Genomic DNA, 43,463 nt, shown 5'->3' on the forward strand with positions numbered 1-43,463 from the left:
AAGGGTCGCCCAACCCTGGGCGACCCTTCCATCATCAAAAATAGTTCGGCGGCGTCCTACTCTCCCACAAAGTCCCCCTTGCAGTACCATCGGCGCTGAGAAGCTTAGCTTCCGGGTTCGGAATGTAACCGGGCGTTTCCCTCTCGCTATAACCACCGAAACACTCACACCACTAACACACACCCACCCCACTCAAGGGACGATGCGGCCAGTGAAACATAGGTTTCAACAGCAACACTGTTAAAATATCAATCCCACAGGGTCATACCCTGGGAACCACAAAGTGGACGCGAACAGCTCTTAGAAAGAAAGTGTTATCAAGTCATCGGCTTATTAGTACCAGTCAGCTACACACATTACTGTGCTTCCACATCTGGCCTATCAACCCAGTAGTCTGCTGGGAGCCTCTCGGACCGAAGTCCACGGAAGTCTCATCTTGAGGCCGGCTTCCCGCTTAGATGCTTTCAGCGGTTATCCATCCCGAACGTAGCCAACCAGCCATGCTCCTGGCGGAACAACTGGCACACCAGAGGTTCGTCCAACCCGGTCCTCTCGTACTAGGGTCAGATCCTCTCAAACTTCCTACGCGCGCAGCGGATAGGGACCGAACTGTCTCACGACGTTCTAAACCCAGCTCGCGTACCGCTTTAATGGGCGAACAGCCCAACCCTTGGGACCAACTCCAGCCCCAGGATGCGACGAGCCGACATCGAGGTGCCAAACCATGCCGTCGATATGGACTCTTGGGCAAGATCAGCCTGTTATCCCCGAGGTACCTTTTATCCGTTGAGCGACAGCGCTTCCACACGCCACTGCCGGATCACTAGTCCCGACTTTCGTCCCTGCTCGACCTGTCAGTCTCACAGTCAAGCTCCCTTGTGCACTTACACTCGCCACCTGATTGCCAACCAGGTTGAGGGAACCTTTGGGCGCCTCCGTTACTCTTTGGGAGGCAACCGCCCCAGTTAAACTACCCACCAGGCACTGTCCCTGAACCGGATCACGGTTCGAAGTTAGATGTCCCAAATGACCAGAGTGGTATTTCAACAACGACTCCACAACCACTAGCGTGGCCGCTTCACAGTCTCCCACCTATCCTACACAAGCCATACAGAACACCAATACCAAGCTATAGTAAAGGTCACGGGGTCTTTCCGTCCTGCTGCGCGAAACGAGCATCTTTACTCGTACTGCAATTTCGCCGAGTTCGTGGTTGAGACAGTTGGGGAATCGTTACGCCATTCGTGCAGGTCGGAACTTACCCGACAAGGAATTTCGCTACCTTAGGATGGTTATAGTTACCACCGCCGTTTACTGGGGCTTAAATTCTGAGCTTCACACCGAAGTGTTAACCCTTCCTCTTAACCTTCCAGCACCGGGCAGGCGTCAGTCCGTATACATCGTCTTGCAACTTCGCACGGACCTGTGTTTTTAGTAAACAGTCGTTCCCCACTGGTCTCTGCGGCCCACACACCCCTTCACACGCAAGGTGCTATAAGTGGTGGGCGCCCCTTCTCCCGAAGTTACGGGGCCATTTTGCCGAGTTCCTTAACCACGATTATCTCGATCTCCTTGGTATTCTCTACCTGACCACCTGAGTTGGTTTGGGGTACGGGCGGCTAGAACCTCACGTCGATGCTTTTCTTGGCAGCATAGGATCACCCACTTGAAACGCATCACGTCTCAGCCTTCATGACTCCCGGATTTGCCTAAGAGTCGGCCTACACGCTTGCACTGGACACCATCTGCCAGCTGGGCTACCTTCCTGCGTCACACCTGTTAATACGTTAACCGCACCAGCATGGGGTCGTGCGCTAGGCCACCCGGTGAACCCCGAAGGGTCCGATGGATGGATTCAGGCACTTAGCACCACTGGATTAGCTTGGACGGTTCTTCGCCGGTACGGGAATATCAACCCGTTATCCATCGACTACGCCTGTCGGCCTCGCCTTAGGTCCCGACTTACCCAGGGAAGATTAGCTTAACCCTGGAACCCTTGGTCATTCGGAGGACACGTTTCTCACGTGTCATTCGCTACTCATGCCTGCATTCTCACTCGTGTGGCGTCCACGGCTGGATCACTCCGCCGCTTCACTCGCCACACGACGCTCTCCTACCCATCAACACGACTGCCCCGAAGGGAATCGCATGTGTCAATGCCACAACTTCGGTGGCGTGCTTGAGCCCCGCTACATTGTCGGCGCGGAATCACTTGACCAGTGAGCTATTACGCACTCTTTCAAGGGTGGCTGCTTCTAAGCCAACCTCCTGGTTGTCTAAGCAACTCCACATCCTTTCCCACTTAGCACGCGCTTAGGGACCTTAGATGGTGGTCTGGGTTGTTTCCCTCTCGACGATGAAGCTTATCCCCCACCGTCTCACTGCTGCGCTCTCACTTACCGGCATTCGGAGTTTGGCTGACGTCAGTAACCCTGTGGGGCCCATCGGCCATCCAGTAGCTCTACCTCCAGTAAGAAACACGCAACGCTGCACCTAAATGCATTTCGGAGAGAACCAGCTATCACGAAGTTTGATTGGCCTTTCACCCCTATCCACAGCTCATCCCCTCAGTTTTCAACCTAAGTGGGTTCGGTCCTCCACACGCTCTTACACGTGCTTCAACCTGGCCATGGATAGATCACTTCGCTTCGGGTCTAGGACACGCGACTAAAATCGCCCTATTCAGACTCGCTTTCGCTACGGCTTCCCCACTCGGGTTAACCTCGCCACGTATCACTAACTCGCAGGCTCATTCTTCAAAAGGCACGCCGTCACCCCAACAAGGAGGCTCCGACGGTTTGTAAGCAGACGGTTTCAGGTACTATTTCACTCCCCTCCCGGGGTACTTTTCACCTTTCCCTCACGGTACTTGTCCGCTATCGGTCATCTGGAAGTATTTAGGCTTATCAGGTGGTCCTGACAGATTCACACGGGATTTCACGGGCCCCGTGCTACTTGGGATCCCTACAACCGCAGAACACGCATGTCGACTACGAGACTGGCACTCTCTTTGGTCCTGCTTTCAAACAGGTTCGTCTATACGCTTCTGTACGATCAGAGACTCGGCAGAATCTCTAAGTAGGTCCCACAACCCCGCACGTGCAACGCCTGCCGGCTTGAACACACGCACGGTTTAGCCTCATCCGCTTTCGCTCGCCACTACTCACGGAATCACTTTTGTTTTCTCTTCCTGTGGGTACTGAGATGTTTCACTTCCCCACGTTCCCTCTACCCGCCCTATATATTCAGGCGGGAGTCACCAGGACACATAAATGCGCCTGGCGGGGTTTCCCCATTCGGAAATCCTCGGATCACAGCCCGCTTATCGGCTCCCCAAGGCTTATCGCAGATTGCTACGTCCTTCTTCGGCTCCAGATGCCAAGGCATCCACCGTCTGCTCTTAAAGACTTGAAATCACATGAGTCACAAACCACAAAGGTTTGTGTTCGCTTTCTTTAAGATGCTCGCGTCCACTGTGTAGTTCTCAAAGTACGACCACACCCCAACCCTCCACGCAAACGCGTCTCAGATAAGGGGTGGAAGAAGCCTCGCTACCACGCACAAAGCGTGACGGCTGAGCCTTCAGGACCCAACAACGTGCATGCACCCCGCTCTGACAACCCCCACGTTCCCACCAAACCAAAGGTCCGGCGTACTAGCGAAAATCCCCACAACGAGATGCCTTGTCAAAAGTTCTACCCATGAGCCCCAGAGCAGCACATTCGGCCACTAACTGGGTTTCTGGACACCCCAAAGGGTGTCAGATGCTCCTTAGAAAGGAGGTGATCCAGCCGCACCTTCCGGTACGGCTACCTTGTTACGACTTAGTCCTAATTACCGATCCCACCTTCGACAGCTCCCTCCCACAAGGGGTTAGGCCACCGGCTTCAGGTGTTACCGACTTTCATGACTTGACGGGCGGTGTGTACAAGACCCGGGAACGTATTCACCGCAGCGTTGCTGATCTGCGATTACTAGCGACTCCGACTTCATGTAGTCGAGTTGCAGACTACAATCCGAACTGGGACCGGCTTTTTGGGATTCGCTCCACCTCACGGTATCGCAGCCCATTGTACCGGCCATTGTAGCATGCGTGAAGCCCAAGACATAAGGGGCATGATGATTTGACGTCATCCCCACCTTCCTCCGAGTTGACCCCGGCAGTATTCCATGAGTTCCCACCATAACGTGCTGGCAACATAGAACGAGGGTTGCGCTCGTTGCGGGACTTAACCCAACATCTCACGACACGAGCTGACGACAACCATGCACCACCTGTATACCGACCACAAGGGGGCGACTGTTTCCAGCCGTTTCCGGTATATGTCAAGCCTTGGTAAGGTTCTTCGCGTTGCATCGAATTAATCCGCATGCTCCGCCGCTTGTGCGGGTCCCCGTCAATTCCTTTGAGTTTTAGCCTTGCGGCCGTACTCCCCAGGCGGGGAACTTAATGCGTTAGCTGCGTCACGGAGACCGTAGAAAGGCCCCCACAACTAGTTCCCAACGTTTACGGAGTGGACTACCAGGGTATCTAAGCCTGTTTGCTCCCCACTCTTTCGCTCCTCAGCGTCAGTTACGGCCCAGAGATCTGCCTTCGCCATCGGTGTTCCTCCTGATATCTGCGCATTCCACCGCTACACCAGGAATTCCAATCTCCCCTACCGCACTCAAGTCTGCCCGTACCCACTGCAAGCTGGAAGTTGAGCCTCCAGTTTTCACAGCAGACGTGACAAACCGCCTACGAGCTCTTTACGCCCAATAATTCCGGATAACGCTTGCACCCTACGTATTACCGCGGCTGCTGGCACGTAGTTAGCCGGTGCTTTTTCTGAAGGTACCGTCACCCGAAGGCTTCTTCCCAACTAAAAGAGGTTTACAACCCGAAGGCCGTCGTCCCTCACGCGGCGTTGCTGCATCAGGCTTGCGCCCATTGTGCAATATTCCCCACTGCTGCCTCCCGTAGGAGTCTGGGCCGTGTCTCAGTCCCAGTGTGGCCGGTCACCCTCTCAGGCCGGCTACCCGTCGACGCCTTGGTGAGCCACTACCTCACCAACAAGCTGATAGGACGCGAGCCCCTCCCGAACCGAAAAATCTTTCCCACGAGTAACCATGCGGTTCTCGTGCGTATCCGGTATTAGCAGCTGTTTCCAACTGTTATCCCGAAGTTCGGGGCAGGTTGCTCACGTGTTACTCACCCGTTCGCCACTAATCCACCCAGCAAGCTGGGCTTCATCGTTCGACTTGCATGTGTTAAGCACGCCGCCAGCGTTCATCCTGAGCCAGGATCAAACTCTCCAAAAAGAAAAAATGCATACCCACACGGGAAAACGTGTAAGCAGCGAGTTTGATGCTGACCAATGTGATGTCATCTGACATCAAATGATCCAAAGGAATCTCTCAAAGCTAGGAAAACCTAGCCCGAGGACATATTGGCATTTGACAAGTGCACGCTGTTGAGTTCTCAAGGATCAGACGCTCCCAGCCCTCAGCAACCAAGCTGAGCCCTCCGGGGCAACTTCTCTATCTTATCACCGTGATTCCGACTGTCAAATCCGACACGCCGAAGCTACCGAAGCAACCAGGCCATCAGACCGGCAAACCGATCACAGCGACAAGCCACAAACTTACTCAGCCAAGCTGAATGAATTCTGAAGGCGAAATGTTTAAGGATTTCACTTTCATATCCGTAAGCCATCATCCGAATCAGCCGAAGCGATTCATCTGATATGTGGATTGTGTCGTCAACCTGGGGTGTGGGAGCCTTTCAGCTCAACCTCACCGCTTGGCGGCGACAAGGGATTACATTACGCGGATCTCGGGGCGGGGCCAAGTCGAGGCGCCATCCGGGCGTGTCGACGTGCGCCGGCGGGATCCGCCCGCGCGTCAGCGCCGGTACTGCGCAGCCATCGGGCAGTCGAACGGGTCGCGAGCGGCGAGGCCCACGCGGTTCAGGTACTCGATGACGATCAGGTACGAGCGGCCGATCGACGTCTCCGTGTACGGCACGTCGTTGCTCTCGCAGAAGTCGCGAACGATCTCGCGGGTTTTGGCGAGGTGCGGGCGCGCCATGTTCGGGAACAGGTGGTGCTCCACCTGGTAGTTCAGCCCGCCCATGAGCCACGTCGCCCACCAGCCGCCGCGGATGTTGCGCGAGGTGCGCACCTGCTTCGTGAAGAAGTCGAGGCGCGCGTCGGGAGCCACCACAGGCATGCCCTTGTGGTTCGGCGCGAAGGACGCGCCCATGTAGACACCGAAGACGGCGAGCATGACGCCCAGGAAGGCGAATGCCATGCCGAGCGGCAGCATCAGGAAGATCGGCGTCAGCAGCAGCGCGAAGCGCACCGTGATCATCGAGATCTCTGCCCAGCGCCCCTTCACGCGGCCGCGCGAGGCGAGGTGCACCACGCTGTGGCGATGCAGGTTCAGGCCCTCGAGCGTCAGCAGCGGGAAGAACAGCCAGCCCTGGTAGCGGGTGATCGCGCGAAGCGGTCCGCGCGCTTTGGCCGCGTCCTCGTCGAGGAACGAGATCGTGTCGATCTCGATGTCGGGATCCTTGCCGACGCGGTTCGGGTTGGCGTGGTGCCTCGAGTGCTTCGAGTCCCACCACGCGTAGCTCATGCCGACGAACGCCGCGAGCACGCGCGCGAGGCGGTCGTTCGCGGGTCCCGTCGCCAGGATCTGTCGGTGCGCGGCCTCGTGAGCGAGGAACGCCACCTGGGTGAACAGGATCCCGAGCGCGCCCGCGATGAGGAGCTGGAACCAGCTGTCACCGAGCAGGATGAATCCGGTCACGGCGCCGCCGAAGCCGACGGCGATCGCGAGGCCCACGAGCGCGTAGAACCACGGCGTCCGGTGCAAAAGGCCGGTCTCTCGCACGGTGTTCGACACCTGCGAGTACGCGCGTGCGATCGGTGGGAAGTCTTCGCGGCGTGCGTACGTCTGACGCACGGGCCCGAGGGTTGATGCCTGTTCGACTGTGGCGGACGACATACGCGACCCCGATCCTTCTTCGGGTCGCCACTCGACGACCGTGTGGAAGCCAGAGGCAATCGCCCATCGCTTTCTGACACGGTACCGGGGCACGTATGTCGCGGGGCGCATACAGGCACTCTCATAACGAAGATGCCAGCCCGCACAGAGAAACGACGTGGGCGCCTCGCAGAAAAGCGAGGCGCCCACGTGAATTTTGGCGGAGACGGGGGGATTTGAACCCCCGGTCGAGTTTAACCCCGACCCTTCATTAGCAGTGAAGTCCGTTCGGCCGCTCCGGCACGTCTCCATGTGCGCGAACGCACGTTGAGCAATGTTACCTGCTCGCGGCGGTCACGTCGAAACGGCGTGTCAGAACAGGCCCTCGGCCGGCTCGCATCCCACGCCCGCGTCGTCGGCGTTCGATCCCCGCAGGTATTCCGGCAGGGCGACCTTGGTCGGGTCGATCGTGGGCTCGGGCGTATCCGTCGGCGACGGCGTCTCGGTGGCCTCGGTCTCGTCCTCGCCCAGGAGGATCGGCTGGTTCTGCTCGAGCGCCTGAGCGATGAGCTCCCACGACTCCGTCACCGGGATCAGCCGGTTGTGGTCGGCGGGCGAATCGGCAGCGGGGAACTGGATGAACGCGTAGTCCTCGAGCGGGATGCCCCGCAGGGCGCCCGCGATCGACACCATCGCCATCGGATCCGTCAGCCCGGTCGATACCTGCGCGTTCGTCGTCACGGCGTTCGCCAAGCGCAGCATCGCCGGAACATCACTGAAGGTCTCGTTGCTCACGAGCTTGCGCACGAGGGCACCCATGTACAGCTGCTGATTGCCGATGCGATCCAGGTCGGATCCGGTCGCGAGCGTCTTGCGCGTGCGCAGGAACTGGAGCGCCTCATACCCGACGAGGGTGTGTTCGCCAGCCTCGAGCTCAAGGCCCGTGTCCGCGTCGAACGGGATCGGGTCTGCCAAACAGACGTCGACGCCGCCGATCGCGTTGGTGATATCGATGACGCCGCCCCATGTCATGAGCGCGGCGTGGTCGATCTCGAGACCCGTGAGCTCGGTCGCAGTGCGCGCGACGCAGTCCAAGCCACCCGTGCTGTACGACTGGTTGAACATGGTCGCCGTGGCGGCGCCCATCGGATTGCCGTCGAAGTCTTCGCACGCCGGGCGATCGGTGAGCAGGTCTCGCGGAACGCTGATGACCGTCACGCGTCGAGGCTCCGGCGAGACGTGAATAATCATGTTCACGTCGTTGAGCTGGCTCGTGTAGGAGTTCTTCTGGGCTTCGACCAGCGCGGGCGGACAACGATCGCCGAACTGATCGGCCCAATCTTCCTCACACTTGTCAACGCCGGTCACCAGAATGTTGACGTCCTCGTTCGGCAGCACGTCGACGTCCGGGGCGTTCACGTCCTGCCCTGCGAGGGTGATGGCGTTCTCCCTCAGCGACCCGAAGTAGTCGTTGTACGCGTATGCGCCGACGCCCACGATGGCGACGAGCACCGCCGACAATGCGAACGCCGCCCCCTTGAGGATGCGCGGCATCAGACCGGGCGAGCGCAGCTTCGTGTGGCGCGCGATAGGCCCGCGCGGGCGGTGACTCGACGAACTGCTCACACAGGTCCCTTCGCTATGCGGCGGAGAGTGTGGGATTCGAACCCACGAAGCATTTCTGCTTACTGGTTTTCAAGACCAGGTCCTTCGGCCGCTCGGACAACTCTCCTGGCGTGGGCGAAACCCACGTACCGCGCCGATTCTAACGGAGGATCGTATGATCGCGCTCAGCTCGCCGTCAGGCCGATCTCGTCAAGCGCCTGTGCGACGCCACCGAGCTCGACGGACGCGGTGATCCGGGATCCGTGAACGGCGACCTCCGGCAGCGCCTGGCCCATCACCACAGCCTCGCCGCCGGACTCGCGCGCCCAGTCGAGCATCTGGATGTCGTTGCGCCCATCGCCCATCACCACGACGTTGCCGGGCGGGATCTCTTCGAGCTCGCGCACGTGCTCGAGGGCGGTCGACTTGTCGACGCCCTGCGGCGCGATGTCGAGCCAGGCCGACCAGCCGACGGAGTACGACACCTGCTGCAGGCCCATCTTGTCGACGAATTCCGCGAAGCTCGTGCCGCCGTGGTCGTCCGAGACCACGACGACGCGCGTGACCTCGTGGCCCTTCATCTCCTCGATGTCGACCTGGCGCGCGTTCGGGCCGCGCAGGTTCCAGTCGTCGAGGCGATTGTTGAACAGGCGCGACCCGTCTGCGAGCTCGACCAGGTAGTTTCCATCGGGCAGGTGCTGCTCGATGTGCGTGAGCACATCGGTCGCGTCGAACGTCTCGACGATGTCGCGGCGGTATCCGCTCGGCGCCAAGTCGTCGCGGGTCATGATCGTGGCGCCGTTCGCCGTGACGATGTGCCGCGGCGAGAGGCCGAGCTGCTCGAGCACGTACCCCACCGATTCCCAGCTGCGGCCCGTGGCGATCGTGACGATGTGGCCGAGCGATTCGGCCGAGCGGACGGCGTCCACGACGCCGGGGCTCAGCGTGTCGTCCTCGAGCAGCACCGTGCCGTCGAGGTCGAGCGCGATGAGCCGACGATCCTCGGGGCGGACCGTCGATTCTGCGGCCTCGATAGCGGGGTTGGTCACGCCAGCGGCTCCAGCACCTCGAGCCCGCCGAGGTACGGCCTCAGCGGCTCCGGGACCACGACGGATCCGTCGGCGCGCTGGTGCGTCTCCAGCAGCGCGACGAGCCAGCGGGTCGTCGCCAGCGTGCCGTTCAGCGTCGCGACCGGCTGGGTCCTGCCGCCGTCGGTGCGATGACGGATCCCCAGGCGACGCGCCTGGTAGGTCGTGCAGTTCGACGTCGACGTGAGCTCGCGGTACGCGCCCTGCGTGGGCACCCATGCCTCGGTATCGAACTTGCGCGCCGCGCTCGAGCCCAGGTCGCCCGCGGCGACGTCGATCACGCGGTACGCGAGGCCGAGCGACGAGAGCACCTGCTCCTCGAGGGCGACGAGGCGCTCGTGCTGAGCTTCGGCGTCTGCGGGGTCGCAGTACACGAACATCTCGAGCTTGTTGAACTGGTGCACGCGGATGATGCCGCGGGTGTCCTTGCCGTGCGATCCGGCCTCGCGCCGGTAGCAGGTCGACCATCCGGCGTACTTGATGGTTCCGCTCTCGCCGAGGTCGAGGATCTCATCGGCGTGGTACCCGGCGAGCGCGACCTCGCTCGTGCCGACGAGGTACAGATCGTCGTCTTCGAGGTGGTAGATCTCGTCGGAGTGCTCTCCGAGGAAGCCTGTACCCGCCATGATCTCGGGGCGCACGAGCGTCGGCGTGATCATCGGGGTGAAGTCGTTCTCGAGCGCGGTGTTCAGCGCGTAGTTCATCAGCGCGAGCTCGAGGCGCGCGCCGACCCCCTTCAGGAAGTAGAACCGTGCGCCCGACACCTTCGCGCCGCGTTCCATGTCGATCGCGCCGAGCATCTCGCCGAGCTCGAGGTGGTCGCGCGGTTCGAAGTCGAACGTGGGGATCTGGCCGACCTCGCGCAGCGTGACGAAGTTCTCCTCACCGCCTGCGGGCACGCCCTCGATCACGATGTTCTCGACGCGGCCGGCCGCGGCGCGGTACGCCTCGTCGGCGGCCTTGGCGGCCTGATCCGCGTCCTTCACCTTCTGCGCGAGCACCTTCGCCTCGGCGACGAGCCGGGGCTTGTCCTCCTTGGGCGCCTTGGCGACCGTCTTCCCGAACGCGTTCTGCTCGGCGCGGAGCTGCTCGAACGCCGCGAGCGACTCGCGGCGCGACGACTCGGCCACGATCGCAGCGTCGACAGTATCGGGCGAGTTGCCGCGCGCGACCTGCGAGCGCTTGACGGCCTCGGGGGCATCACGGAGAAGAGCGGGATCGATCACGCGACAAGTCTATCCGCGCCGCCGAGGCCCTATGGTGGTCGTATGGGCGACGAGCGGGAACACACGCGGTTCGCCGCGGTCGTGTTCAACCCCATCAAGCTCAGAAGCTCGGCTCAGCTCATCGCCGCCATCACGAACGAGTCGGCGCGCGCCGGCTGGCGAGAGCCGCTCATCCTCGAGACGACGATCGAGGATCCGGGCCAGGAGGCGACGCGACGCGCGCTCGCGGAGGGCGCGAACGTCGTCCTCGTCGCGGGGGGCGACGGGACTGTGCGCGCGGTCTCCGAGGCGATGCACGGATCCGGCGTACCACTCGCGATCATTCCGAGCGGCACCGGCAACCTGCTCGCGCGCAACCTGCGACTGCCGCTCGACGGCACCGACCGGATGGTGCGGGCCGCGATCGACGGCGCGGTGCTGCCCGTCGACATCGGCATCGCCGAGATCACGCGGCCATCAGGCGAGCAGGAGACGCACGCGTTCGTCGTCATGGCCGGTATGGGCCTAGACGCCGAGATGATCGCGAACACGAACCCGCGGATGAAGAAGCAGCTCGGCTGGGTCGCGTACGTCGATGGCGCGGCCCGATCGCTTCCGCGGTCGAAGTCGTTCCGCCTCGCCTACCAGATGGACGGGATGAGCCTGCAGATGGCGAAGGTGCACAGCGTGCTGTTCGCGAACTGCGGTGCGCTGCCCGCCGGAATTGACCTCGTGCCCGACGGCCGCATCGACGACGGGCTGCTCGACGTCGCCCTCATTCAAGCGCGCGGTCCGCTCGGATGGCTCAGCGTGTGGCGGAAGCTCTGGTGGGACAACTCGGTGCTGCGCAAGTCGCGCGTCGGGCGCAAGATCGTGGCGAAGACGCGCAACCAGTCGATCCGCTATCTCGTCGGCGCGGAGGCGGAGGCCGCGTCGCCCCACCCGCAGCCCGTCGAACTCGACGGCGACGAGTACGGCATCGCCGCGCGGATCCGCTGCCGCGTCGATCGCGGCGGCCTGCTCGTGGCCGCGCCGCACGGCCATTCCGTGAGCGCCTGACGCACCCGTTGCCTCACTGCAGAGCGGACGTGAGCCGCGCGACGTTGTCGAGCGCGCGCGACCTCAGCGGCTGCTTCTCCCACTCCTCGATCGTGAGCAGCCGGCTGTTCGCCCGATAACTCTCCTCGACCTCGCGCAGCTCGGTGACGAACTCCTCGCCGCGCACGAGAAGCGACACCTCGAAGTTCAGGCCGAACGATCGCATGTCCATGTTGCTGGATCCGATCACTGCGGTCTCGTCGTCGATCGACAGCGACTTCGTGTGCAGGATGTACGGCGCGCGGTACAGCCAGATCTTCACGCCCATACCTAGGAGCGATTCGTAGTAGCTGCGCTGCGCGTGGAACACGAGGGGCTGGTCGCCGATCTCGCTCACGAACAGCTCGACCTCGACCCCGCGGTTGGTGGCGCCGTCGATCGCGCGCAGGAGCGCCTCGTCCGGAATGAAGTAGGGGCTGACCATGTGGGCCTTGCGCTCGGCCGCGTACAGCAGGCTCAGGAAGAGCTGGAGGTTGTTCTCGCTCTCGAACCCCGGGCCGCTCGGGACGACCTGGCAGTCGTAGTCGTCGGTGCCCACGAGCGGCGTCACGAGGTCGATCTCGCCCGGGGTCTCCCCCGTCTCGCTGTAGTAGTCGGTGAGGAAGACCGCGTCGACCGATCGCACGACCGGGCCCTCCAGGCGCACCATGAGGTCGATCCACTTCAGGCCGCGGCGGATGTTGCTCGGAACGTTGTAGGAGGGATCCGTGAGGTTCTGCGATCCGACGAACGCGACCTCGCCGTCGACGATGAGCAGCTTGCGGTGATTGCGCAGATCCGGGCGCTGGAACTTCCCGTGCAGCGGCTTCAGCGGCAGCAGGAAGTGCCAGTCGGCGCCCATGCGCGTCAGGCGCTCTTTCGTCTGGCGGTGAAGCGGCTTGGACAGGTTCGCCCAGTGGTCCATGAGCACCCGCACGTGCACGCCGCGCGCGATGGCTTCTTCCATCGCCACGAAGAATCCCTCGGTGGCCGCGTCGCTCTTGAGGATGTAGAACTCAATATTCACGTACGTCGTCGACGAACGGATCGCCTCGGTCATCTCGTCGATGCTGGCTTGGTAGTCCGAGATGATGCGCGCACTGTTGTCGCCCGACAGCGGCAGGGCGCCGAGCGTGCGGTTCATCTGCACGATCTGGTCGAACCACTTCGGCGGGTCGGGCAGCAGCGAGCCGAGCTCGAGGTGATGGTTCGCCTCGCGCAGCACCTCGTTGACCTCGGTCTGGATGTCGCGACGCTTCTTCGGCAGTCTCGGGTAACCGATCAGCAGGAACAGGAGCACGCCCGGAACGGGCAGGAAGAAGATCAGGAGCAACCACGCCATGGCCGCTGTGGGGCGTCGACCGGGCGGCACGAACAGAATCGCCGTGACACGGATGACCATGTCGACGATGAAGACGATGGCGGCCCAAACGGTCGACCATGTGATCAGATCCACGCGTCTCCCTTCGCGGCACTGAGCCGCCTGGGGTCAGCCTATCTGTCGGCGGGTCATTCGCCGCGCGGGGGCAGGCCGCGCTTCATGCGCTCTTCGGCCTCGACCTTCGCGTATGCCCGACGCTCGACGCGGTCGAACCTCAATACGCTGCGCAGGATCCAGAAGAACAGCACCGTGATCACGATCGTCGGAGCGATCGACCACAGCGCAGTTGCCCAATATCCGTCCACACCCGCATCCTATCGCCGCGTCGTGTGGATCGGCTGGGGGTCAGCGTGCTCACAGCGGCGTTCTCGCGAGAAAACCTGTGCATAACCGATTCCTGGGGCCGGCGATGGCGAAACATCGTGGCATGCCCGTTCAGATCAGAGACTCATCCGCCGTCCACCTCCTACAATCCGTGCCGCTCCAGGTCGGCTACCGGCCGCGCGAAAGCCTCGTGCTCATCCCCATCGTGCGGCAGACGACCAACGGCGTGCTGCGCGTCGACCTCCCCGGCCCCGGCCACATCGACCGCTGTGCGACGGTCGCGGTCGGGTGCCTGCGGCCGATGCCCGATGTCGACGACGCCATCGTCATCGTGTACACCGATGAATCGGCGCTCGATGGCTCTGGCGTCGCATACGAACAGCTCGTCACCGCCGTCATCGATCGCGCCGAGGCGATCGGCATCCGCGTCACGGGCGAAATGTGCGTCGGTTCGGACGGCTGGACGAGCTACCGGGATCCTCAGTTGCGGCCGCTCGATGAGATCGACTGCGGCGAGGACCTGCCGGCCGACGGCCCGCGGGCGGGTGCTGAGGTGCCGCGGTCGGACGCGTCCGACCGCGCAGAGGTGGCCCGGTGCGTCACCGCCCTCGACGCAATGCCGGGCGACGCGCTGACGAGGCTGCGCCCCGGCCGCCCGCAGCCGGTCGCGAACGACGCCGACATCGATCGCGAGCTCGCGGCGTTCGCGGCGGATCCGCACGGCGTGTTCGCGCACGCGGTCGCCAGTTCGGGCGACGTCCCGCCGGCGCGCGCGGCGATGTGGCTATGGATCCTCAGCTGTCCCGCCGTGCGCGACGTCGTGCTGACCCAGTGGGTCGGCGACGCCGCCGAGGCGCGCCGCACGCTCGCCTGGCAGGAGAGCTGGCTCGACGGCGAGACCGATCAGCCCGACTTTCCCGTGCGGCTCGCCGGCGACGGTTCCCGCCCCGATCCCGAACGCGTGCGCGGCGCCCGCGAGTTCGTGCGCGCCCTCGCCGGTCGCGCCCCGAATCGTCACCTCAGCGCGTGCCTCGCCGTCTGCGGATGGCTGTCGTGGGCGCTCGGCAGCTCATCGCTGGCGGCCGAGTTCGCGGGCCGGGCCATCGAGCTGGCGCCCCATGCCACGTTCCCGGCGCTCATCCTGCAGCTGACCGACGCGGGCATGCTGCCCGGCTGGGCGTTCGACCCGAACGGGCGACCGCTGACACCCCCGTGGATGCTCGCGAATGTGTGACGCCGCTCGCCCTACTTCACGAGCGGGAAGAGGATCGTCTCGCGGATGCCGAGACCTGTGAGGCTCATCATCAGGCGGTCGATCCCCATGCCCATGCCGCCCGACGGCGGCATGCCGTGCTCGAGCGCACGCAGGAAGTCCTCGTCGATCCGCATGGCCTCGTCGTCGCCGCTGTCGGCGAGCTGGGCCTGCAGAGCGAACCGCTCGCGCTGGATGACGGGGTCGACGAGCTCGGAGTATCCGGTCGCCTGCTCGTATCCATTGAGGTACAGATCCCACTTCTCGACGACGCCCGGAATCGAACGGTGCTCGCGCACGAGCGGGCTCGTGTCGACCGGGAAGTCCATGACGAACGTGGGCTCGGTGAGGTGGTCGCCGACGAAGTGCTCCCAGAGCTCCTCGACGAGCTTCCCGTGCGTCGCGTGCGGCGGCACCTCGACGCCGCTCTTGGCGGCCAGCGCCTCGAGGTCTGCCTGCGACGTATCGGGCGTCACCTCGACGCCCGCGGCCTCCGAGAGCGACGGGTACATCGAGATGCGGGTCCATTCGCCGCCGAGGTCGTGCTCGGTTCCGTCGGCCCACGTGACGGTGGTGGATCCGTGCACGGCGATCGCGGCGTGCTGGATGAGCTTCTGCGTCAGGTCGGCGATGCCGTTGTAGTCGCTGTACGCCTCGTAGGCCTCGAGCATCGCGAACTCGGGGCTGTGCGTCGAGTCGGAGCCCTCGTTGCGGAAGTTGCGGTTGATCTCGAAGACGCGATCGATGCCGCCCACGACCGCTCGCTTGAGGTACAGCTCGGGGGCGATGCGCATGAACAGCTCGGTGTCGAACGCGTTCGAGTGCGTGATGAACGGGCGCGCCGCGGCGCCGCCCGGCTGCACCTGCAGCATCGGCGTCTCGACCTCGAGGAAGTCGTCGTCTTCGAACGTCTGGCGCAGGCTCTTCATCACGGTCGAGCGCGCGCGGACCGTCTCGCGGGCCTGGTCGCGCACGATCAGGTCGAGGTAGCGGTGGCGCACCCGCGATTCTTCGCTGAGCTCGGAGTGGAGGTTCGGCAGGGGCAGGAGCGCCTTGGCAGCGACCTGCCACTGATCGACCATGATCGACAGCTCGCCGCGGCGGCTCGAGATGACCTCGCCCGAGACGAACACGTGGTCGCCGAGGTCGATGAGGTCTTTCCACGCCGCGAGCGACTCGTCGCCGACCTTGGCGAGCGAGACCATCGCCTGGATGCGCGTGCCGTCGCCGGCCTGCAGCGAGGCGAAGCAGAGCTTTCCGGTGTTGCGGCTGAACACGATGCGGCCCGCGACGCCCGCCGTGACGCCCGTTTCGGCGCCCGCTTCGAGGGATCCGTACTCGGCGCGCAGTGCGGGGATCGTCGTCGTGACCGGGACCGAAACGGGGTACGCACCGCCCGCGGCCGAAGTGCGCTCGGCGTTCAGCTTGTCGCGCTTCGCCAGTCGCACGGCCTTCTGCTCGAAGACGTCGTCTTCGGGTGCGGCGGCGGTTTCGGGCGAATCAGTCATGCGCGTCATCCTCGTTCGGGGTGGTCGAAAGCGCCCCCAGTCTATTGGCCCCGCGCTGGGAGATCGGAGCCCGGCGACGCCCGGCCTCAGCCCTCGAGATCGGGCGGCAGATCCGGGATCGCCGGCGTTGCCTCGGCGAGCGCGCGATCGACGGTCGACCGCACGAGCGACGACAGGAATCCGCCGGGGTTGTCGATGCCGATCTCGCGGAGCAGGCCCGTCGACTGCCGCACGATCTGGCGGGAGAACTGCGCCGCCGTCTCGATCGCCTCCGCGTAGGCGGCCCGGTCGGATTCGGCGATCACGACCGGCTCGCATCCGAGCTCGACGGCGAGCGCCTGCGCGATCGGCAGCACGGGGCCCGGCGCCGACACGGCCGCGTAGGTCGCGGCGAGCTGGCGCAGATCCATCGACGTTCCGGTGAACGTCATGGCGGGGTGCACGGCGAGCGGGATAGCACCCTTCTCGGCGGCGGGGCGCAGCACGTCGATCCCGTGCGCGGCGTCCGGGTGCAGCAACAGCTGTCCCATCTGGATGAGGCCGGCATCGGCGTAGCCCTGGATGGTCGCGGCGAGTTCGGCGCGCGGCACCGCCAGGATCACGAGCTCGCTGCGTCGCAGCACCTCGGGCGCCTCCAGAACGGGCGCGCCCGGCAGCACGGCCGCGGCGCGTTCGTCGTCGGATCCGCTCGTGATGCCGGTGATCTGGTGGCCCGCCCCGGCGAGCGCCGCTCCCAGTACGGGACCGACGCGGCCCGCACCGATGATCCCGACGCCCAGTCGTCCCTCGCGCTGCATGAAGCCAGGTTCGCACGCGCGGCGCCGATGGCGGAATCCGCGCGCGTCGCGCGTCCGGTGACGCTAACGGATCCTCGTGGGCGGATTCGGATCCGTTCGCGTCACCGGAGTCGCTAGGGCGTGTCTCCTAATAGGGTCGCCCAGGTGAGGCAGGCGTGGAGGACGGCTCCGGCTCTGTAGGTGATGGCGAGTTTGTCGTAGCGGGTCGCGATGCCGCGCCACTGCTTGATCAGTGCGAAAGACCTCTCGACGACGTTGCGGTCTTTGTAGGCGTCTTCGTCGAACGCCGGCCTGCGGCCGCCCTTGGAGCCTTTGTGTTTGCGGACGGTGATCTGATCACTCTTCTCGGGGATCACGGCCCGGATCCCGCGGGCGCGGAGCATGCGCCTGTTCACTCCGCTGCCGTAGGCCTTGTCGCCCAAGACAGCGTCGGGCCTGGTGCGTGGCCGTCCTCCCCCGATCCGGGGGACGCGGATGTCACCGAGCACGTGCTCGAGCATCGCCCCGTCGTTGCGTTGGCCGCCAGTGACCACGATCGCCAACGGCAGTCCGTGGCCATCGACGACATGGTGGATCTTCGTCGTCAATCCGCCGCGGGAGCGGCCGATGCCGTGACCTGGCGGCTCGGTCTCATCCCACGGCAGATGTTTGTAATTCGAGAACGCCCCCTGTGTCCTGGTCAGGGCGCGTGGTGTTCGTCGCGTGCTGGTGCGCACGCGCAATCGTCGCATCCACCGAGACGTCCCAATCAATCAGCCCGACCGCATCCGCTTGCGACAGCAGCGCCTGCAGCACCCGGTCCCAAGTGCCATCGCCGGCATAGCGGCGATGCCGCTTCCACACCGTCTGCCAGGGACCGAACTCCGCCCGCGGCACATCACGCCACGGCGTCGAGGTCCGGAACCGGTAGATGATCCCGTCAACGACGCGACGATCATCACCGAACGGATGGCCGCGCCGCCCCGTGTTCGACGGCAGTAGCGGGGCGATCAACGCCCACTGCGCGTCCGTCAACCGGCGAGTACGAGAGTCCAGAACCAAAGTCACCCATCCAGAATCGCGCGTCAATCACGAACCATATGGGAGACACGCCCTAGACCGACGCCCAGCGGTGGGTGCTGTCGTGCTCGGCAGCGGCGAGCGAGCCGCGCGCCAGCAGGTCGGCGATCTCCTGCACGTCGTCGACGTCGAGCGACGTCACGTTGCCGGACACCGGGCCCGGCACCGTGTGCGCCCGCAGGTGGGCGAGACGCTGCCCGCGGGCGAAGATCCCCTGCGACACCGAGACACCCTGAATGCGGGCGAGCGGGAACACCGCGAGGCGGCGTCCGAGGCGCCCCCGTCGCACGAGCATCGCGAAGCTCGTCACGCGCACGCCGAGCCGGCCGCGCTGCAGCCAATGCCAGAAGTACGCGCGCTTCGGGATCACCGTGAACGGGTCCTGAGCCTGCGGCCCGACCATGCCGTGCTCCCAGACGAACAAGCGGTCGCCCTCGGGCGCGGCCGGCAGAAGGAGGCCGACGACCCGCTCAGCGTCGGCACGCGTGCCGACCGGCAGGATCATCGACGCGGCCGCCGCCTGACCCGAGCTCTGCTGCGACGCGCTCTGACCGCCCATGCGGTTGATGCGCACGCTCCACCAGCCGAACGGGCGCCAGAGCAGACTCTGCGTCACCTCGACGGCGTGGACGCGACCCGGAGGAATCGTTCGGGTCACGGTGGTGAGCAGTCCGCTCGATACGCGCACCCCATCGGGGGTCGGCGCGATCGAGAACCGGAATCCCTTCGAGAGCGCGCTCCACACGATGGCGACGACCGCGATGACCATCGGGATGCCGGTCGTGACGGCCGTGATCGCGAGCACGAGCCACTTCTCGGGGCCGTCCTCGAAGATCGCGATCGGCACGATCACGAAGGCGATGATCAGGACGAAGAAGAACAGGAGCCAGAGGAGCCCGGTGATCGCCTGGGAGGCGATGAGTCGTCCGATCGGGATGCGAACGACGGACTCGGGCACGACATCGTCGGTGTCGACGCCGTCGATGATGTTCGTCACGCCCTGGTTGAAGGTGCCGGCAACGCTCGCGCGCTCCTCAGGGGCGTGCGCCGCGGGCGCGTTCGCCTCGGCCTTCGCCTGCCGCACGCCGGAGGCCAACCGAAGGATGTCGGCACGCACCTGCTCGGCCCTGTTCGTGGCGAGGTACTCGAGCGCCACGTCGGCGCCCGTTCCGGCACCCTCGAGCGTCAGCTTCGCCATGCCGATGAGACGCGCGGGGAACGGCCGCGTGAGGTTCACGCCCTGCACACGGTCGAGCGGGGCCCGCCGCTGCGAACGGAAGATGATGCCCTTCTTGACCTCGACGTTCTCGCCGGTGATGCGGAACTGCTGAAAGCGCCACACGAGCCAGTAGCAGACGATAACGATCGCGACGAGCACGACCAGCCCCAGCAACACGAGGAAGACGAGGTTGTTCGCCATTACCCAGTCGAGCCCACGGCTCACCGGGTCGTCGGAATCGATCTCGATCTCGCTCGACATCTCGTGCGGCGCGAACAGGCGCACCCCGAAGTAGATCAGCCGGTCGCGCAGGTTCGCGAACACGATGCCCAGCACGACGATGAACACCAGGCCGCCCTTGAACAGCGGCGTGAGCGGGTGCAGGCGATGCCACTCGCCGTCGGCGAGATTGCTGGATCCGCCGTCGAGCAGCAGCTTCGCCACCCGCCCGTGCGCGTGGGGTTCGGGCGTCGTCACAGCCCGGTCCTCCGCGTCTCCGCGACCTCGATCAGGGTGTCGCGCAGCGCCTCGGCGGCGGGGGTCGCGAGACCGGGGACCTCGACGCCCGTCGACGCGGCCGCCGTCACCATCTTGAGCTTCGAGATGCCGAAGAGGCGATCGAGCGGTCCGTGCGTGATGTCGATCAGCTGCATGCGTCCGTACGGTACGGCGATCAGGCGCTGCCAGAGGATGCCGCGGCGGAAGACGATGTCGTCGCCGCGCAGCATGTAGCCGAGCGCCTTCGCCTGCCGCGGCAGAATGATGAGGCTCACGACGGTCACGGCCACGATCGCGCCGCCGGCGAGCCACGGCCACCACTCGCCCGTCAGCGTCGCAACGACGGTCGCCGCGACCGCCACGATGACGAGCAGTGCGATCTCCTGGACGAGCTGGGAGACGACGTATTTCGGCGAGATCTGGTGCCAGGCGCCGTCGAGCGCGAGGCCGCCGCGCGGTTCGCGGAGCTTCGTGTAGGTGCCGTCGTCGAGGACCTCGGGCGCGGCGATGGGCTCGCGCGCCGGGGGAAACTCCGGATCCGCGACGGGCTCGGGCGGCACCGGGGGCTGCGCCTCGTTCGCTACCTCGGGCGCCTCCGACCTTGCCGGCGCGGGCGGATCAGGGCGCTCTGGGATCTGCGGAGTCGGCGGTGCCGGCGGTGCGGGGCGATCCGGCACGGGCGACTGCTCGGCTCGCAGGTCGCGCCGCGAGGGCGGAACCTCCTGATCAGAACTCGGGTTCGGCTCCGGGGGAGGCGGCGTCTGACTCTCGTTCATCGGGATCCTTCGGAAGGGTGCACATGTGCTCGGCGACGAGCGCAAGAATCACGAGGGTAACTCCCCCGATCACCGTGGCGATCGCCTCCTGCCACGAGCCTATCCCTGGGACCACCGGGCGTGTGAGAACGAAGCCGATGAGTCCCAGGGCGAACCCGCCCACGAGGCAGCCGAGCATGCTGGATGCCTTCGCGAGCGCCGCGATCCGCACGGCGCGGAACGGGCTGACGCGCGGTGCTTTCGGATCGCGCACGGAGCGTCGGATCGGCAGCGCGAACGCGAGGCACACCAGGCCGAGCAGGACGAGCAGGATCGGCAGCATGAGCGACGGAACGAACGAGGGTTGGCCCGCCGATGTGCGGGCGAGATCGAGGAAGAGGCCGGCGACCGCACCGATGACGGCGCAGACGACGAGGGTCACCGTCGAGGTGCGCTTCATCGTGCCGCCTCGCGCAGGCGCTCGACGAGGTCGGCGACTCGGCCGTGGCCGGCGAGCCGCGCGTCCGGATCCACGCTCGCCCACGGCCCCAGCACGAAGTCGCGCTCGTGGGCGCGCGGGTGCGGCAGCGTCAGACGCGGATCATCGCTCGCCACCTCGCCGTACGCGATGAGGTCGAGATCGAGGGTGCGACTGCCCCAGCGCTCGGCGCGCACGCGCCCGTGTCGCGACTCGATGTCGTTCAGCGCGTCGAGGAGCACGCTCGGCGCGAGCCGCGTCGTCAGGAGCGCGACGGCGTTGAGGTAGCCGGGCGCGGACGGATCCGGACCGTCGAGCGTGATCGCGACGGATTCGATCGGCTCGGAGCAGACGACGCCGGTCGTGAGCGGCAGGTCGCGCAGCTCCGATACGGCCTCGGCGAAGGTCGCGGCGGTGTCGCCGAGATTCGCCCCGAGAGCGACCACGGCGCGGATCATCCCGCCGCCGTTCTCGAGCGGCGAACCGTCACCGAGACGTCGGCGAACTGGTGCGGGATCGGCGCGTGGGGCTTATGGACGGTGACGGCTGCGGACGCGATCCGTACGTCGGTCAGTACGGCGGCGAGGATGCGGTGCGCGAGCGTCTCGATGAGGTCGACGGGATCGCCCTCGACGATCGCGACGATCCGCTCGGCGAGCTCGCCGTAGTGCACCGTGTCGGCGACGTCGTCGCTCGCGGCTGCCGGATCAGTGTCGAGCGCGAGGCTCACGTCGATCAGGAACTCCTGGCCATCGCGCTTCTCGTGGTCGAAGACGCCGTGGTACCCGTAGGCGGCAAGGCCGGTGAGGTCGATGGAGTCGCTCATGCGCCGTCCCACGCGTCGGTCACCGCGAGGGCGTCGCGGGTCGAGGTGACGTCGTGCACCCGCACGCCCCAGGCCCCGGCGCGCTGCGCAAGCACGCTGGTCACGGCGGTCGCGAGGTCGCGTCGATCGCGCGAGGCATCGTCGCCGATCGCGCTCGAGAGGAATCCCTTGCGCGAGGTGCCGACGAGCACGCGGAAGCCGAGATCTGTCACCGCGCCGAGCTCGCGGAGCACGCTCCAGTTCTGCGGGCCCGCCTTCGCGAAGCCGACGCCCGGATCGAGGATGATCTTCGACGGATCGATGCCGGCCGCGATCGCCGCGTCGACGCGCTGACTGAGCTCGCGGGCGACCTCGCCGCCGACGTCGTCGTACTCGGCGAACGCGTACATGTCGGCGGAGGGACCGCGCCAGTGGCCGATCAGGAACTCGACCCCGGCATCGGCGACGACGCGCATCATGTCGTCGTCGGCGAGACCGCCGGAGACGTCGTTCACGATCCGCGCACCGGCTTCGATCGCACGCGCGGCGGTGGCAGCGCGATACGTGTCGATGCTCACGACGGATCCGTCAGCGGCGAGGTGCTCGACGACCGGCAGCGCGCGGCGCAGCTCCTCGTCGATGCCGACCGGCACGGATCCGGGGCGCGTGGACTCGCCGCCGACGTCGAGGATCGTCGCGCCGCATGCCGCGAGCGTGCGGCCGTGCGCGATCGCGGCGTCCGGCTCGTCGTGCTCGCCGCCGTCGCTGAACGAATCGGGCGTCGCATTGACGATCCCCATGATCTGGATCATCCGGTCAGCGGCCCTTCACTGCGGCGGCGTCGGTCGCCGCGTTCTGCGCGCCGATGATGATGTACGCCGCCATCTCCGCACGCGCCGCCTCTGTGGCGAGGTCTCCGCGCGCGGCGATCGTGACAGTCGAGCTGTCGGGCCGCTTCTCGCCGCGGGTGCGCATGCAGCCGTGCTCGGCGTCAAGCATCACGAAGACGCCGCGCGCGCCGAGGCCGTGCTCGAGCGCGTCGGCGACCTGCTCGCCCAGGCGCTCCTGCACCTGCGGTCGCGCCGAGGCGATGTCGAGCACTCGGGCGAGGGACCCGAGGCCCACGACGCTCTCGTGCGGAAGGTACGCGATGTGGGCGCGGCCCTCGAACGGCAGCAGGTGGTGCTCGCACATCGAGCGGAACCGGATGTCTCGCACGAGCACGGCGCCGGTCGGCACGGTCTCGGGAGCCGGCCCCTGAGATACGTCGATCGTGTGCGCCAGCGGCGCGGCCGGATCCTGCCCGATGCCGCCGTACATCTCGGCCGCGGCCTGCGCGACCCTGCCGGGCGTCTCGCGCAGACCGGGGCGATCCGGATCCTCGCCGATCGCTACGAGCAGCTCGCGGGTCAGCGCGGCCACGCGCTCTGTATCGACGGCCATGACGCCTCCTGGACTATGCGGTTGCGGGCCTCGTGGACCCGCCGGTCTCGGGCGAGCGCGACGTCTGGGGCGACTCCTCGGAGGCCGCGATGCCCGGTTCGGGCTGCGGGTTCGCGCGAGGCACGTCGATCGGCGGCACGGCCGATACCGGGCGTTCGCTGCTCGAGAGCCACTGCGGGCGCTCGTCGATCTTCTTCACCTCGGAGAAGATCTCGGCGATCTGCTTGTGATCGAGCGTCTCCTTCTCGAGCAGCTCGTGCGCCAGGCGATCGAGCAGGTCGCGGTTGTCGTTGAGCACCCGGTAGGCCTCGTCGTGCGCCTGCTCGATGAGGGCGCGCACCTCGCGGTCGACGCGCTCGGCCATCGTGTCGGAGTAGTCGCGGCTGTGGCCGCGGTCGTGGCCCATGAACATCTGGCCCGACGAGCCCGACAGGAGCACGGGGCCGATGTCGCGGGTCATTCCGTACTCGGTGACCATCTTGCGGGCGATGTTCGTCGCCTTCTCGATGTCGTTGGAGGCGCCCGTCGTCGGATCGTGGAAGATGATCTCCTCCGCGACGCGCCCGCCCATCGCGTACGTCAGCTGATCCTGCAGCTCGTTGCGCGTGACCGAGTACTTGTCGTCGACCGGCAGCACCATCGTGTAGCCGAGAGCCTTGCCGCGCGGCAGGATCGTGATCTTCGTCACCGGATCCGAATAGTTCATCGCGGCCGCCGCGAGCGCATGTCCGCCCTCGTGGTACGCCGTGATGAGCTTTTCCTTGTCCTTCATCACGCGGGTGCGGCGCTGGGGTCCGGCGATGGCGCGATCGATCGCCTCGTCGAGCGCGCGGTCGTCGATCAGCTGCGCGTTGGAGCGGGCCGTCAGAAGCGCGGCCTCGTTCAGCACGTTCGCGAGGTCGGCGCCCGAGAAGCCGGGCGTCTTGCGCGCGACGTCCTCGAGATCCACACCCTCGGCCAGCGGCTTGCCGCGGCCGTGCACGCCGAGGATCTGCAGGCGGCCCTTCATGTCGGGCGCGTCGACGCCGATCTGGCGGTCGAAGCGGCCCGGGCGCAGGAGCGCGGGGTCGAGGATGTCGGGGCGGTTCGTCGCCGCGATGACGATGACGTTCGCGTTGACGTCGAATCCGTCCATCTCGACGAGCATCTGGTTCAGAGTCTGCTCGCGCTCGTCGTGCCCGCCGCCCATGCCGGCGCCGCGGTGGCGCCCCACGGCGTCGATCTCATCGATGAAGATGATGGCCGGAGCGTTCTCCTGGGCCTGCTTGAAGAGATCCCGCACCCGGCTCGCGCCGACGCCGACGAACATCTCGACGAAATCGGATCCGGAGATCGGGTAGAACGGCACGCCCGCCTCGCCCGCGACGGCGCGCGCGAGCAGCGTCTTTCCCGTGCCGGGAGGGCCGTACAGCATGACGCCCTTGGGGATCCGCGCGCCAAGCGCCTGGAACCGCGTCGGATCCGCGAGGAAGTCCTTGATCTCGTGCAGCTCTTCGACCGCCTCGTCGCTTCCGGCGACGTCGGCGAACGTGACGTCGGGGTTCTCCTTCGTGACGTTCTTCGCGCGCGACTTGCCGAACTGCGCCATCTTGCCGCCGCCCTGGGCGTTTGAGAGCAGGAACCAGAACAGCAGCCCGAGCAGCAGCACGGGGATCATGATCGACAGCAGGCTGCCGAAGAATGAGGCCTGCGGCACCGCGTCGTCGTAGCCGTTCTTGGGGTCCGCGTCGCGGACGGCGTCGACGACATCGTCGGCGCGGGCGCTGACGTAGTAGAACTGGACGGTGTTCGCGCCCTCGTACTCGCTCGAGAGCGTGAGATCGACGCGCTGATCGCCGTCGGTGATGAGGACTTCCTGCACCTTGTCGCCCTGCAGAAGTTCGAGCCCCTCCTGCACCGTGACCTTCTTCGGCCCGCTGAACGCGCTGAACATCGAGAACCCGGCAATGAGCACGACCGCGATCAGCAGCACGTACACGACGGGGTGGCGGAAGATCTTCTTCACGTTCATAGTGCGTCGGTTAACCGACTCCTCCTGGTATTCGACGCGCGGGGCACGACCCAGCGCAGGTCGTCCCAGATTACCGGCCGGTGTCTATGGCTGCTCTGGGATTCGCCCACGGCGGAACGTGCGCTCAGGAGTAGACGTGCGGAGCCAGGACCGCGACGTCGCGCAGCCCGCGATACCGCTCGGCGTAGTCGAGGCCGTATCCGATGACGAAGTCGCTCGGGATGTCGAAGCCGACGTACTTCGCGTCGATCTCGACCTTCGCGGCGTCGGGCTTGCGGAAGGCCGCGAGCACCTCGATCGAGGCGGCACCGCGCGTGGCGAAATGCTCGAGCAGCCAGTTGAGCGTGAGGCCCGAGTCGATGATGTCCTCGACGACCAGCACGTGCTTGCCCTCGAGAGGCGTGTCGAGATCCTTGCGGATCTGCACGACGCCGCTCGACTTGGTCGAGGCGCCGTAGCTCGAGACGGCCATCCAGTCCATGGCCGCGTCGATCGTGAGTGCACGCGTGAAGTCGGCCATGACCATGACGGCGCCCTTCAGGACGCCGACGAGCAGGACCTCGCGATCTGCGTAATCGCGATCGACTTCCGCAGCGAGCTCGGCGAGCCGCTCCTGGATCTGCTCCTCGGTGACGAGGACTCGTTCAAGGTCTTGTGCAATGTCGGCCGCGCGCATGGGTCAAGCATATGCAGGCCGCCCCGATGAACGCACTGAGTTTCACGGATCGGGTGGGGTGAGGATCCGGTGGGTGCGTGCGCGTCCTGCGGATCCACTCCGGTGACGCGAATGGACGCTCGTCGCGGTGGGAGGATCCGTTTGCGTCACCGGAACCGACCGGTCACGCCCCGGCGGCGCGGAACGCCAACGCCTGGCCCGATCTTGTCGCCTGACAGCCCGGGAGGTCGATCGGGCCCTGGCCCGCCCAGTCGGTCACCAAGCGCGCGACCTCGAGGGTCTGGGCCCTCGTCAGAGCGACGCCGAATTCCGATGCCACCACGTGTCGGATGATGCGGTTGCGAATCGCCGCCGGGTTCGCCGCGAGGGCGGGCACCGACACCGCGATGCCCGCCTCGGCGTGCTCGACGATGTCCTCGATCGTCTCGTCGATCATGTCGGCGAAGGCCTCGTCGTCCTCGCGCAGCTGCTCCGCCGTCCGCCATAGTGCCTCGGCGATGCCCGGGCCGAGCTCGGCCTCGAGCACCGGCAACACGCGGTGGCGCACGCGAACGCGGGCGAAGCGGTCGTCGTCGTTGTGGGGATCCGCCCACGGATCGATGCCGCTCGCGGCGCAGAACGCCTCGGTATCCGCGCGGCGCAGCGCGAGCAGCGGGCGGATCCACGCCAGGCCGCGCTCGTCGAGCGCGTGCGGGGACATGCCCTGGAGACTCGCCGCACCGGATCCGCGGGCGAGACCCAGCAGCACGGTCTCGGCCTGGTCGTCGAGGGTGTGGCCGACGAGCACGGCAACGGATCCGGTCTCCGCCGCGGCCTCGCGGAGCGCCGCGTACCGTGCGTCGCGGGCCGCCGCCTCCGGTCCCCCCGCGGATCCGACGTCGACGCGCACGACGCGCGCGTCGCGGATCCCGGCGTCGCGAGCCTGGCGCGCGGCGCGCTCGGCGACCTCGGCGGATCCGCTCTGCAGACAGTGATCCACCGTGACGGCGATCGCCTCGATACCCGCATGCCGCGCCTCGTGCGCGGTGGCCTCAGCGAGCGCGAGCGAGTCGGCCCCGCCCGACAGGGCGACGAGGATGCGCGCGCCGGAATCGGCGAACGGCGCGAGCGCTTCACGAACAGCTCGCCGAACGGCGGCGACGACGGGATCCAGCATGCGTCCCAGAGTAACGATTAGTGTTAGCGCAGACCCTCCCGACTACTCAAGGAGCAACACAGGTATGGGCGCGTACGACGCAGTCATCGAGATCCCGCGCGGCAGCCGCGTGAAGTACGAGGTCGACCACGGCACGGGCCGAGTCTTCCTCGACCGCGTTCTCTACACGACGTTCGGTTACCCGAGCGATTACGGATTCTTCGAGAACACGCTCGGAGAGGACGGCGATCCGCTCGACGTTCTCGTGATCATGGACCACTCGGTGTTCCCGGGCGTCGGCGTCAAGGTGCGCCCCGTCGGCGTGCTCAAGATGAGCGATGAGGCCGGCGGCGACGACAAGGTCGTTGCGGTCATCGCGAAGGATCCGCGCTGGGAGCACATCCAGGACGTCGACGACCTCCAGGAGTACACCCGCAAGGAGATCGAGCACTTCTTCGAGCACTACAAGGACCTCGAGCCCGGCAAGTGGGTCAAGGTCGACGAGTGGGGAGGCGCCGCTGAGGCCGAGCGCCTCGTCGCCGAGTCGTACACGCGCTTCGAAGAGGACCACGGCCAGACGAAGACTCAGGGCGAGGGCGAGTTCCCCGACTCACGCTCCTGACGCATACGACGAACGCCCCGGATCCGCGGATCCGGGGCGTTCGTCGTTGATCAGACCCAGATGCCCTTGCCGGCCATGAAGTCGATCGGGTTGACGGTCGGCCCGTTGACGTAGACCTCGAAGTGCAGGTGGCAGCCGAACGAGTTTCCGGTGTTGCCCTCGTACGCGATGACCTGGCCGGCTTGGACGTACTGGCCCCAGCCGACAGCGATGCCGCCGTCCATGATGTGACCGTATCCGGTGCCGATGCCGCCGCCGTGGTTGATGCGCACGTAGTTGCCGTAGCCGCCGTTGTACCCGGCGAACTCGACGGTGCCCGCCGAGGCCGCGAAGATCGGTGTTCCGCATCCGGCGGCGAGGTCGACGCCGGCGTGGAACGAGGTCGAGCAGTACGACGGGCCGCACATCGACGTGCGCCATCCGTACCCGGAGGTTCGCGAGCCGCTGTTCGGGCGCACCCACCCGTTCGCCGGTGCGGCAGGAGCCGCGGGAGCGGCGGGTTCCGCTGGGGCGGCCGGCGCCGCGGGCTCGCCCGCAGGGGATCCTTGGGGCGCCTCCTGCGCCTGCTGCTGGCGCCGGCGCTCTTCCTCTTCCGCGGCGCGACGCTTGCGCTCTTCTTCCTCACGCTTACGCCGCGCGGCTTCCTCGCGCTTGCGGCGTTCCTCGGCGAGGCGGCGCTGCTCTTCTTCATACGCCTTGCGCTGCTTCTCGCCGTCCTTGTACTCCGCGAGAGTCTTGCTCGAGGTGTCCTTCAGCGCCGCGAGCTGCTGCTCGAGCGTGATGAGGTGGCTCTTCTGATCGGCGAGGGCCTGCTCCGCGGCGGCCTGCGCCTGCTGGGCGACCGCCATCTTCTCCTCGGCGACCTTCTGCAGGCGGTCGCGCTCCTTGCGAGCTTCCTTCGCCTGATCCGTGAGGTGCTGCGCCGAATCGCGCGCGGCGACCGCCGAGGCATAGATGGACTCGTTGCGCTCGGCGAGCTTGTCCAGCTGACCCAGCTTCGACAGCAGGTTGTCGGCGTCGCCGGCCGAGTCGGCGAACAGCAGCTCGTACGGGGTGTTGTCACCGCTCGCGCGGGAGATCGTCGATGCGACCTTCGCCGCCGCGGCCGCCGCTTCACTGGCCTTCGTCGCCTGGTCGTCTGCCTGACCCTGCAGCTCGTCTGCGCGGTGCGCGGCCTGGTAATACTCCTGCTGCGCAGCGTAGTACTCGTCCGCCGCCTTCTCCGCGACTGCCTGGGCCTCAGCGACAGCTGCCTTCAGCTGCGCGATGTAGCCCTCGATGCGCGAGATCTCGCTCGCCTTCGACGACTGGTTCGAGCGCGCGCGCTCCACGTCTTCCCACGTCGGGTAATCCGCAGGGTCGTACGAGATGGCGAACGCTGATCCGGATCCGCGCAACGCGCCGAACGCGCCCGCCGCGGCTACCCCGAGCACGCCGGCCGCGATCGCGCCGCGGCGCGTGACGGGTCCCCAGAACGCACGCTTCTCGGCGGGCGAGGGCGCGCAGTCGCACACTTCTTCTGTGCGCTCCGAACTGGGGGAAGGAGTATTCACACTCGTCACACTAACAACACCCGCCACTTTCTGAACAGCGTTCTCCCGCGATTCACGGGCGCATGCTCCCCCATCGTCGCCCTCGACACGCCCGAGACCCGCACGACGCGCCCTTGTTTTGCGATTCCGCTTCGGCCATGCGTAAGATTAAACGGTTGGCAGGTGAGCTGTGAAGCTTTTCTGTACGGCCCCATCGTTTAGTGGCCTAGGACGCCGCCCTTTCACGGCGGTAGCACGGGTTCGAATCCCGTTGGGGTCACTCCACCTGGTATAATTGAAAATCGTGCGAAAAGCACATCTGGCCCTGTAGCGCAGTTGGTTAGCGTGCCGCCCTGTCACGGCGGAGGTCGCGGGTTCAAGTCCCGTCAGGGTCGCTCCGGTGTCGGGCCTTCTTTCGAGAGGGCCCTTCGCGTAGGATGCGGCATCATGTGCCGCACGGCTCTGTAGCTCAGTTGGTAGAGCGCACGACTGAAAATCGTGAGGTCACGGGATCGACGCCCGTCGGAGCCACTGAACCCTCGTGTGGCTTCTACACACGGGGGTTCTTTTTTGTTGGGGTCCCGTTAGGTTGAGTTCCACTGAACTCCCACCGGGATGAACGGACTCGAGCTCGGCCCTCATAGTCGCCCTTCCCGCGCCGACTCTATGGCGGCAGCGCTCTTGTCGGCTGCACGTATCGATGTTTAAATATTCCTTACGAGGAAGGTTTAAGCATGAGTTTTGTTTCGACGGATGATGCGGCCCAGCAACTCGGCATCACGCCCCGCCGAGTCGTGCAGCTGCTCAATCAACGTGCACTCGAGGGGCGCCGCGTGCAGCGCGACTGGCTGGTGTCCGCCTCGTCAGTTCGACAGCGCCAAGCTCTGTCGTCATCGCGCGGTCGGCCCATGGCCGCTCATACGGCCCGCTCGCTGGTCGATGCGCTGGACGAAAACACCGCCCTCCCCGCTCGACGAGCCGAACTCCTGCGCACCCGTGAAGCGGAACTGCTCGCCAGCGCTATTGCCCATTCGGTCATCATCGACACCTTCGCGACGCGCGACCCGCAGTCTGCCTCCGCGCGCCTACACCTCACGGGCGAATCGGCACTCGATCGACTCACCTCCCTTCCCGGAGAAGCACTCATCGGAACGGCGCGCGAAGTTCACGGATACCTGCAGGACACATCGCTCGAAGATCTCATCGACGACGCCATGCTGGTGCGAAGCGATGAGGGAACGATCCACGTCTATCGGTTCCGCGATGACGAGTTCCCGTGGACCGAGGCCCCCGCAACGTTGATCGCCGTTGACGCGGCGCGCAGTACGAGCTCGCGCGTGCGCGCCGCTGGTCTCGACGCCCTTGATCGAACGAGGACACGATGGCTGGCCGGGCACACGTCATAGAGATCGACGCGGACGTGCCACCATGGCCGCTCGCGTTCGAACTCGCTTCCGCTCTCCCAACAGGCAGCTGGGTTCTTGTCGGCGGCCTCATGGTTCACGCCCACGCTCTACGCTCTGGTGTCACGGCAGTGCGCCCGACCAGTGACGTCGATCTACTGCTGAACATCGCGACGGCCTCGGCCGGCGAGATCGGACGAACAATCACCAGCATCGGATTCGAGACTGTTCAACCGTCGCGCGGCAATCCAGTTCACCGGTTCACGCGCGGCGACGATGTCGTCGACGTCATGGTCGCCCGGGATGTCCGCGCGCCCACGCGCTGGATGCAGCGTCCCCTCCTGCGCGCCCCAGGCGCCGCGCAGGCACTTCTGCGTCGCGATCGGTACACGCTTCTGGCTGATGAACGAACGGCGGAGATCGAGGTGCCGGATCCTCTCGGAGCGATTGTCGCCAAGGCCGCCGCCTACGCGGTCGATTCTCGCAATCCACAGCGCCATCTCGAAGATCTTGCCGTGCTCGGTGCCGCGATCGGCGTTCCCCGAGCACTTGACCTCGACACGCTCACACCGAACGATCGGCGCCACTTGAATCGGGTCATCCCTTTCCTCACAGATTCACACCACAGTTCGTGGGCGATTCTCGATCCGTACGACCGCGAACTCGGGCAACGCATCTGGGCGCGTATCGCCGGCGCGGTGGCACGGCCGAGCATGGACGAGGCGGGGGAGCTGTAAGACCCGTCTTTGCTCTTTCGCCGACGGCCTACCTCGGGCTTGTACACACGGGGTTTCTTCGTTGGTCCCGGTTTCGTGCCGGCGAGACGCATCACCTTGCCGCGTTACTCATAAAGGCGACGCCAGGTGATTGTGACTCTTACCGCTCAAGCTTCGCCCGCGTATACGCAACGATCGCGTTCGCGTGGCCGTGGCCGAGTCCGTGCGTGTCTTTCAGTACGCTGACGACCTCGCCGTGCTTCTGGCCGGCGTCGAGGTGGTCGGCCGCGATGTCGATCCAGTGCTGCATCGGCAGGCCGTATGTCTTCTCGATGCTCGGGAAGTACGACGCCGGGCCCTTCGGCTTGTTGTTCGGGTCGATCTCCGGCGCCGTCACTCGATGGGTCATGATGGCGATATTGCCACCGGTCACGACTCCAGGTCTAGGGGCCTCAGCGTCTCGAGGATCTCGCGGAGCTCATCGCGCGAGATCTCGCCCTTGTGGGCCTGCAGAACGAACGACGAGTGCGATGCGTCTGCCGGGTCATCGAGCTCGATGATCGCGACGGGTTCCTCGAAGTCGCGGCAGAAATTCGTGCACTCCGTGTAGTCCTGCACGAACAGCGTCGCGGCGCCGAGGCTCGTCGAGATCTCTTCGGCGTCGTGCGGATCCGCAACGTCATCGATCGTCCGGTACTCGCCGTGGTGACCGTTCAGAATCCGATCTGCCCCCGAGAGCTCGCATTCATCCGCGTACGATTCGACGGCGAGGCTCTGGCCGAACGAGTAGCGCACGAGCGAGCATCCGTCGCCGGTGGTATCGGCAGAAACCCTCGTAATCGCAAGGCCCCCTGGCACCCGTATCTCGACCGCGATCGTGTCGTCGATGATCGATACGCGGCGCTCGTCCGAGGCCCAGAGCTGTCCTTTGAGAAGCGGCACCACGATCAGCCAGATCGCGATCACCACGATGACCGCCGCGAGGCTCACCCAGATCCATATGCCGGGTCTGCGCCGCGGCCCGCCGCCGGTTGCGACCATGTCGCGCCCCTCCCCCTCGATGCCTTCTGCGAATCAGCGTATGGCAATGGGCCTGCCGCGCGAGTGCGCAGCACCCGCGGTTCGACGCGCTCGTCGCGCCCGATTTCCGCGGATCCGGGCAAGCACGCACACTGTAAATATGGGTCAAGAGCGCGAGAACATTGATGGCGGCAAGCGATCCGAGAGGTCGGTTCGCCTCGACAGCCTCGACGATGCCTTCGCGAGGTACGGCATCCCGGTCGGCAATCGCGCGCTCATCCAGGGGATCCACGACAACGCCGGCGCATCACGGCTGATCGGCTTCTCCGACTACTTCCGCATCGAGCGGCGCGGCGGCGGGCCCGCCCTCGAGGTGCACCGCAGCTACACCAACGGATTCCGCTCCGAGCAGGATGCGAAGAAGAGCGCCGGTGATGCGCCGCGCTGGCCGAGCCGGCGACTGCACGGATCCTGGGGCGTCGATCATCCTGAGATCGGTCGCGTCGAGGAGCCCCCGGCGCGAAAGCGCGCGGCTCCTGTTCGGCGACCAACCGTGCCGGAGCGGCAGGCCGCTGTGTGCCCGAACTGCTTCCTCGAGATCCCCGCGACGGGTGTGTGCTCCTCCTGCGGTGAGTGAGGATCCGCCTCAGTACTCGGCGATGACGATCTTCTTCTGATTCAGCAGCGTCGCGTGGGCGCCGGGGCGCTCCATCAGATCCCCCATGCTCTTCGGCACAATCTGCCAGCTCACGCCGTATTTATCGGCGAGCCAGCCGCACTGCTCGGCTTCGAGCACCGCGGATAGCGCCGACCACAGGCGGTCAATCTCGTCCTGATCCTCGCAGCGCACCTCGAGCGAGACGCCGGCCGTGAACGAGAAGTCCTGCTCAACGCCGGAATCCATCATCGAGAACCACTGCCCCGCCAGTCGGAACTCGCCGAACACGACGTCGCCGGCCGCGGCAGGCCCCGTCGACTCGGGGTACTCCGCGACGAGACCGAGGCCCGAGTCGTCGAACAGCGACGTGTAGAAGTTCGCGGCCTCGCGCGCCTTCCCCTCGACGGGGCCGGCGAACATCAGCTGCGGGATGACGAACGGGCGCGGCTCTCCCGCCGGATCCGTGAGGATCAGCTGCCAGCTCACGCCGAAGCGATCCTCGATCCAGCCGTAATGCGGACTGAACGGATACGCATCCAGCGGCATCAGGGTGCGCCCACCTTCGGAGAGCCCGGCCCACACCTCGTCGAGGTGCGCACGCGCCGCTGGCTCATCGCCGCCGAACTCGAGCGGATCGAAGTTCAGCATGAACGAGATCGCCGGGTTCGGGCGGAACTCGTCGCCGGCGTTGACGAGCACGATCAGGTAGTCGCCGATCCGCAGGTCAGCGACCAGCGGCAGCCCCGCGAATTCGCTCTGCCAGTCGGGCACGTCGTCGGGGTACCTGGCCGTGACGACGCTCGTCGTGTCGCGGAACACGGATCGGTAGAACTCCCCCATCTCTTCCGCGTTGCGCGTGCACCAGACGTTGGGAACGATCTTCTGCGACATCTCAGCTCCAAGGCTCGGGGTCTGGATCCAGCGTGCGCGCCCCACCCCCAGGGTTCAAGGGGTCTGGCCGTTGGTACGCTCGCCTGATGCCCAACCCCGATGTATACGCCGCTGCCGAGCGATGGATTGCCCCACAGATCAAGGAATGGTCGCCGGCGTGGCGGGAGCACCTCGCGGGGTGGCTCGATCCCAGCATCGAGCTCGTCGGCGATGCTGCCTGGGGTGCGCAGTATCGCGACATGGTTCAGCTTCCGGTTCCGGATCCGCTCGCGTGGGCGAACCGGCGGATCCCGTTGGCGGACGGGCGCTGGGCCATCGCCGGCATTCGGTTCCGCGGGCAGGATATCGAGAAGCCCTTCGTGGACATCATCGCCACGTCGCTCGCCCCGGATTCCGCGGGCGTCGCCGCCCTCGGCGAGGTACTGCCGCACTTCAGCGACTTCGCTCCGCTGTGTCTGCGCGTGAACCTGCCGGATCCGGATCAGGCGCTCCGAGCGCTGGCCGCGTCGGACGCCGTGCACGCGACGCCGGACCTGCTGATCGTGGCGCGCCCCGTCGCCGAGATGCTCGAGCTGCCGCTCGACGACCGATACGACGATGTGACGATCGCTCCGTGCGATCCCGCGTTCGCTGCGGAGCGCGTCGCCGCGATCTACGAGGAGCTAACGCCATCGCGGCCGAAGCTCGCGCAGTGGGCCACGCCCGCCGACGCGGACTCGCTCGAGGATGCCGCCGAGCAGGGCCTGCTCTTTGATGTGCGGGTCGACGCCGCCTCGGCCGGCATCGTGGCCGCCGAGCGCGACGACTCGTACGGGCTCGCGGGCTTCTGCATGCAGGAGGTCGCCATCGACCACGCTCACCGGGGTCAACGCGTCGGCGTCGCCGCCCTGCAACGGCTGGCCCGGGAGCTGCCGTCGAACGCCGATGACGTGCTGTGGGGCCACATCCATCCCGACAACGTGCCGTCGCTGCGCAACGCACAGGAGAGCGGCCGGAAGGTCGTCACCGCGCATGTGTGGGTCACGCCCGCGGGGTACGGCGGGATGCCCTCCTAGACCCCCTCAACATGACGCGTGCTGCTCTCAAACCTCAGTTTGAGAGCAGCACGCGTCATGTTCAGGCAGGGTCAGCCCTTCACGGATCCTGCGAGCAGGCCCCTCACGAAGAAGCGCTGCAGAGCGAAGAACACGATCAGCGGGACGATGATCGACACGAACGCGCCCGCCGTCAGCAGGTGCCAGTCCTGACCGCGGTCGCCGGTGAGCGCCGCGAGCGCCGCCGTGAGCGGCTGCACCGTCTTGGATCCGCCGGAGAACGTCAGACCAACGAGCAGGTCGTTCCAGACCCACAGGAACTGGAAGATCGCGTAACTCGCGATCGCCGGCAGCATGAGCGGAAGCATGATCCGCAGGAACACGGTCACGTGGCCGGCGCCGTCGATCCGCGCCGCCTCGATCAGATCCTTCGGCACCTCCGACATGAAGTTGTGCAGCAGGAAGATCGCGAGCGGAAGCCCGAAGATCGTGTGCGCCACCCAGAGCGACAAGAACGGGAAGATGTCGGCGATCGCCGTGCCCGAGAAGATGCGCAGCAGCGGGATCAGCGCCATCTGCAGCGGCACGATCTGCAGCGTGAAGACGGCGACGAACACGATGTCGCGCCCCTTCCACTCCAGCACCGAGAACGCGTACGACGCCATGATCGCGAGGATCAGCGGCGCGAGCGTTGCCGGAATTGCGATCACGATCGAGTTCTGGAAGTACACCGCGAGGTTCGTCGAGGTGGATCCGCCGAGCACCGACGCGTAGTTATCGAGCGTGAACTGGGGGTTCGCGAAGATCGTCCACCATCCGCTGGACTTGATCTCGCTCTCGGGCCGGAACGACGATACGAACAAGCCGACGGTCGGCACGGTCCACAGCACCGCGATCACCAGCGCGATGGCGCTGCCGATGCGGTTGCCGACGAGCTTCTTGAAGCTGCCGGCAGCGGATCCGGGTTTCTTCGCCGGGTTGACCGACGTGAGTGTCTGCGTGGTCATCAACGCACCGCCTTGTTCTTGTTCATCTGCCGCACGTTGTAGACCACCAGCGGAATCACGAGCACGAAGATCACGACGGCCATCGCGGATCCGATGCCGTTGTTGCCGTAGGTGAACGACCAGTCATACATCTCGTTCGCGAGCACCTGCGTGCCGAACTCGGCACCGGTCATCGTCTGCGTGATGTCGAACACCTTCAGCGTCGCGATGCAGATCGTCGTCAGCACGACGACGAGCGAGGGCCGGATCGAGGGGATCGTGATCTGGAAGAACAGTTGCGACGCGCTCGCGCCGTCCAGGCGCGCGGCCTCGACGATGTCGCTCGGCACGGCCTTGATCGCCGCCGACAGCACGACCATCGCGAACCCGGCCTGGATCCAGACCATCACGAAGATCAGGAACAGCGTGTTGAGCGGTGAGTCCTGCAGGAAGCGCACGGGTTCGAGCCCGATTCCGGTGATGATCGAGTTCAGCAGACCGATCTGCTCCTGCGCCGAGCCGCGGTACTCGTACATGAACTTCCAGATGATGCCCGCGCCGACGAACGAGATCGCCATCGGCAGGAAGAGCAGCGACTTCGCGACCTTCTCGAAGCGCGACCCGTCGATCAGCACGGAGTACACGAGACCGATCACGGTCGATCCGAGCGGCACGAGCACGACCCACAGCAGCGTGTTGCCGAATGCTTGGAAGCCGTCCTGGAACAGGTAGGCGTAGTTGTCGAGCGCGACGAAGCTGTCGCTGCGCTTGTCCATGAACGACATCCAGATCGTTCGGACCGCCGGGTAAATGAGACCGACCGCGAGCAGCAGAAGCGCGGGCCCGCCGAACACGGCGGCCATGGCGAACGTCTGCTTGCGCCCGCGCAGGTGATCGGCGGCGCGCGCGATCAGCAGCAAGATCACAAGAATGGCGAGGAAGGCCAGGACCGCGAGGATCATCTGGCCGTTCTTCGAGTAGAGCAAGAATCCCACGAAGGTGCCTCCAGTTTCGGGCGACAACGGGCCGGGGCGCGCGATGCGCCCCGGCCCGTCACGCGGGGGTTACGGCCAGCTGTTCTCGACGGAGGTGAGCGCCTCTTCGGAGGTCGCCTGTCCGTCGGTCCAGTTGGTCAGAGCCGACCAGAAGCTGCCGGCACCGACCTCGGAGGGCATCATGTCGGATCCGTCGAAGCGGACCGTCGCGCCCTCGTCCTGCATGAGCTCGATCGTCAGGCGCAGCACGTCGCTCGACGCGTTGGCCGGGTCGGCCCCGTTGTTCGGGCTGACCATGCCGCCGATGCTCATGCGGGTGTTCGCCCACTCGGGGGAGGCGAAGTACGCCAGCACGGCCTGCGTCGCTTCCTCGTCGTTGAACGCGGCCATGTAGTCGCCCGCGATCAGCAGCGGCGTCTCATCGGCCGAGTCAGCCGGCAGGTAGAAGGCGAAGATGTCGCCGTCAGGTCCGACGTCCGTGCCCTCGGGCAGCTGCGCCTCCCAGAAGCTCGCAGCGCGGAACAGGAAGCAGTTGTCCTCGAGGACCTGGAATCCTGCGTCTGCCCACGGCATGGTCGCGGCCGAACGAGCGTCTCCGATACCGCCGTTGACGTAGTCCTCGTTCTGCACGATGTCGCCGACGCGGTCGAGCGATGCGACGATCTGCGGGTCGTTGAACGGGATCTCGTGGTTGACCCACTGGTCGTAGACGTCGGTGCCGGCCTCGCGGAGCACCGCGTCTTCCACGAAGTCGGTGGCCGGCCAACCGGTCGCACCGCCCGACTCGATGCCATAGCACCAGGGCTTCACGGTGTCGCTGCCGTGGTCGGCGGCGATCTGGTCGGTGAGGGCCATCATGTCGTCCCACGTGGTGGGAATCTCGTAGCCGTTCTCCTCGAAAACGCTCGGCGAATACCAGACGAACGACTTCGCGGATCCCTGAATCGGGACGCCGTACTGCTCGCCGTCGACGTTGCCGTAGCTCCGCCAGTCTTCGGTGTAGTTCGCCTCCGCGGCCTCGAGCGCGTCACCCGTCGCCGGGGAGAGGTAGCCGCCGTCGACCATGCGTGCCAGGAGACCCGGCTGCGGGAAGATGGCGAGGTCGGGCGCGTTGCCGCCCTCGACCTGCACGAAGATCTGCGACTCGAACTCGTTCGTGCCGTTGTGCTCGATCGTGATGCCGGTGCAGCTCGAGAAGTCGGCCCACGACTCGGCGAGCTGCTCACCTTCGACGCCCTCGATCGTCGAGGACATCTCGACGGTCTCGCCGTCGAAGGTGCCGTACTGCTCGAATTCGGCGCAGTCGGCGTCGCTGCCGTCTCCTCCGCCACCCGTGGTGCCACCGCCGCCGCCCAGGTCATCGCCTGCGCAGCCGGTGAGCGCGAGGCCCATCACCAGCGCACCGGCGATTCCGATCCCTGCGCGCCGCGTCCTCAATGTCGTCATGTCTCCGACGTCCTCTCTGACGTTGATCATTCGACGCACGGCGACCCCGCCGCGCGCTCCAACAAGTCCATGCAACCGCTCCCACGCCCGGAATGCAAGCTTTTCCCGGCGCGTGTGTCGTCACGGAAAGGTCACGATCTGAGCGCCGCCCGTGACCTTCATCCACTCGGGCACCGCATACAGCCGCTGTGCTGCGCACGAGCCCTCGTTGCGAACAGTCGATCTGCCTACACGTTATGCCGGCGCCCGTCGATATGCTGACCAAAACTCGAGCAGCAGCAGGAGCGGCAGTGAAGTTCAAGTGGGTATCCGTAGCGAAGACTCAAACGCCTGTGCCGGAGCCGTTCGCCGTCGAGATTAGCCCGCCCAAGCCCAAGGCGAAGCCCGAGGTCACTCCCCCCATCCCGCCGGTATTGCGCCCGACCGACGCGAAGCCCAGACCACGAGTGTCCGCCGTTACACGGGGGCCTGCAGCGACGACGGCGAATATTCCATCGCTCGAGGGCGACGCAGCTGACGCTGTCGCACACCGCGGAGGCCACATCCAGATCATCGCCGCTGCGGGCTCCGGAAAGACGGAAGTTGTCGCTCAGCGCGTCGCTGCACTTCTGGCAGAGGGCGACGAGCCTGAGTCGATCGTCGCGTTTACCTTCACGGAGAAGGCGGCCTCCGAGTTGAAAGAGCGCATACGAGAACGCGTCACCGCGCGCATGGGCGTTGCTGCAACCGACCAGCTGGGACGCCTGTTCGTCGGCACCATTCACGCGTACTGCTTTCGTATGCTTCAGAGTTACGTGCCTCGCTATGAGACGTATACCCCGCTGGACGCAAACCAGCTGACGAACTTTGTCTACCGCGAGAACCGCTTCATCGGCATCAAAGACCTGTCGTTGGCGAAAGGCAGGTTCAACAGCATCGAGGCATTTCAGCGAGGCATCGACGTTCTCGAGAACGAACTCATCAGCCCGGAGACGCTACCCGCAGGCGACTTCAAGTCGGCCGTCCGCGCATATTACGAGACGCTTGACCGCTACCAGTTCATGTCGTTCGGTACGCAGATTGTCCGAGCAGTCGAGGCCCTTGCTGACCCGAAGGTTCACGCAGAAGTCACGGCACCACTTCGTCATCTCGTCGTCGATGAGTACCAAGACGTCAACCCTGCGCAGGAGAAGCTGATCGAACTACTCGCGAAACCGCACGGGAACGCCGACGTCGTGGTCGTCGGAGACGACGACCAGGCGATTTACCAGTGGCGAGGTTCCTCCGTCGAAGGCATCGTGACGTTCGCCGAACGATATTCAGACGTCACCCAGTTCAAGCTGCTCGCGAACCGACGCTCACAGCCCGGCATCGTCGACGTCGCGAATACGTTTGCCCAGACGATCCCTGGCCGCATCGAGAAGCAGATGCTTGCAGTTCGCGAAGTCGACGGACCGAGCGTTGCCCTGTCTCGCAATCCCGGCGCCGAGTCCGACGCAGCGGACGACATTGCGCGTCAGATACGCGACTTTCACGCCGCGGGACTCCCCTATCGCGACATCGCGATCCTTGTTCGCGGGCGCGCTGCATACCCCGCTCTGATGGAGTCACTCAGCCGAGCAGGGATTCCAGTGCAGGCCGGTGGCCGGTCTGGTCTGTTCACTCAGCCCGAACCTGACGTGTTTGGTGCGACGTATGCGTGGATCAGCGATGTCGCCTGGAGAACAGCCAAGTACGCACAGGGTGAGATGGTCACGCTAGGCGGCCTGCTCGACGAGTACACAGAGATTTTTGACCTCGACACAGATGCCGTTGCCAAGGTCGCCGTGCACCTCGAAGATTGGAAACTTGCCGCGCTGTCGAGCAGGTTCAATCAGAGTCTCGTGGGCGACTTCTACGAGCTGGTGGGTCTGCTCGGTGTCAACCGCTGGGACCTTGCCGACGCAATGGTACGAAATCGTCTCGGAACCATTGCACGGTTCACGTCGGTCCTAGCCGATTACGAGGGCGTCACATGGCGCTCGCGCAAGGATCAGGCGAACCCCGGGGAGCAGGTCGGCGGGCAGAGCGGCGGAGAATGGTTCTACAAGAACCTCGCGATCTTGCTCACGAACTACTCCGTGAGCAACTACGACGACTTCGCTGGCGAGGAGGGACATCTCGATGATGGCGTCGCACTTGGCACGGTCCATGGCTCGAAGGGTCTCGAGTGGCCGGTCGTCTTCTTGCCCTCGCTGGTGAAGACTCGGTTCCCCTCGAGCATGAGCGGTCGGTCACAAGAATTCCCACCCGACCTCATCGAACACTTTGACCGCGAACGCTACGAAGGATCGGATGCGGACGAACGGCGACTATTCTACGTCGCGATCACGCGTGCTCGAGATGCGGTACTTCTTTCGAGCTACTCCCAGATGAACGGAGGCAACAACCGCGCGGCCTCGCCGTACTACGACGAAGTTGCCAGGACTTTCAAAGGCGCGGGATCGCCGACGTCTGCCGCGAGCGCGACGATTGCGTCAGAGCATGACCTTGTCATCACCTATAGCGAACTTGCCGCGTTCGAGTCATGCCCTCGTAGCTACCTCCTGAGGAACGAACTCGGGTTTATGCCGACGATCCGGCAAGAGCTCGGCTACGGAAACGCCGTCCATCACACGATGCGCGTGCTCGCGGAGCGAACCCAAGCAACGGGTTCTGTACCGACTGCGGCACAAATTGATCAGTTGCTCGATTCTGAGTTCTTCCTCCCCTACGCCAACAAGGCGGGACATAAGGAGATGCGTGAGAAGGCACGCAGGTTGGTGATGCGATACGTCACTGAGCATTCGTCGGATCTGCTGTGCACCTGGGCGACGGAACGACCATTCGAGCTTTACCTCGACGGAGTCGTCGTCTCCGGTCGCGCGGATGTTATTTACGACAACCACGACGGCCAGGTGGACCGGCTAGCAATCGTCGACTACAAGACGTCGACCGGCGGCCAAGTCGATCCGCTGCAACTGCAGATCTACGCCGAGGCCGGACGCCGAGAGGGCCTCGATGTCGGCGCCGCATTCATACAAGACCTCGGCACCGAAGTACGCCACGACGTAGAGATCAACCCCTACGCCGTCAAGAAAGCGGAAGCGCAAATCATCGCAACCGTCGACAGCCTGCGCCGCCGCGAGTTCGAGCCGAAACCAGGCCGTCGCAAGTGTCGCGAGTGCGACGTTCGCCACCTGTGCTCGGCGGCGCCGAAACGATGAGCTCGGCCTCCTTGGTTAGGTCACGTTGAGGTGCTTACGTCGCAGGCCACTCACGCCAAGAGAAACGACGAAAGGCGGCCGCACTGTCGCCCACTTGTGGATTGCCGCTTCGTGCTTCAGGCAAAAGTCTCCCATCATCTGGGCAGTGAGATCTCCGCGCGTGAAGGCAATAACTCGAGCATCGTTCATGTAGATGGCGCGCGCCTCAAGTGGCCGTGAGGCCACGCGGTGATCCTTCACGAGAAGCAAGTAACCCGCACGCGAGCCTGCCTCGATCCACTCCTCGTCGCGCATCGCTTGTGCGCGTACATCTCCATACTCTTCGGCGAGCGTACGAGCATCCCATCCCGCGTCGCGCAGGCGTGCTACCAGGAGTCGGCCTCCGACCGAGCGGTCAAGAAGGAAGCGCGCCCCGGCCATGCTCAGGCCGCCTGCACCAACAGCGAGTGGAGCTCTGGTCTACTCAAACCGAAGTCTTCAGCAACGTCGGTCATCGGCTCGCCGGCACGCACTCGGCTGACGATGTCGTCGACTCGCACACCGAGCCGGGCGATCGTCGGTTGCCCAGAGTTGCGCACGGGATCGACGATCACGTCCGCGCTTTCGTAGGCCGGCAGTCGCAGAAAGTCTACGAAACCGTCACGGTAACTGATGCTCTTCAAGTACTGCTCAACCACGTCGCGAAAAACACCCTGATGGTTACGCACGACGACGAGTTCACGTTCACCGTTCTCGATGAGAATCTCCGCACCATCAGTTTTGAGCTTCTCGCTGAGTAGCGCGTTCTCAAGCCCAAGCTCTTCGCGGAGCACGTCGATTGCGGGTTTGATTCGTGCCATCGGCAACCCGGCGCGACGGAACGACTCGACGATAAACCCTTCGGCCAACGCGTTGAACGGCACCGTGTAACCGCGCCCCGACTGCACACCGCTGAGGATCGGCTTCGTCCAGCCTTTTTCACCCTCTCGACGTTGACGGAAGCTATGGCCGTGAGCCCACCGCGTGAACGACGTAGCCGGCGCGCGAATGATGTGGGCCGCTTCGCCCAGAGAGTAGATCGGCGTCGTGTGCGCCACATCATCCACACGTGTTTGCATGCAAACAGCTTACCGCTTGCTCATGCGTCGTACTCGATCGCGATATCGAACTTATAGAAATCGATCGCTGGTTTGTCGTCATGCAAGATGCTGTCGCGGACAGTCGGCATGGTCATGTCGAGCACCTTCATCGTATTTCCGACCTGCGCCACAGCTTCGATCCGATGGAACTCGGATCCGAACTCCTTCGCGAACTCCGCAAGCGCCTTTAGCTTCACGACGGCGTCATCAAGGGGCTCTTCGCATTTGAGCGTGTAGTGCCCGTCCGGGAGGACGTGCGCGTGGCGGTCCCGTGAGAGAGGTCGAGGCCTCCCGAGGATGGAAGTTCCTAAGCTCACCATCCGGAAGACCTCGACGTGCACCACGCTACCTTCGGCGACCCCGATCTGACTGTGTTCACCGCCCTCGACGACCACGGCCTCACCGTCACGGGCCTCACGCTCATGCACGCTGGCGCGACCCTGGAGTGCCGCGTCACCGATCGCGACCCGTTCTGCCGCAGCTGCGGCGCGGAAGCGACCCCGCGCGGGACACAGGTGCGGCGCCTGGCTCAC

At 65.3% G+C, this 43,463-nt stretch carries 37 protein-coding genes, 5 tRNA genes and 3 rRNA genes; 10 read left to right on the plus strand and 35 right to left on the minus strand.

Going from position 1 to position 43,463, the window contains the following annotated elements:
- Nucleotides 1–43: 43 nt before the first annotated feature.
- The 9 genes from rrf to serS all read right to left on the minus strand — a co-directional run bounded on the left by rrf (nt 44) and on the right by serS (nt 10,888).
- Nucleotides 44–160 (minus strand): 5S ribosomal RNA (gene rrf / locus G510_RS0110530).
- 153 nt (nt 161–313) lie between these two features.
- Nucleotides 314–3,414, minus strand: a 23S ribosomal RNA gene (locus G510_RS0110535).
- 361 nt (nt 3,415–3,775) lie between these two features.
- Nucleotides 3,776–5,301: ribosomal RNA gene (locus G510_RS0110540) — 16S ribosomal RNA — on the minus strand.
- The 16S, 23S and 5S rRNA genes sit together here, the layout of an rRNA operon.
- Before the next feature lie 582 nt (nt 5,302–5,883).
- Nucleotides 5,884–6,990 carry a fatty acid desaturase family protein gene (locus G510_RS0110545; RefSeq protein WP_029153602.1) on the minus strand — a complete coding sequence of 369 codons (1,107 nt, stop codon included), beginning with the start codon at nt 6,988–6,990 and terminating at the stop codon, nt 5,884–5,886.
- A gap of 197 nt (nt 6,991–7,187) precedes the next feature.
- Nucleotides 7,188–7,279: transfer RNA gene (locus tag G510_RS0110550), tRNA-Ser, on the minus strand.
- A gap of 62 nt (nt 7,280–7,341) precedes the next feature.
- A complete protein-coding gene (locus G510_RS16500; RefSeq protein WP_157560552.1) occupies nt 7,342–8,595 on the minus strand; it encodes an LCP family protein in 1,254 nt (417 codons plus the stop codon).
- A gap of 21 nt (nt 8,596–8,616) precedes the next feature.
- Nucleotides 8,617–8,701: transfer RNA gene (locus tag G510_RS0110560), tRNA-Ser, on the minus strand.
- Between the two features lie 58 nt (nt 8,702–8,759).
- Nucleotides 8,760–9,623 (minus strand): HAD-IIB family hydrolase, encoded by an 864-nt coding sequence (locus G510_RS0110565; RefSeq protein WP_245563310.1) that lies wholly within the window; start codon nt 9,621–9,623, stop codon nt 8,760–8,762.
- Nucleotides 9,620–10,888, minus strand: coding sequence for a serine--tRNA ligase (gene serS / locus G510_RS0110570; RefSeq protein ID WP_029153604.1), 1,269 nt, complete (start codon nt 10,886–10,888; stop codon nt 9,620–9,622). The genes G510_RS0110565 and serS overlap by 4 nt, the downstream gene beginning before the upstream one ends.
- Nucleotides 10,889–10,930: 42 nt before the next feature.
- On the opposite strand from serS, the gene G510_RS0110575 reads away from it, so the two are divergent.
- The gene (locus tag G510_RS0110575; protein WP_029153605.1) at nt 10,931–11,926 is read left to right on the plus strand and encodes a diacylglycerol/lipid kinase family protein; all 996 of its coding nucleotides are present in this window, start codon (nt 10,931–10,933) and stop codon (nt 11,924–11,926) included.
- 13 nt (nt 11,927–11,939) lie between these two features.
- On the opposite strand, the gene cls is transcribed toward G510_RS0110575, so the two are convergent.
- Complete coding sequence (gene cls / locus G510_RS0110580) at nt 11,940–13,400, minus strand: cardiolipin synthase (RefSeq protein ID WP_029153606.1); 1,461 nt, start codon at nt 13,398–13,400, stop codon at nt 11,940–11,942.
- A 53-nt stretch (nt 13,401–13,453) separates the two neighbouring features.
- Nucleotides 13,454–13,630: a hypothetical protein gene (locus G510_RS18565; RefSeq protein ID WP_169562607.1), complete on the minus strand. Its 177-nt coding sequence runs from the start codon at nt 13,628–13,630 to the stop codon at nt 13,454–13,456.
- Between the two features lie 122 nt (nt 13,631–13,752).
- On the opposite strand from G510_RS18565, the gene G510_RS0110590 reads away from it, so the two are divergent.
- On the plus strand, nt 13,753–14,883 hold the full coding sequence (locus G510_RS0110590; RefSeq protein WP_029153607.1) for a DUF4192 family protein: 1,131 nt from the start codon (nt 13,753–13,755) through the stop codon (nt 14,881–14,883).
- Between the two features lie 11 nt (nt 14,884–14,894).
- Here the strand turns inward: G510_RS0110590 and lysS are convergent, their stop codons facing one another.
- The 13 genes from lysS to tilS all read right to left on the minus strand — a co-directional run bounded on the left by lysS (nt 14,895) and on the right by tilS (nt 27,306).
- Nucleotides 14,895–16,409 (minus strand): lysine--tRNA ligase, encoded by a 1,515-nt coding sequence (gene lysS, locus G510_RS0110595; protein ID WP_029153608.1) that lies wholly within the window; start codon nt 16,407–16,409, stop codon nt 14,895–14,897.
- 86 nt (nt 16,410–16,495) lie between these two features.
- Nucleotides 16,496–17,206: a DUF2520 domain-containing protein gene (locus G510_RS0110600; protein ID WP_029153609.1), complete on the minus strand. Its 711-nt coding sequence runs from the start codon at nt 17,204–17,206 to the stop codon at nt 16,496–16,498.
- A 113-nt stretch (nt 17,207–17,319) separates the two neighbouring features.
- A protein-coding gene (locus G510_RS17970) for an IS5 family transposase (protein ID WP_245563313.1) occupies nt 17,320–18,253 on the minus strand; the annotation gives its coding sequence in 2 pieces (ribosomal slippage) (nt 17,320–17,874 and nt 17,876–18,253; 933 coding nt in all).
- Nucleotides 18,254–18,299: 46 nt separating this feature from the next.
- Nucleotides 18,300–19,961, minus strand: a complete 1,662-nt coding sequence (locus G510_RS16505; RefSeq protein ID WP_245563311.1) for a PH domain-containing protein — start codon at nt 19,959–19,961, stop codon at nt 18,300–18,302.
- Entirely contained in the window at nt 19,958–20,491 is a 534-nt protein-coding gene (locus G510_RS0110620; protein ID WP_029153612.1) for a PH domain-containing protein, read from the minus strand. The genes G510_RS16505 and G510_RS0110620 overlap by 4 nt, the downstream gene beginning before the upstream one ends.
- Before the next feature lie 217 nt (nt 20,492–20,708).
- Nucleotides 20,709–21,197 (minus strand): DUF3180 domain-containing protein, encoded by a 489-nt coding sequence (locus G510_RS0110625; RefSeq protein WP_029153613.1) that lies wholly within the window; start codon nt 21,195–21,197, stop codon nt 20,709–20,711.
- Complete coding sequence (gene folK / locus G510_RS16515) at nt 21,194–21,673, minus strand: 2-amino-4-hydroxy-6-hydroxymethyldihydropteridine diphosphokinase (protein WP_036322891.1); 480 nt, start codon at nt 21,671–21,673, stop codon at nt 21,194–21,196. The genes G510_RS0110625 and folK overlap by 4 nt, the downstream gene beginning before the upstream one ends.
- Entirely contained in the window at nt 21,670–22,041 is a 372-nt protein-coding gene (gene folB / locus G510_RS0110635) for a dihydroneopterin aldolase (protein WP_029153614.1), read from the minus strand. Before folB ends, folK begins: the two co-directional genes overlap by 4 nt.
- Entirely contained in the window at nt 22,038–22,832 is a 795-nt protein-coding gene (gene folP / locus G510_RS0110640; protein ID WP_029153615.1) for a dihydropteroate synthase, read from the minus strand. The genes folB and folP overlap by 4 nt, the downstream gene beginning before the upstream one ends.
- A gap of 4 nt (nt 22,833–22,836) precedes the next feature.
- Complete coding sequence (folE, locus tag G510_RS0110645) at nt 22,837–23,463, minus strand: GTP cyclohydrolase I (protein WP_029153616.1); 627 nt, start codon at nt 23,461–23,463, stop codon at nt 22,837–22,839.
- 13 nt (nt 23,464–23,476) lie between these two features.
- On the minus strand, nt 23,477–25,474 hold the full coding sequence (gene ftsH, locus G510_RS0110650; protein WP_029153617.1) for an ATP-dependent zinc metalloprotease FtsH: 1,998 nt from the start codon (nt 25,472–25,474) through the stop codon (nt 23,477–23,479).
- Between the two features lie 124 nt (nt 25,475–25,598).
- Nucleotides 25,599–26,150: a hypoxanthine phosphoribosyltransferase gene (gene hpt, locus G510_RS0110655; RefSeq protein ID WP_029153618.1), complete on the minus strand. Its 552-nt coding sequence runs from the start codon at nt 26,148–26,150 to the stop codon at nt 25,599–25,601.
- Between the two features lie 163 nt (nt 26,151–26,313).
- Nucleotides 26,314–27,306 carry a tRNA lysidine(34) synthetase TilS gene (gene tilS, locus G510_RS0110660; RefSeq protein ID WP_036322894.1) on the minus strand — a complete coding sequence of 331 codons (993 nt, stop codon included), beginning with the start codon at nt 27,304–27,306 and terminating at the stop codon, nt 26,314–26,316.
- A gap of 64 nt (nt 27,307–27,370) precedes the next feature.
- Between tilS and G510_RS0110665 the strand changes: the two genes are divergently transcribed.
- Nucleotides 27,371–27,907, plus strand: a complete 537-nt coding sequence (locus tag G510_RS0110665) for an inorganic diphosphatase (protein ID WP_029153620.1) — start codon at nt 27,371–27,373, stop codon at nt 27,905–27,907.
- A 50-nt stretch (nt 27,908–27,957) separates the two neighbouring features.
- Here the strand turns inward: G510_RS0110665 and G510_RS0110670 are convergent, their stop codons facing one another.
- Nucleotides 27,958–29,460, minus strand: coding sequence for a M23 family metallopeptidase (locus tag G510_RS0110670; protein ID WP_245563312.1), 1,503 nt, complete (start codon nt 29,458–29,460; stop codon nt 27,958–27,960).
- Nucleotides 29,461–29,646: 186 nt separating this feature from the next.
- Between G510_RS0110670 and G510_RS0110675 the strand changes: the two genes are divergently transcribed.
- The 4 genes from G510_RS0110675 to G510_RS16520 all read left to right on the plus strand — a co-directional run bounded on the left by G510_RS0110675 (nt 29,647) and on the right by G510_RS16520 (nt 30,845).
- Nucleotides 29,647–29,719 (plus strand) — tRNA-Glu (locus G510_RS0110675).
- Between the two features lie 41 nt (nt 29,720–29,760).
- Nucleotides 29,761–29,834 (plus strand) — tRNA-Asp (locus G510_RS0110680).
- Nucleotides 29,835–29,897: 63 nt separating this feature from the next.
- Nucleotides 29,898–29,970: transfer RNA gene (locus G510_RS0110685), tRNA-Phe, on the plus strand.
- A 203-nt stretch (nt 29,971–30,173) separates the two neighbouring features.
- Nucleotides 30,174–30,845 carry a helix-turn-helix domain-containing protein gene (locus tag G510_RS16520; protein ID WP_036322899.1) on the plus strand — a complete coding sequence of 224 codons (672 nt, stop codon included), beginning with the start codon at nt 30,174–30,176 and terminating at the stop codon, nt 30,843–30,845.
- A gap of 152 nt (nt 30,846–30,997) precedes the next feature.
- Here the strand turns inward: G510_RS16520 and G510_RS18290 are convergent, their stop codons facing one another.
- The 3 genes from G510_RS18290 to G510_RS0110705 all read right to left on the minus strand — a co-directional run bounded on the left by G510_RS18290 (nt 30,998) and on the right by G510_RS0110705 (nt 32,599).
- Nucleotides 30,998–31,429: a hypothetical protein gene (locus G510_RS18290; protein ID WP_157560554.1), complete on the minus strand. Its 432-nt coding sequence runs from the start codon at nt 31,427–31,429 to the stop codon at nt 30,998–31,000.
- A 289-nt stretch (nt 31,430–31,718) separates the two neighbouring features.
- Nucleotides 31,719–31,967: a DUF4287 domain-containing protein gene (locus tag G510_RS0110700; RefSeq protein WP_036322916.1), complete on the minus strand. Its 249-nt coding sequence runs from the start codon at nt 31,965–31,967 to the stop codon at nt 31,719–31,721.
- Between the two features lie 20 nt (nt 31,968–31,987).
- Nucleotides 31,988–32,599 (minus strand): hypothetical protein, encoded by a 612-nt coding sequence (locus tag G510_RS0110705; RefSeq protein WP_157560555.1) that lies wholly within the window; start codon nt 32,597–32,599, stop codon nt 31,988–31,990.
- Between the two features lie 139 nt (nt 32,600–32,738).
- Here G510_RS0110705 and G510_RS0110710 point away from each other — a divergent pair, with 139 nt between their 5' ends.
- Nucleotides 32,739–33,215 (plus strand): hypothetical protein, encoded by a 477-nt coding sequence (locus G510_RS0110710; protein ID WP_029153624.1) that lies wholly within the window; start codon nt 32,739–32,741, stop codon nt 33,213–33,215.
- Between the two features lie 9 nt (nt 33,216–33,224).
- On the opposite strand, the gene G510_RS0110715 is transcribed toward G510_RS0110710, so the two are convergent.
- Nucleotides 33,225–34,127 (minus strand): VOC family protein, encoded by a 903-nt coding sequence (locus G510_RS0110715; RefSeq protein ID WP_029153625.1) that lies wholly within the window; start codon nt 34,125–34,127, stop codon nt 33,225–33,227.
- Between the two features lie 86 nt (nt 34,128–34,213).
- On the opposite strand from G510_RS0110715, the gene G510_RS0110720 reads away from it, so the two are divergent.
- Nucleotides 34,214–35,182 carry a GNAT family N-acetyltransferase gene (locus G510_RS0110720; protein ID WP_029153626.1) on the plus strand — a complete coding sequence of 323 codons (969 nt, stop codon included), beginning with the start codon at nt 34,214–34,216 and terminating at the stop codon, nt 35,180–35,182.
- Between the two features lie 71 nt (nt 35,183–35,253).
- On the opposite strand, the gene G510_RS0110725 is transcribed toward G510_RS0110720, so the two are convergent.
- The 3 genes from G510_RS0110725 to G510_RS0110735 all read right to left on the minus strand — a co-directional run bounded on the left by G510_RS0110725 (nt 35,254) and on the right by G510_RS0110735 (nt 38,588).
- The gene (locus G510_RS0110725; protein WP_029153627.1) at nt 35,254–36,168 is read right to left on the minus strand and encodes a carbohydrate ABC transporter permease; all 915 of its coding nucleotides are present in this window, start codon (nt 36,166–36,168) and stop codon (nt 35,254–35,256) included.
- A complete protein-coding gene (locus G510_RS0110730; protein ID WP_029153628.1) occupies nt 36,168–37,142 on the minus strand; it encodes a carbohydrate ABC transporter permease in 975 nt (324 codons plus the stop codon). Before G510_RS0110730 ends, G510_RS0110725 begins: the two co-directional genes overlap by 1 nt.
- A gap of 69 nt (nt 37,143–37,211) precedes the next feature.
- Entirely contained in the window at nt 37,212–38,588 is a 1,377-nt protein-coding gene (locus tag G510_RS0110735) for an ABC transporter substrate-binding protein (RefSeq protein ID WP_029153629.1), read from the minus strand.
- Nucleotides 38,589–38,878: 290 nt separating this feature from the next.
- On the opposite strand from G510_RS0110735, the gene G510_RS0110740 reads away from it, so the two are divergent.
- A complete protein-coding gene (locus G510_RS0110740; RefSeq protein ID WP_029153630.1) occupies nt 38,879–41,812 on the plus strand; it encodes an ATP-dependent helicase in 2,934 nt (977 codons plus the stop codon).
- A 15-nt stretch (nt 41,813–41,827) separates the two neighbouring features.
- Here G510_RS0110740 and G510_RS0110745 read toward each other — a convergent pair whose 3' ends face one another.
- From G510_RS0110745 to G510_RS18570, 3 genes are all read right to left on the minus strand, one after another.
- Nucleotides 41,828–42,232, minus strand: coding sequence for a PIN-like domain-containing protein (locus G510_RS0110745; RefSeq protein WP_157560557.1), 405 nt, complete (start codon nt 42,230–42,232; stop codon nt 41,828–41,830).
- Between the two features lie 2 nt (nt 42,233–42,234).
- The gene (locus G510_RS0110750) at nt 42,235–42,909 is read right to left on the minus strand and encodes a DUF433 domain-containing protein (RefSeq protein WP_084644320.1); all 675 of its coding nucleotides are present in this window, start codon (nt 42,907–42,909) and stop codon (nt 42,235–42,237) included.
- A gap of 20 nt (nt 42,910–42,929) precedes the next feature.
- Nucleotides 42,930–43,463: hypothetical protein (locus tag G510_RS18570; RefSeq protein WP_169562609.1), on the minus strand; the 534-nt coding region annotated here is incomplete at its 5' end.

The sequence above is a fragment of the Microbacterium gubbeenense DSM 15944 genome (assembly GCF_000422745.1).
Taxonomy (GTDB): Bacteria; Actinomycetota; Actinomycetes; order Actinomycetales; family Microbacteriaceae; genus Microbacterium; species Microbacterium gubbeenense.

Excerpts from the sequence above, each read along its gene's own strand:
- G510_RS0110545 (WP_029153602.1), bottom strand. The coding sequence starts at position 6,990 with ATGTCGTCCGCCACAGTCGAACAGGCATCAACCCTCGGGCCCGTGCGT.
- G510_RS0110575 (WP_029153605.1), top strand. The coding sequence starts at position 10,931 with ATGGGCGACGAGCGGGAACACACGCGGTTCGCCGCGGTCGTGTTCAAC.
- G510_RS0110590 (WP_029153607.1), top strand. The coding sequence starts at position 13,753 with ATGCCCGTTCAGATCAGAGACTCATCCGCCGTCCACCTCCTACAATCC.
- lysS (WP_029153608.1), bottom strand. The coding sequence starts at position 16,409 with ATGACTGATTCGCCCGAAACCGCCGCCGCACCCGAAGACGACGTCTTC.
- G510_RS0110600 (WP_029153609.1), bottom strand. The coding sequence starts at position 17,206 with ATGCAGCGCGAGGGACGACTGGGCGTCGGGATCATCGGTGCGGGCCGC.
- G510_RS0110625 (WP_029153613.1), bottom strand. The coding sequence starts at position 21,197 with ATGAAGCGCACCTCGACGGTGACCCTCGTCGTCTGCGCCGTCATCGGT.
- folK (WP_036322891.1), bottom strand. The coding sequence starts at position 21,673 with ATGATCCGCGCCGTGGTCGCTCTCGGGGCGAATCTCGGCGACACCGCC.
- folB (WP_029153614.1), bottom strand. The coding sequence starts at position 22,041 with ATGAGCGACTCCATCGACCTCACCGGCCTTGCCGCCTACGGGTACCAC.
- folP (WP_029153615.1), bottom strand. The coding sequence starts at position 22,832 with ATGATCCAGATCATGGGGATCGTCAATGCGACGCCCGATTCGTTCAGC.
- folE (WP_029153616.1), bottom strand. The coding sequence starts at position 23,463 with ATGGCCGTCGATACAGAGCGCGTGGCCGCGCTGACCCGCGAGCTGCTC.
- ftsH (WP_029153617.1), bottom strand. The coding sequence starts at position 25,474 with ATGAACGTGAAGAAGATCTTCCGCCACCCCGTCGTGTACGTGCTGCTG.
- hpt (WP_029153618.1), bottom strand. The coding sequence starts at position 26,150 with ATGCGCGCGGCCGACATTGCACAAGACCTTGAACGAGTCCTCGTCACC.
- tilS (WP_036322894.1), bottom strand. The coding sequence starts at position 27,306 with ATGCTGGATCCCGTCGTCGCCGCCGTTCGGCGAGCTGTTCGTGAAGCG.
- G510_RS0110665 (WP_029153620.1), top strand. The coding sequence starts at position 27,371 with ATGGGCGCGTACGACGCAGTCATCGAGATCCCGCGCGGCAGCCGCGTG.
- G510_RS16520 (WP_036322899.1), top strand. The coding sequence starts at position 30,174 with ATGAGTTTTGTTTCGACGGATGATGCGGCCCAGCAACTCGGCATCACG.
- G510_RS0110700 (WP_036322916.1), bottom strand. The coding sequence starts at position 31,967 with ATGACCCATCGAGTGACGGCGCCGGAGATCGACCCGAACAACAAGCCG.
- G510_RS0110705 (WP_157560555.1), bottom strand. The coding sequence starts at position 32,599 with ATGGTCGCAACCGGCGGCGGGCCGCGGCGCAGACCCGGCATATGGATC.
- G510_RS0110710 (WP_029153624.1), top strand. The coding sequence starts at position 32,739 with ATGGGTCAAGAGCGCGAGAACATTGATGGCGGCAAGCGATCCGAGAGG.
- G510_RS0110715 (WP_029153625.1), bottom strand. The coding sequence starts at position 34,127 with ATGTCGCAGAAGATCGTTCCCAACGTCTGGTGCACGCGCAACGCGGAA.
- G510_RS0110720 (WP_029153626.1), top strand. The coding sequence starts at position 34,214 with ATGCCCAACCCCGATGTATACGCCGCTGCCGAGCGATGGATTGCCCCA.
- G510_RS0110725 (WP_029153627.1), bottom strand. The coding sequence starts at position 36,168 with ATGACCACGCAGACACTCACGTCGGTCAACCCGGCGAAGAAACCCGGA.
- G510_RS0110735 (WP_029153629.1), bottom strand. The coding sequence starts at position 38,588 with ATGACGACATTGAGGACGCGGCGCGCAGGGATCGGAATCGCCGGTGCG.
- G510_RS0110745 (WP_157560557.1), bottom strand. The coding sequence starts at position 42,232 with ATGGCCGGGGCGCGCTTCCTTCTTGACCGCTCGGTCGGAGGCCGACTC.
- G510_RS0110750 (WP_084644320.1), bottom strand. The coding sequence starts at position 42,909 with ATGCAAACACGTGTGGATGATGTGGCGCACACGACGCCGATCTACTCT.